The organism is Gluconobacter kanchanaburiensis NBRC 103587, assembly GCF_007988905.1.
Taxonomy (GTDB): domain Bacteria; phylum Pseudomonadota; class Alphaproteobacteria; order Acetobacterales; family Acetobacteraceae; genus Gluconobacter; species Gluconobacter kanchanaburiensis.
On the sequence record NZ_BJVA01000003.1, the window covers coordinates 1 to 56,577 of the forward strand.

A 56,577-nucleotide genomic window follows, 5' to 3' on the forward strand; every position below is an offset into this window, starting at 1 on the left:
CGGGGGGCTAAGGAAGCGGTCAACAAAGAAATTGCATTTTTGTGAAAAAATCAGATTTCGTGGAACTGTTTGAACCAGACACAGAATTTCTCCATCCCTTCTTCGAAAGAGACTTCAGGCCTCCACCCACAAAAATCGGATACGCTTTCCAAAGAAGCCCACGTTGATTCCATATCGGCAACAGGCCTCGGCCGCTTCTCTATGATCGCCGTTTTCCCGAGATGACGTTCCAGAAGCTCAATCATCCGAACTACCCGCTCCGGCCTGTCTCCCCCCAAATTGTACACTTGGGACGTACTCGATTGAGGGGGCTTTTCCAGGATCGCCAGCACGCCACGAACAATATCGTCGATATAGGTAAAATCGCGCGAAAGATGTTGCCCTTCGTAAAGAGTGAGGGGGCGATCTTCGACGATGGCTTTGGCAAAACCATAATACGCCATATCAGGCCGTCCCCAAGGTCCATAGACCGTGAAAAATCTCAAGCCTGTCTGTGGAATACCATAGAGATAGGCGTAGGATTCCGACGTTAGCTCAGCCGCTCTTTTCGTTACGGCATACAGGGAGCTTGGATGATCAACCCGATCATGCTCACAAAAAGGGCTACGCTCATTACGGCCATATACAGACGAAGATGACGCATAAACGACGTGCTTCAGTCTCTTCAGCCGCCTACAAGCCTCTAGAACAGTGACCTGCCCCATGACATTGGCTGTGACATAGGAATAGGGATCTACCATGGAGTAGCGGACGCCGGCCTGAGCCGCGAGGTGGATCACACCTTCCAGATCATTATACGTGTCTGTCAAAGACTGCATGGACTCGCGATCAGCAACATCAGCTTTCACGAATGCAAACTTCGCGTAGAGTTCCAGTCGGGCAAGACGAGCGGCTTTCAGGGCCGGGTCGTAATATACATTGAGGTTATCAATACCTACGACTTCCACGCCTGCCCTCAGAAGGGCATCAGCAACATGAAACCCGATAAATCCGGCGACTCCGGTGACCAGGACCTTCACAGGACATTCAGTGCTTGAGAACGGGGCTTGCCACAAGATCCCCCACACGAATTCCCAGCTTGGCGGTTACGCCTCCAGCCAGCTCAAGAGTGTTGGCAACAACCCCGTCACTTCTCAAGATTGCTTCGCTCAGAGGGACCGCATTCTCTGCAATCGCGTGGATATGATTGGTCGAATCAATAAAAACGATATCCAGCGGAACGAGCGTATTGCGCATCCACATGTCCGAAACCTGAGGCGTTGGCCACATGAAAAGCATACCCTCGTTTTCGGGAAGGTGCCTGCGAAACATTTCACCGACTTCCTGCTGTCGGTAGGTTTTGGCAAGTTCTACCGTAAATCCGTGTTTCTGCCCGTCACGTGTCGTAATCGTCAGGGTCTCCGTCGGTAGACGGGCCTGAGCCTGCGTAATGACCTCTTCTGCTGCGGCGGCACGCCCACCAGCAAGGGCCAACGTCATGACGAGCGCACAGCTTAGAATTCGCATGATAGAACTTTCAGATTCAGGAAATCAGGAATGGATTGGTCTGGCGCTCTTCGCCAATGGTGGTTGGCATTCCATGCCCGCACAACACCACGGTTTCATCAGGCAGACACAGAAGACGGCTCCGAATCCCGGCAATGAGAGCATGAGGATCGCCATAAGCGAAATCCGTACGGCCGACAGTTCCCCGAAACAACGTATCACCTGCCAGAACGCGCCCATTACCACGATCTATAAAGACCACATGTCCAGGCGTATGGCCCGGCAGATGAGCAACATGCAGTTCCTGCCCAAGCAAATGCAGAACCTCACCGTCTTCCACGAAACGGTCAGGGGTGACATTCTCCATACCCGGTATACCAAACGCGGCGGCCTGTTTTGTGATGCTCTGTAACAGAAAGTCATCGCGCCGATCGGGGCCCAGAACTGGCACCCCCTGATCCTGACGACTGTCCAGCACCCGCTTCAAGGCTGCCGCACCGCCCGCGTGATCCAGATGACCATGCGTCAGGAGAATGGCCTCAACCGCCATCCCATCCAACTGCTGGAGAATATCCTCAATATCCCCACCTGGATCAACGACGACCGCCTTCCCCAATTCATTTGAGAGAATGGTGCAGTTCTGTCGCAGAGGCGTCACCGGCACCCGCTTCGCATTCACAGGAGTCACAGCTCTCCCCTCCAGACGATCCGACATGATGTGCCGATACAGGCTCCGCCTCCGGACGACAAGCCGCTCATGCGACCGACGCACGCCCATCATTGACCCTCCGTCAAGGGATGGCCACTCTGCATACTTTCACATCACACAAGGTAAGATCATGAGCCGCATCATCCGCACAGAGCCCAACGCCATTCTCTCAAAGTCCGTCGAATATCATGGCTTCATCTTCACGCAGGGTGTTGTTGCCAGTGACCTTTCCCAGGGCATCGAAGAACAGACCCGCAGCGTTCTCGCCCAGCTTGACGACATCCTGGAAGGACATGGCACAGACAAAACGCGGATCCTCCAGGCCCAGATCTGGGTGAAGGACATTGCAGACCGTGCCGCCCTCAACACGATCTGGTCTGCATGGCTTCCGGAAAACATGGCGCCTGCCCGCGCCTGCGTTCAGGCAGTACTGGCTGATCCCAGGATCCTCGTCGAAATCATGCTCATCACGACGAAATAAACCCACTCAGGGAATTATGGCGAAATTGCAGCGGAGTGTGGTTGCAAAAAGATTTCCCCTGAAAACGAAAATTTAACCCACAGGTCTGCATTCTACTCTTGTCAGGGTTGCAGGAAGGTTGTTACCTCGCTGTAACCCGAACAACACACCACCAGTCAGGATCCCAAAGATCGTGAAGAACAAAAGTTGCCGGAAAACATTTCTCTCTGCTCTGGCGCTCTCTGCGATCGCACTCTTTTCGGGACAGGCTCAGGCCCGTCACATTTCGGGTCATCATCATGGAAGAACCATCTTCCATAACCATCGCTCCAGCACCCATCATCGTTCCTACGCTCATGTCATTCAGTGCGTGGCTTATGCAAAGTCCGCATCTGAAGTCGTTCTGCACGGAAATGCGCGTGACTGGTGGCACAATGCTGCTGGCGTCTATGCCCGTGGATCCGCTCCCCAAGCCGGTTCCGTTCTGAATTTTCGTGCCATCCGCCGTATGCCCCTCGGCCACGTCGCGGTGGTCCGTTCTGTGGAAGACAGCCGCACCATTTATATCGACCAGTCTCACTGGGCTTCCAACGGCATCGCACATAACGTCCGGGTCGTTGACGTCTCCCCCAACAACGACTGGAGCGCGGTTCGCGTTGCGCTCAATGACCGCAGCGGCCGACTGGGAAGCATCTATCCGACCTACGGTTTCATCTATCCGCACTCCGAAAGCGAAGACCACAGCCCGGCACCGCAGGTTGTTCTGGCCCGCGCTAGCGGTCCGTCCACCTTTCGCCATCGCGCGGTCATGAACGGATCCAGCCCCCTGAGCCACCCGATGAGCAGCACGGAAGTTGCCGAAGCTCCGGACGACGCCTTCACTTCGGACGCACCGAACCGTTCAATTCGCTGATACGGCTCCAAGGACCGTTCTAATCTGGTCGGGATTCCCTGTGATAAGGATGACCGGTATTGATAGCCTGAGCCCGAAAGACCTGCTCGGCGATCAACACCCTGACCAGCATATGCGGCCAGGTCAATTTCCCCAGAGAAATCACGGCGTCGGCCCGCTGGATCACGGTTGAATCCAACCCTTCCGCACCACCAATCAGAAAATGGATCGGGCGCCCCGATTCCTGCCAGCGAGACAGCATCTCCGCCAGACGCAGGCTGTCCGGGGTCTTTCCACCCTCATCCAGCGCCACGATCAGGGCATTATCAGGACAGACGCCCAAAAGTGCAGACGCATCCTTGCGCTTCTGCTCCTGGACGCTGCCTTTTGACGGCGCGAGTTCCGTCACCGTCAGAGCGGGCCTGATACGGCCCGCATAACGCTCGAACAGTTCGCGTTCCGGCCCGGCTTTGAGCCGGCCGATTGCGACCAGTTTCATTCAATCCTGCTCTTCGCCCTGTCCGACCGCGACTTCGTTTTCGCTGCCATCCAAATCGGTGCCCCACATCCGCTCCAGACCATAAAGCTCGCGGCTTTCCGGCTTGAAGAGATGGATAACAACGTCGCCTGCATCGATCAAAACCCAGTCGCTACCATTCGCGCCCTCGATCAGAATGCGCTTGATGCCGATCTCGTTGAGCTTCTTCTCGATATGATGCGCCATTGCGGAAATCTGGCGGTCGGCGAGGCCAGTCGCAATAACCATGCAATCAGCGAAGTTTGCACGCCCGACCAGGTCCAGCACAACGATGTCTTCACCCTTGTCTTCATCCAGACTCGTGGTGATGACATTCAGCATGCTGGTCAGAAGATCCGGCTGCACGGCCTCGCGCTTGACGGCGGTTTTCTTTGGTCCGGCAACCGCGGCCTTTTTGCGAGCCGTTCCGGGCACCTTGGCAGCCTCGGCCAGTGCCGCATCGGGGGAGCTGGTTTTCCGGCGCACAGGCTTCTTGGCCTGCGATTCGGGAGAGGTTGTCTTGGTGATGGTTTTTACTCCTGATCAGATTCCGGACAAAACTGACCGGACTTACGCAACGCTGTAGCCGATATATCGTTCTGCGGCGCAGAAAGGAACGTCCATGCGTTGCCTTTTCGCTCCGCAAGCACCGGAGATTCCCGCAAAGGCCGTCTCTGATGCCGCAAAACAGAGGCTGCAGCCCCTCTAAGCGCGGGCGAAACACTCCCCGGACGTGGCGCAACAGCGATAGGAACCATCGCCGCCAGTCGGCGCCAACGCTTCCATCGTGAAAGCTGCGCTAGCCCGTCCGCTCCCATCAGCCACACGAAACGGACATGCGGGAATCGCTGCTTCAGCAAGGCTACGGTTTTGGCAGTAAAGCGCTGCCCTAGACGGGATTCGATATCGGTCGCAACGATTCGCCGCCCATCCGCGATCCCCTTCGCAGAAGCAAGGCGCACCCTGAAGGGGGCCATCCCCTTGCCCGACTTAAGCGGATTCCCCGGCGAGACCATGAGCCACACCTGATCCAGCTGTAAAGCCCGCAAAGCCCGCCGCGCCACCATGAGATGACCGGCATGGGCCGGGTTGAACGAGCCCCCCAGCAGGCCGATCCGCATATTCCGGCCGTCGCCAGACGTCGGAATATGGCTCAGCCCCGCACCTGTCCGGTGCCGATCACCTCGTAGCGATAGCATGTGAGCTGTTCGAGTCCCACCGGACCGCGCGCATGCATCCGCCCTGTCGCAATGCCAATTTCTGCCCCGAATCCGAACTCCCCACCGTCACAGAACTGCGTGGAGGCATTCCACATCACAACCGCACTGTCCGTTCCGTTAAGAAACTTAGCCGCAGCCTCTGCATCTTCAGCAATAATGGCCTCGGTATGCGAGCTTCCATGCCGGGCGATATGATCCAGAGCATCCTCAACGCCGTCCACGACGGCAATCGACAGCACTGAATCCAGCCATTCTGTTCCGAAATCCTCAGGCTTGGCCGCTGCAAGTGTCGGAACAATCGCACGAGCCCGGTCATCCGCCCGAAACGTACATCCTTTTGCACCCAGATCCTGAACCAGCGATGGCAGGAGCGTCGGCGCAATCACAACATCAATCAGCAGCGTTTCGGTCGCACCGCAGACGCCCGTCCGGCGCATTTTCGCGTCCAACAGCACCTTCCGGGCCATAACCGGGTCAGCGCTCGCATGAATATAAGTGTGATTTAGACCATCCGCATGAGCAAGAACCGGAACGCGGGCTTCACGCTGCACCCGCTCCACAAGGGATTTGCCACCACGCGGAATAATCAAGTCGATCAATCCCGAAGCCTGCAACATGGCCCCCACCAGTGCACGATCGGCAGACGGGAAAATCTGCACGCAGGCCTCGTCCAGCCCAGCAGCCCGAAGACCGTCTTCCATCGCAGCCTGAATCGCACGCGACGAATGCAAACTCTCCCCGCCCCCGCGCAAAATGACGGCATTGCCTGACTTGATGCACAGTGCCGCCGCATCCGCACCGACATTCGGGCGGCTTTCGTAGATCATACCGATCACGCCAAGCGGTGCCGCAACCCGCCGAAAATGCAGACCATTCGGCCGATCCCATTCCGCCAGAATACGCCCCACGGGGTCCGGCAGACGTGCAACTTCTTCCAGACCACGCGCCATAGCCTCGATCCGCTCAAGCGTCAGGGTCAGACGGTCGCGGAACGCAGCATTCCGGTCTTCGGAAAGGGCAACCAAATCCTGCTGATTGGCCGCAACAATCGCGTCAGACCGCTCCCGCATCGCCTTTGCAGCCTCAAAAAGCGCAAGATTACGGGTGTCCTCACCGGCGCGTGCCAGAGTCCGACTGGCCCGACGGGCCTTCTCCACCAGACCACCCAGAATCCGGACGGCCCCGGAAGCAACCTCAGACATTGAACCGGAACAGGAGCACGTCACCATCCTGCACAACGTATTCCTTGCCTTCGATCCGCAACTTGCCAACTTCCTTGGCCCCGGCCTCGCCATTGCAGGCCACATAATCGTCGAACGCCACGGTTTCACAGGCGATGAAGCCACGTTCAAAGTCGTTGTGAATGACAGCAGCGGCCTGAGGTGCCTTCGTCCCGGCCGTAATCGTCCAGGCGCGGGATTCCTTCGGCCCAACCGTGAAATACGTCCGCAGACCGAGCAGCTTGTAACCAGCCGCAATCACTCGATCCAGCCCACTATCCGTCAGACCCAGACCATCCAGAAACTCCGTCCGGTCTTCATGCGGCAACTGGCTGACTTCCGCTTCAATCGCGGCCGACACCACGACAACGCCTGCACCCTCGGCTTCCGCGCGCTTGCGCACGGCTTCCGAAAACGCGTTACCGGTGGACGCAGAGGCTTCCTCGACATTGCAGACATACAGAACAGGCTTCGTCGTCAGAAGCTGAAGACGGGACGCCTCAACCTCCTGTCCCTTCGGAACAGCCGTCCGCGCCGGCTTGCCGTCACGCAGAGCTGCCAGCAATGGCTCCATCAGTTCAAGCTGGGCCTGAGCCTCACGATCGTTGCCACGAGCGCGCTTCTGAAGACCAATCTGGCGCTTTTCCAAGCTCTCCAGATCGGCCAGCATCAACTCCGTCTCAATAATGTCGGCATCACGGACTGGATCAACCCCACCCTCAACATGGGTGATGTCGTCATCCTCGAAACACCGCAGCACATGAACAATGGCATCGACTTCACGGATATTGGCAAGGAACTGGTTCCCAAGACCTTCACCCTTGGACGCACCCCGGACCAGACCGGCAATGTCCACGAATTCGAGGCTGGTCGGAACCTTGCGAATAGACTTGCCGATCCGCGCCAGTTCATCCAACCGCGCATCCGGCACGGCCACACGCCCCGTATTCGGCTCGATGGTGCAGAACGGGTAATTCGCAGCCTGTGCAGCAGCCGTTTCCGTCAGGGCATTGAACAGCGTGGACTTGCCGACATTGGGCAGACCAACGATGCCGCAATTGAAACCCATTCGTGCTCTCCATCATCACTAAAAGACCGCTCGAACGCGAACGACCCGTTCCAGAAAATTCCGTTGCCCTGTGTTCGCAGAAACGGAAGAGGCTCACAACCTCCCACCCTCACGAAACAGGCATTCAGCCCACGATTCCGGCTAGATCCTGCAAGGCTCGCACATGCGCCTTCAAAGCCGCACGCCCCTGTGCCGTCAGAACCAGCCAGGTTCGCTGCCGCCCCCCCAGAGGTGCCTTGCGCAACCGCACATAGCCCGCCTCCTGCATCTGCGCGAGATGCTTGGACAGGACCGAGTCACTTACACCCAGCAGATCCCGCGCCCGTCCAAATTCCATGTCGTTCACTTCCGACAGAGCCGCAGCAAGCTGCAAGCGGACCGGAGGGTGAATAACAGAATCGAATTGGAGAACAGACGTCACAACCCTGCCGTCATACCAGCCTGCCAGGCCCTTCGCCAGAGCAGCGCCACCCCATAGCCGATCGCAAAACTGCCCAGAGTCGCAATCCATGGCAGCCACATCAGATGCAGCACCCTCGCCCCCACTCCGGACAGCGCCATCATCGCATAAACCGCCAGGACCATGCCGATTGCAATCTTTCGGGTTCGTCCCCGGCGATACCCACTGACGAAATATCCCATACGCCGCCGCGCAATCGTAAAGAAAATACCCATCAATGCGACACACAGCCCTTCCAGAAGGAACATGAAAGGCGGATCCAGACTCATCGCAAAAGTCAGGAGCGCCAGAAGCCCACCTATGACCGGTGCATTCCACCACGGACAAACCAACTCTTTCGGAAGTCTGCCCCTGAAAGCGTCAAGCGCTTCCAGTTGCGCACGCGCATCGTCTCGCCTGCTCACATGCGTCGTTTCGAATCCATCCTGCTGCATGGCCTTGACTTTCCAATGCGGAAAATGATGATCTGACTTTCCAATATGGAAAGAGAACCCATTCATGACAATCCTGCACGGCATCTTCGCAGCAAGAATTCTGGCAATCCTCTGGCTCGCATTCCTGCTGGCCGCCTGCGTGCATCACAGCCGCAGGGGAATGCAGGACTGGAAAATCTTCCGCACAGCCCCCCATACTCAGGAAAGACGCCGCTTCTATCTGAAATGGCTGTTCCAAAGCGTCCTGCTTTTCGATTTTGGGGGCCTCGTGACGCTCTGGATTCTGCCTGAATCCGTGAAGCCCACACCCCTTGCCCAGCTACGCCTGTCCGCACCGGCGACACCGGCCAGCACGACGCCTCCTGAAATGTCACCCGCGTTTTTCGCAGGATTCACCTGCGGGCTCCTGATCCTCGCGGGCGTGTTCATTCTGCTCCGCAAACTGAAGCGGCCCGCGCTTCTCAACCCACTTGGCGATTTTTCCGCCCTCATCCCACGCACCCTGCCTGAAGCCGGACTGGCCTTTCTGCTCTGCCTGAATGCGGGTCTGGGGGAAGAGCTTTTCTTCCGTCTGGCACTTCCCCTGCTCGCAGGCCAGCTCACCGGCAGCCTGATTGCCGGAGCGGTGCTTTCAACGCTGCTATTCGGAGGCATGCACTGGTATCAGGGGCACAAAGGCGTGCTGATCACGACGATAATCGGCCTGATTTTCATGCTCCGCGCCCTCCACGGAACCCCCCTGATCTGGCTGATGGGATTTCACGCCCTGATGGACGTCATAGCCCTGTTTATCAGACCCGCCCTGACCGGCCATTTCAGCCGAAAGACCGTCAGGCAGCCAGCAGGGCAACCTTAGTCATGAAGGCTTCGTGCTCTTTCTTCGCAAGAAGAGGCGCTGCGTCCGCCATGGCCTCAAGCCAGCGCTCGAGCTCCGGCTCTTCCGCCTTGGCGAAATTACCCAGCACATGACCCGTCACACGGTCCTTGTGCCCCGGATGACCGATTCCCATTCGCACGCGCCAGTAATCCGGCCCCGCCAGACATTTGTCCATGGACCGCAGACCATTATGTCCCGCGGCACCACCGCCACGCTTGATGCGCAGCTTGCCGAACGCCAGATCGAGTTCGTCGTGAAATGCGGTGATATCGTCCGGCGCGATCTTGAAGAACTGCGCGGCCTGCTGAACGCTGTCACCTGACAGGTTCATATACGTCATCGGTTTGAGGAGCAGGATTTTCTGTCCCCCGATGACGCCTTCAGAGGTTTCCCCCCGGAAACGCTTGCGCCACGGCGAGAAGCCGTGGCGCCTGGCGATCTCGTCGACCGCCATGAAGCCGATATTATGTCGATGACGGCTCATCCCCGGCTCGGGGTTGCCGAGACCGGTCCAGAGCCTCATGACTTACTTCTTCTTTGCGCCGGGCTTTGCAGCAGCTTCGGCTTCAGCAGCGGCCTTGGCAGCGGCTTCGGCTTCCATTTCGGCATCAACCGTCGGTGCGGCGATGGAGGCAATGACCATGTCAGCAGCCTGGCCGCTTCCCAGAGTAACGCCTTCGGTGCCCTTAAGATCCGTCCAGCGCACGTTGTCGTGGATCTCCAGACCGCTCAGTTCGGCCGTGAAATGCTCCGGAATGTTGGCCGGATCAGCCTGCACGTCGACATAGTGACGGACAACGTTCAGAACGCCACCACGCTTGATGCCCGGGGACTTCTCTTCACCGATGAATGCGATGGAGACTTCAACATGGACCTTCGTACCGGCGGCAACGCGCTGGAAATCCACATGGATCGGGGCATCGGTGACCGGGTGAAGCTGCACGTCACGGATCAGGGCCGCAACCGGCTCCGCACCTTCGGCAGCCAGGTTATACACGCGCGAGGACCAGCCACCGCGATGCAGCTCCTTCATGATCACGCGCGGGTCGAGTGCGATGATGGAGGGTTCCTGCTTGCCACCGTAGATCACGGCCGGCACGAGGCCCTCACGTCTCGTAGCGCGCGCTGCCCCCTTACCAGCCTTCGCACGCGTCGAGACAGCAAGTGTCGTCAAATTAGCCACTGTTACGCTCCTGCGTATTGAATTTTATCCAACACAGACCTCCAGGGGTGCCTGTACGAGGCGCGGAGTAGCGGAAAACCGCCACCGGCACAACCATTTTCGGATTCAAACGCCCTGTCCCGCCCCTCTGGACCACTCCCTCACACGACCGCTACGATTGCGTTCCGCTTCCACAGTTTCCGGCCGTGACCCCCGCCCGATGAGCATTGCCGCCCGCATCGAACGCCTGCCCTTTACCCGCTTTCACTGGAAACTGCTGTTCCTCGGCGGCCTCGGCTACACGTTTGACGGCCTCGATTCCGCCATCGTGGCTTTCGCTCTACCCATGCTGAAAAGCCAGTGGCATCTCAGCGGCCCCGCACTCGGTCTGCTGGGAAGTGCCACCTATCTGGGCTACGGCCTCGGGTCGCTTCTCGCCGGATGGTGGGGCGACCGCTCTGGCCGACGACGCGTGATGATGAGCGCCCTTGCCATCTATGCCATCGGCTCGCTGCTCTCCGCAGGGTCTGCTTCCTTCACGGGCTTTTTCCTGTGCCGGCTGCTCTCGGGAATCGGCGCCGGCGCGGAAGCCACCATCATCGCGCCGTATCTCAGCGAATTCGTCGCCGCACGCTATCGGGGCGCCTTCACCGCAGCCCTGACCGGATTCTATTCCTTCGGCTATGTCACGGCGGCACTTCTGGGATTCATGCTTGTCCCCGCCCTGGCGGATGGCTGGCGCTGGGCTCTCGCGCTTACGGGCTTTCCGATCCTGATGCTGCTCTGGTGGCGACGTGCCCTGCCCGAATCCCCGCGCTGGCTCGACGAACGCGGACACACCACCGAAGCCTGCCGGATCGTGGGCGACATCGAGGAAAGCGCGGGCCTCGCCGTCGGCCTCACCACCACAACCGATCGTGGCGCGCCCTCCCTGCGCCCGGTCCGGGACCTCTTCACCCCCGGTCTTCGCCGCTCCACCTTCATGAGCTGGGCGATGTGGCTGGCCATCACCTTCAGTTTCTACGCCTTCTTCACCTGGATCCCGACCCTGATGATCGAACGCGGGATGACCGTCACCCGCAGCTTCGGCTACGCCATTTCAATCTATTTCGCCCAGCTTCCCGGCTATGCCACCTCCGCCATCCTGACCGAACGTCTTGGACGGCGCGCCACCGTCGCCAGCTTCATGATCGCAGGGGCCCTCAGTGCCATCGGCATGGCTGCAAGCCAAACCCCAACTCAAGTCCTGCTTTTCGGAATCCTGCTGTCCTTTTTCATGAACGGCACCTATGGCGGCATCTACGCCTATACGCCGGAACTCTTTCCAACCGCCCTCCGCGCCCGTGGGATGGGCCTCGCCTCCGCCGTCGCACGCATCGGGGCCATCGCCTCGCCGGTCCTGATTGGCTGGCTCTATCCCCGTACGGGCTTTCCGGGTGTCTTCGGCCTCACGACCCTGATCCTGCTGTCCGGTGCCACGGTGACGCTTATCTTCGGTCCCAGAACGGAAAAACGCCCGCTCGATGACGAGCAGGCCTTCGCACAATCCTGATCCAACGAACGTCTCAGATCACCGGAACACCGCCATTGACCGCCAAAAGAGCACCCGTGGTGTAGCTGTTCATCGGGTCGGCAAAATAAACATACGCCCCCGCCAGTTCGGCAGGCTGCCCCGGACGGCCCAGCGGCACATCCGCCCCCAGATGCTCCTGCTCCTCTTCCGGCATGCCCGTCACAATGAACGGCGTCCAAATCGGACCTGGCATCACGGCGTTGACGCGAATACCCCGCCCCGCGAGCTGCTGTGCCATGCTGGACGTAAAATTCGCAATCGCCGCCTTCGTCATCGAATAGGGCACAAGAAGTTCAGGAGCCGTCTTCAGATTAACCGAAGACGTGTTGATGATAGACGCCCCTGCCTGAAGATGAGGCAGTGCAGCTTTCGTCAGATGAAACAGCGCATCCGTATTTGTGGAAAAATGTCGCTTCCATTCTTCTTCAGAAATTTCTTCCAGCTTTGCCCGCGCCTTCTGGAAAGCTGCGTTGTTCACCAAAACGTCCAGCCGCCCGAACGTTTCGACGGTTTTGCGGATCATCTCCCGGCAGTGGCTACTATCCCGAATGTCACCCGGCAAAAGCAGACAGGTGCGTCCTTCAGCCTCGATCTGCGATGCAATCTCGCGCGCATCATCCGCTTCCGTCTCCAGATATGAAATCGCAACATCGGCACCCTCGCGCGCGAATGCCAGCGCAACAGCCCGCCCAATGCCGGAATCCCCCCCCGTAATCAACGTCGCCAGCCCCGCCAGCTTTCCGGAGCCCCTGTAAGTTTCCTCCCCGTAATCCGGCTTAGGAACCATCTTCTCGGACAGTCCGGGAAATTTCTGCGCCTGTCCTTTGAAAGGAGGACGCGGATAACATGTGCGGGGATCAGCAGGCATGGGAAACTTCCTCATGATGTCCGAAAACAGAGTTCTCCCTTAACGACGCGTGTTCTTCCGGGGTTCAGAAATTTTTCCCGGTTTTATTTCCGGAACATTTGGCCGGACACACGCTTTCTACACACACCTTACTATGGGTACGACTTTCCTGCGGGAGAGACACCCTCACCAGATTTTCCGGATTCCCCCCGGAGTTCCATCGGCGGAGGTTCCTTCAGATGAACACGGACAAACGCACAACTGTCACCATCAGCGACCAAACCTTCGAGCGTGGGCCGCAGGGCGCCACCCATCAGACGGCCACAGGCGACACACCCACCCTGACCACCCAGCAGGGCGTTCCCGTCTCCGATGACCAGAACTCCCAGAAAGCAGGCGCACATGGCGCAACCCTCCTTGAAGATTTCCACTTCCGCGAGAAAATCTTCCACTTCGATCATGAACGCATTCCCGAGCGCGTGGTCCACGCCCGCGGCTATGGCGCACACGGCTTTTTCGAACTGACGGATTCCCTCGCCGATTACACAACCGCCAGCGTGCTGGGCAAAATCGGCAAGCGCGTCCCGGCTTTTGTACGCTTCTCGACCGTCGCGGGCGCGCGCGGATCATCTGACATGGTGCGCGACGTCCGGGGTTTCGCCGTGAAGCTCTATACCGAGGAAGGCAATTGGGACCTCGTTGGCAACAACATACCCGTCTTCTTCATCCAGGACGCCATCAAGTTCCCGGACATGGTCCACGCCGTTAAGGAAGAGCCCGACAGCGGCTTCCCACAGGCCCAGTCCGCCCACGACAATTTCTGGGATTTCGCGTCCCTCTCCCCCGAAACCGTCCACATGCTCATGTGGGTCATGTCCGACCGCGCCATTCCGCGTTCTTTCCGCTTCATGGAAGGCTTCGGCGTCCATACCTTCCGCCTCGTCAATGCCGAGGGCAAATCCACCTATGTGAAGTTCCACTGGAAGCCGAAACAAGGTTTGCAGTCCGTCGTGTGGAACGAAGCCGTCAAGATCAACGGAGCCGATCCGGACTTCCACCGCCGCGACCTGTGGGACGCCATCAATTCCGGCGACTTCCCGGAATGGGAGCTCGGCGTGCAGCTCTTCGATGACGACTTCGCCGATAAATTCGATTTCGACATCTTGGACGCGACCAAGCTGATCCCGGAAGAACTCGTCCCCGTCCGGCGTATCGGACGCCTCGTACTGAACCGCACAGTAGACAACTTCTTCGCCGAAACCGAGCAAGTCGCCTTCTGCACCCAAAACGTCGTCCCCGGCATCGCCTTCACCAACGACCCGCTCCTTCAGGGCCGGAACTTTTCGTATCTGGACACCCAGACCAAACGCCTCGGCGGGCCGAACTTCACGCATATCCCCATAAACGCGCCGAAATGCCCGTTCCACAACTTCCAGCAGGACGGCCATATGGCCATGCACAACCCGAAGGGACGTGCGAACTACGAGCCCAATTCCTGGGGTATGGGGCCGCGTGAGAACCCGCAGACCGGCTACAAACCTTATGCTGAGGACGTGAACGGTCGGAAGACCCGGGAGCGGGGCGAGCTTTTCGCCGATCATTACAGTCAGGCGCGTCAGTTCTACGCCAGCCAGACCCCCACCGAGCAGGCGCATATCAAAAACGCCTTCGTCTTCGAACTCAGCAAATGCCTGACGCCCGCCATCCGCGCCCGCGTCGTCGCCCATCTGCTGAACGTTGATGAGACGCTGGCCAAAGGCGTGGCCGAGGGGCTGCGTCTGGAGAAAATGCCCAGCCCGGCCCCGGCGGCCCGTACTCCCCTCACGGATCTTCCGGCTTCCATGCCACTGAGCATCCTCAAAAACGGCCCCAACTCCTTCAAGGGCCGCAAACTTGGCGTGCTCGTCACCGACGGCACGGATGCGGACCTCCTCGCCGCCCTGATGAAAGCTACGGAAGCCGAAGGCACCGTCGTCGAACTGGTCGCCCCGGCGGTCGGTGGCGTGAAAACGACAGACGGCAGGCTCGTACCTGCGGGACAGAAAATCGTCGGCGCGCCCTCGGTCCTGTATGATGCGATTATCCTGCTTCCCTCCGCAGAAGGCGCGAAACTCCTGACCGGCGAAGCCACGATGCGGGACTTCGTGGCCGACGCCTTCACCCACGCCAAGTTCATAGGCTATGGCACGGATGCCAAACCCCTTCTCGCCAAAGGCGGCATCACCCCCGAAGACATGGATGACGGCACCGTTTCCCTTGAAGCGGCCGGTGATATCCCGAACTTTATCACGCTGTGCCGCAATCTGCGCTTCTGGGATCGCGAAGCCAGAACCCAGGCTGTCTGAAACCATGAAAAGGCCGGAGACATCTCTCCGGCCTTTTTTATATCCGCCGTATTCCGAACGGAATCATGCCTGATTTCCATTGCAGAAGCGTTTCGCTTTTACAGATGGAATTTCAGAGTGCAGACAATGACGACTGGCGCGCAGCGCAATCCGGGGATCGACCTGCTCAGGGGCCTCTCCATCATTCTGGTCGTCATCCATCATCTCGCTCTGCGCATCCCCCTGATGCACACCGGTCTCTCCGCCGTCTTTCCCGCTTTTCTTCTGAAAGCCCTGACCTGGGACGGCGCCAAAGGCGTGAAGATTTTCTTCGTCATTTCCGGATTTCTGATCACCGATCACACCTTACGCCGCTGGGGCAGTCTGGGCCGCGTCAACATCTTCGCCTTCTCCGGACGCCGCGCCTGCCGGATCCTGCCATGCCTGCTGGTCCTGTTGGGAGTGCTCACTGCTCTCAATCTCACGGGAGCGCCTGACTTCCTCTTCCACCATGAGGGCCAGACCCTGCCCGGCGCCATTTTCGCCGCCCTGTTCATGCATCTGAACCTCTATGAAGCCCGGACGAACTACCTCCCGGCCAACTGGGACGTATTGTGGTCGCTATCAGTCGAGGAACTGTTCTACCTCGCCTTCCCGATCCTCTGCCTCCTGAGTGGGCGCTTTCCAAAACTCATCGGCTCCAGACTGCTCGTCTGCGTTTTCGTCCTTCTGGCCCTCTCCCTGCCTTTCGCGGAATGGCAGATCCGGGACGCTTCGGACATCTGGCAGGACGAAGCCTATGGGCCGGGCATTTCCGCAATCGCCATGGGCGTTTGCACAGCCCTGCTGGCACACCGGATGTCTCCGTTCACATTGACGCGTCTCACACCCTGGCTGGGCTGGGGCGGAGCGTTCGGCGTCGGGCTCTATCTGCTGGACAGCCATATTCTCTGGCAGACCCTGAATTACGGTGCCCCGCTATACTTTACGCTCTCCTGCGCGGCCCTGCTGCTCGCCTTCTACAATGGCTGGGGCAAAGCAACCGCAAGTCGGTTTCTGGCATGGCCGCGCCAGTGGGGCAGGCTGAGCTACGAAATCTATCTCAGCCACATGTTCGTGGTGATGCCGATGGCCCACCTGTTCAAACACACAGGAGAGAACTGGAGGTTCGGCTGGGTCTGGTTCCTCCCGACCCTCGGTCTATCTTTCTACCTCGGCGCCCTCGTGGACCGTTTCCTCTCACGCCCCGCCGATCGCTGGCTGCTGGAGAAATCCGGCCTACGCCATCCTCAGCCCAGCGGGACATCCAGCGGGCGGATCGCCGAAATCTGATGTCCGATGTGCCCACCGCCCGCGAGGGTACGGCGGCGATGGCTGAAGAAACGCGGGTCTGTCAGCGTATCCACCCCAAGAATCTGCACATTCTGGACCCCGGCCTGTTCCAGGCGAAACCCGCAATAACCCGGCAGATCGAACAGAAAATGCCCGGCGCGAGGCGCTGAACGGAAAAAGATTTCCCCCACACTCCCGTAAGCCAGAACAGCATCGCGCATATCCGGCCCGACTTCATAACTCACCGGTGCAATACAAGGCCCGACAACAGCCCGAATCCCCACAGCCCCCAGCGCAACCATCTGCGCCACCACGGATTCGAGAATTCCACCCGCAGCCCCGCGCCAACCCGCATGGGCCGCACCCACGATCCGCCCATCCTCAGAAGACAGCAGCACCGGCCCGCAATCCGCCGTAATGACGCCCACGCCGATCTCCGGACAATCCGTCACCAGCGCATCGCCGACCTGTCCGCTCCCGGCCACCCAGAGCGGCGTTTCCGCCGTCACGGATACGGTGATGTCGCTATGCGTCTGTTTCAGACCCAGCAGGTGATCCGGTTCCACCTCGATCGCCCGAGCCACACGCGCCCGATTTTCCGTCACATTCACCGGATCGTCCTGCGAGGACAGCGAACAGTTCAGGCTGTCATACGGAGCCGGCGAGACGCCCCCGAGCCGCGTGAAGAACCCGTGTGGCCCCCTGAGAACCGATCCCGTCAGCACGGCCTCAGACATGTGCCGAAACCTGCGCCGGGCGCCGCATCGCATAAACCATGAGCCCCATTCCCGCGAGCGCCATCGGAATACACAGCAACTGCCCCATGGTGGTGCCGCCGGACAGAAACCCGATATTCGCATCCGGCTGGCGGAAGAACTCGCAAAAACTCCGTGCACAGGCATAACCGAACAGGAACAGCCCCGACAGGAACCCGAACCGTTCACGCGCCGCCGGACGGCTGGCCGCAAACAGCATGACACACAGCAGGAGCACACCTTCGGTCAGGGCTTCGTACAATTCGGACGGGTGACGCGGAATCGGCCCACCGGTCGGGAAGATCATCGCCCAGGGCAGATCTGGGGACGCCGGCCGCCCCCACAGCTCCCCGTTCACAAAATTCGCACAGCGCCCAAGCCCGAGTCCGATCGGCACCACCGGCACGATCCGGTCCGCAAAGGCCAGAAAGCTCAGACGGTTCTTCCAGCTGAAATACGCCAGCGCCAGAATGACGCCCAGCGCCCCACCATGGAACGACATCCCGCCATCCCATGTCTTGAAGATTTCCAGCGGGTGCGAAAAATAATCCATCGGCCGATAAAACAGGACATACCCCAGCCGCCCTCCAAGGAGCACGCCGAGGATGGCGTAAAACAGGAAGTCATCGACCTGCTCTTTCGTCGCCACTTCCGGCGCAAGACGGTTCAGCCGCTTCGCAATCGGCAGCGCAATGATGAACGACACCATGTAGGCGAGCGCATACCAACGCACCGCCAAAGGCCCGACATGAAAGGCAACCGGATCAAAATCAGGAAAGATCAGGGGATGGCTCACGGACACGGCTCTCAGAGATTTTGGGAAGGACGGGAAAGATAGTCGCGCACATACTGCCCGATTCCATCTTCAAGAGACGTAAACGGCGCATCATAGCCCGCAGCGCGAAGGCGGCTCATATCCGCACAGGTAAAGAACTGGTATTGCCCGCGTAGTTTCTCGGGCATGTCCACGAACTCAACATCCCTCGCCCGCTTCGCAGCGTCACAGACCGCATGCGCCAGATCGAGATAACTCCGCGCCACACCGGTCCCGCAGTTGAACAGCCCGCTGACCTGAGGATGATCGAACAGCCACAGCATGACGCTGACAACGTCCCCGACCCAGATGAAGTCCCGCTGCTGCTGCCCGTCGGCCAGTCCCGGCACATCTGAACGGAACAGCTTTGCCGCACGATCCTGTACAACCTCGTCGTATTTGACTTTCACGACCGAGATCATTGACCCCTTGTGGTATTCGTTCGGCCCATAGACATTGAAGAACTTGAGCCCGGCCCATTGTGGCGGCACAGGCGCTCCGTCTTCGATTTCCCGCTTCACCCACAGATCGAAAGCCTGCTTGGACCAACCATACAGGTTCAGCGGTCTCAGGCCCTCAATGCCATCCAACCCGTCACGGAACATCTCCGGCCGGTCCGCCGCCCCGTAGGTCGCGGCCGAGGACGCATAGATCATCCGCACGCCCCGCGCTGCGCACCAGCGCCACAGCACCTGCGACAGGGCCACATTGCTCGACCAGACAAGATCTCCGTCCCGCGCCGTTGTGGCGCTGATCGCCCCCATATGGAACACGGCTTCCACATCCGGTTCGGTCGCAAGGAAACCTTCCAGTTCATCAGGCGTGATGATGCGATCCGGCGCATGGGACGCCAGATTGCGCCACTTCACCCCATCCCTGAGCCGGTCAACCACAACCGTCCGCAAACCCCGGCGACGCAAAGCGGCATGGAGACACGAACCAATGAATCCGGCCCCGCCGGTGACGATAATCATCCTTCCTGTATAGTCTGCCCCCGACAACGATCCAAGCGACGCGCCCTATACGACACGCCGCAGAACAGCAGGACCCTCACCATGGCTGACAGACCCCGCTTTTTCGACGACCTCGCTGGCCTTGCCGGTAACGCATTTTCCGCCGTGACCGGCGCCCGCGAAGAACTTCACGCCATCGTCCGCACCCGCGTGGACGAAATCCTCAACAGCCTCGACCTCGTGCGTCGTGACGAATTCGACGCGGTACAGGAAATGGCAACCCGTGCGCGCATGGCACAGGACGCAACAGAACAGCGTCTGACGGAAATCGAATCGCGTCTGGCGGCTGTGGAGGAGCTTGCAACCGAAGAAAAAGGCGGCCCACAGGGCTGATCTGCAACAGTCCTCGAAATCAGTGTGACTTTTGCAACGCGTAATGCTTGCACCTGAGGCCAAGGCTCCATAACGTAACTGATGTCGGGAGCGGATTTTCCGCTTCCGGCCGCAGACATCTGGAGCGCCGCACCGGCGCCAGGCCGGTGCCAGGCTCCACGGCCTTGGGAGACCCGCCATGCCTGCCCTGAGCACCTCACTCACCAATGAAACAGAATCCCATCCGCTCGACCTGATGGAACAGGTCATGGGCCTCTATGAATGGGAGTTCGAACGCCTCGGCCCCTCCGAAATGGCCGCCCAGGCCCCCGGACAATGGTGCGACTATTCCTTGTATTTCACATGGTCCGATGAACTCTCGGCCCTGCACCTGAACTGCATCATGGATCTGCGCTCCCCCGCAAAGCGCCGTCCGGCCGTCCACGAACTCGTTTCCCTTGCCAATAACCGTCTCTGGATCGGCCATTTCGCCGTCGATCCCGACACAGGCACCCCGTCCTACCGACATACGCTGCTGCTGCGCGGCGTGCAGACACTCCCCGGCGAAAGCATGGAAGACCTTGTGGAGATCGCGATGTCCGAATGCGAACGCTTTTATCCCGCCTTCCAGTTCGCGCTCTGGGGCGGAAAATCACCGCAAGAGGCCATAGACGCCGCCATGCTTGACTGTGTGGGAGACGCCTGACCGTGCCATCGTCCGTCCCTTCAATCCTTCTTGCAGGATGCGGCAAGATGGGAGGCGCGCTACTCGACGGGTGGCTCGCCTCCCCAACACCACCACGCCTTGTCATCCTCGACCGACACCGAAGCCGCTCGGACGATACGGTCACCATCGTCCGGACAGCTGCCGAAATCCCTGCCGATTTTCAACCCGACATCATCGTCCTCGCCGTCAAACCAAGCGCTGCCGAAATCGTGATCGATGCGCTTGGAAAGGCTCTGGGGCCGCGCCTGAACGGTGCAGCCATTCTCTCCGTCATGGCCGGACGCACCTGCGAGACACTTTCGGACTCTGTCCGGCGTGCTGGAGCCGACATTCCGGTTCTGCGCGCCATGCCCAATACACCCTCCTCGGTCGGTGCGGGAATCAGCGGTCTCTACGCCTCAACCGCCGCTACCCACGAGCAGAAATCCATCTGTCACGATCTGCTTTTTGCGGTCGGAGACGTCGTACCTGTCGAGAACGAAGACGATCTGTCGGTCGTCACAGCCATTTCCGGCTCCGGCCCCGCCTATGTGTTCCTTCTGACCGAACTGCTGGAAAAAGCCGGGCAGCAGCATGGTCTGGCACCAAATGTCGCCCGCCGCCTAGCTCGTGGGACAATCTATGGTGCAGGACGCATGCTCGACGATCTACCCGAAAGCGCCGAAGACCTCCGTAAGGCCGTCACCAGCCCCAACGGCACCACCGCCGCAGCGTTGGCCGTACTCATGAAACCCGATGCCTGGCCCCAGACGGTTCCAAAAGCTATTGACGCTGCTACAAAACGGGCCGACGAACTCGCTGGCTGACAGTTTCTTTATGGGAGAGAGCTTGTCGGCAGACCGCAATGCTCCCACCATAAAACCAGAAGCTTTCGACAGGAGACCCGTATGGACGGACGGCAGGACCCCTTTGAATCCGACGACATGGCACTGAGTGATTCGTCGGACATGGTGCAGGAAGCCTTCGACGCCGCCCTTCTCCAGTCCGCCCTGTCGCTCGCCGGAAACGAGGGATGGCACCGTTTTTCCCTCGTGGACGCGGCCCGCGAAGCCAGTCTTCCCATCGAAACCGTTCGCAGGCGCTATCCGGTCAAGGCCCTTCTGCTACTCCAGCTCGGGCGCCTTGCCGATGCCAGCGCCCTGCGTGACGACGGCGACGGCGGAACGCTGCGCGAATATCTTTTCGACCTGATCATGCGCCGCTTCGATATCTTCCAGGAATATCGTGAAGGCGTGCGCGCAGTCCTCCAGGCCGTGCCCTACGACCCGGCTCTGGCGGCTTTTCTGGCCGGCACCACCCTTGATTCCATGAAATGGCTCGCAGAAGCCGCAGGGATCGACTGCACGGGTTTCGGCGGCGTGATACGCATCAATGCCTTGGCCGGAGTCTGGGCCCACGCCATGCGGGCCTGGGAAAAGGACGAAAGTCCTGACCTCGCCGCCACCATGGCAGCCCTCGATACGGCCCTAGACCGCGCCGAACGTTACGGCATTCTCAAACCCTCAGCACGACGCAAAATGGACGAGGCCCTGAACACAACCGGCCTGCCCGATCACGATCTTGAACTGGAATCCTGACTTCGGACTTTACGAAGGCAACCGGTTCGGACTAGAAGGCCAAAAGCGTGCGCTTCCAAAGAGGCGCATCGATTGGGGTGTAGCCAAGCGGTAAGGCAGCGGATTTTGATTCCGCCATGCGGAGGTTCGAATCCTCCCACCCCAGCCAGGTCTTTCATGAAAATTGCTGCAACACCGGGCAAAGCGCCATCCGGCACGATATTCCGCCAAGAAATATTGACGGCTTTTTATGGAGCCCCTCGGGGAAACAGCTTTATATTGCCGACTGGGCCTTTCTTTCTTCAAGAGGATCGACCGTGTCAGCGTCTGTCTGCCTTTTTGCCTACTACAGCACCGAAGCAACGCTGGCTCCCCACACGCGTCACCTGCTCGCACAAATCGCTGCCTGTGGCTTTGCGATACACATTGCAGCTTCAGGCCTTTCGGAAGCGGCAGCAACCCTCTTGCAGTCCACTCTCCTGACCGGCCCCGTTCCAGTGACCTCCAAAGTTTATTCCCGGGCCAATACAGGACTAGACTTTGGAGCCTGGCAGTTTCTGCTTTCGCAGGGATGCGCCAGGGACGCCACCGAGGTTCTGTTCGCCAATGACAGCATTTTCGGTCCTCTTCTTCCCCTGGCTCCGATTGTCGAGACGATGCGGCAGGAAAATTTCCAGATCTGGGGTATGGTGCGCTCGGAGGCTGTCGTGCCCCATTTGCAGTCATGGTTCCTGTGTATGACACGCGAAGCTCTGGACCAGCCAGCCATTCAGCGTATTTTCAGCCAGCCATTCAGCGAAATGAGCAAAGACGAAATTGTTCTTCACGGAGAACTGGGCCTTGGACTGGCTATCAAGACTGCTGGTCTGTCTTCTGGCGCGGCCTGGAGTAGTGAAAGGGGCCTCGCACGGCTTCTAGCCCTCAACCCCATGCATACCGACTGGCGCACGGTCCTACGCTCTGGATCCGCTCCATTCATCAAGACTGAACTGTTGCGCGACAATCCCAGCGGGATCGCTTCTACCCATCTGTGGAGAAAAGAAATTCCCGACCCCGGTTTCTTCAATCCAGACTGGATCTCAGCCTATCTGGCGTCCACCCCACCCCGCAACCGCTCGAAACCTGCGGGGTTCCGGGCCAGACTGGTTCAGGCTCTTGCCAGTGAAGACCGCTTTCACGCAGTCATTGCGCTATTTCTCGGGCGCTAGAGCCCCGACCACTGACCTGTTCCAGAAAATGATACAGTTCCTCTGCCTGACTGTCATAGGTCGCCAGAGTATCCCTGTATGGATTGACATAATCATCAAACTGCTCCGGGCGATCCAGAAGTGCTGAAACCGCCGCAGCCAGTGTCTGCGGTCGGCCATCCAGTGGAAGACAAGTCCCGTTGATCCCGTCCATTACATCCTCGGACTGTCCCCCCGGAGCCGTAGTCACGACCCAGACATTTCGCGCCAGAGCTTCGCGAACCGTCAGGCCGTAACTTTCCTTCCACTGTGATGGAAACAGAAGCACGTCTATCTGGTCATAGAACGCATCAAGTTCTGACTGGCTATAAGCCGGGATAATCCGCAAACGCCCCTTCACAGACCAGTCTTCAAGAAAAATAGACTGGAAACCTAGGTTGAGCTTGTTATCGACCAGAACAAGTTCCCAGTCTTCCCGATCAAGAGACTGCATTGCCTCTTTCAGCAGACCATATCCTTTGACGGCTTCCGTCCCCCCCACAAAACCAAATCTCAGGACGGAGCCTGCAATTCTGTTCCGCCGGGGCCGATCCGGCCAGCGGAATCCATTCCGATTGACGACAATCCGTTCAGGCGCAACACCGTTAGCCAGATAGAGACTTCGATGTGCTTCCGAAGGGCTGACAAGAAGCGCCGCCGCCGCCAGAGCCTGACGCATCAGCACTTCCCGATCCTTCAGGTGACGCGCTTCGGGAACACAGGCCTGACAGATGGCAGGATCGATTTTGGTCTGGAAACAGTACCGTCCGTCAGAGCGAACCATGAACTGCCGCTCGCACAGCCACCAGGCATCATGAAGCGTCAGCACGTAGGGAATCCCACGCTCCTGACAGGCCCTCAACAGCCCCGTTCCCAACCCCTGCGCCGCATGGATATGCACCACATCCGGCTGACAGGCCTCGAGAACTTCCTCAAATCGGGAGGCCATGGCCGGATTGTCGATCTGTCCCAGCGCGTCCTGATCATCAGGCAATACCGATGCGTAGACCGTCATTCCATCGATATCGTAACGGATATCGCCATCAGGACTATTCGCTACAGAGGGTCGGGACGTCATAACGCTGACCCGGGCACCTTTCTGTACGAAACGACGGCCCATTTCTTCAGCCACGATCGTAGCGCCCCCAAAGGAACGAGGCGCAAAATAGACATTCGCCATGAGAATGTTCAGCCCCGGAACGTGCTCCGGCGCCGGATATTCGGGCGGCACACCAAAAAGCGCACGCACCTGCGTCTGCGCGATTGCTTCAGGGGAATATCGTGCCATTACATCGCGATAGGCAGCCTCAGCCAGTTGTCGGCGGGAGATATCGTCCCGCGCAAGAGACAACAGCCCTTCTCGCCAGGCCTCTGCATCCGCCGCAAGGATTCCGTTCTCCTGATCGCGTATGATTGTCCGGAACGCCGCACACGGAGAACACACGGCCGCAACTCGCACCGTAGCCGCTTCAAGAAACTTGATATTGCTTTTACAGTCGTTGAACAGCGTCCGTTCCAGAGGAGCAATCGCAATATCCGTCTGTGACAGAGCCTTCAGATAATCGGCGTAAGACAGTTCTGTCAGCCGCTCGACCCGATCTCCGAAACGGTCAAAGGCCGCTGATAGATGAAGCTGCCCGATCACCCGCAGACACAGTCGAGGCTCCTCTTCCATCGCGGCGAGCAAACCCTTCTCTGCCTGCCGGAAATCGGCATCATGCGTATTGGTGCCCGAGCCGTAAGAAACCCAGATGCGATGCTCGCGATTTCGCTCCGAAAGGATAGCAGCAATCCGGAGCGTCTCAGCGTCCAGAGCATTCTCCACAACACAGACATCCGACAGGCCCTCCCGACGCATGGCATCAGCCAGAGCTTCGGTAGAGGCAATTCCCCGTCCACAGGCCAACATACATTTACGAAACAGCACCACGCCGGACATCAACAGGTCCCGTTCTTCCCTAGGGAGCGTGTCAATATTTCCGTTCTGCCGATACTCAGCTTCGTCAAAGATCAGATCATCGACCTCCCAGAACGGCGCGAGGCTCAACCGGTGGGATTCCGCGACCATTTCCAAGACATCGTCGAAACCGGGAACACGATAAAAAATAACATGAGTACAAAATTGTAGAGCAGACATACATTGAGAAATATCGCGCCAGTCCATAACCTGAACTGTCCATCCCAATATTTCGAGCGCGGCTTTCTTCTGCCAAACACGGTATTTTGAACATTGCCTCAAGGTAAGTTCCGCAATAATCAGAACTCTGGGCTTCAGAGTCTCCTTCACTAGCGCGGACACAGCTTTGTAAGGATGGTCCGCAGAATTTGCTGCAGCCCCCATCTCGGAATGGTCAAAAGATGCAGCCCGTTTCCTTTTCAGCTTACCGAGTCTGCGGGCCATGGCCTGCCTGATCCCCGAGACTCCATCATGTTTATAAAGTCGCAGAAACCGAGCAGAAATGTCGCTGACGGGTCGTCCGTTAAGCAGTTCGCCGCGCATCAGAGCCCGGATAGCGCGCAGCGGAAGCGTCAAACGCCAGGATAATGAAGTCTGGATGAGGAAGAGCTGACGCGTAAGTTGTTGATTTCGCAGTTGTAACTGTTCAGCTCTCAACCCGTTCAGCCGCGCTGCGCTCTTGTAGCTTTCCGCCAGGATGTCACGCGGGTCATCCCGCATCAGTCAAACCTTCACAACCATTAAAACAGACACAGAAACAAGAAAGGCCGGACCCTTTCGGGGCCGGCCTTCCTGAACCAGTCGTCTCTGTCAGATGACAGATCCGATTATCAGCTCAGGGTAAAGTTCGAGGCATTCAGATCAGTGACGCCAACGAACGTGATCTTAGAGTTGTCAGACAGCTCGATTGTGGTGTTGCCACCGGCAACCGTAGCGTTTGCGAGAACACTGGCCAGACCATTGTCGTTCTGCAGACCGTACTGGTACAGAGCCATCAGGTTGCCAGCAGCGCTGCCGAAGTCGGTGATCGTGTAGTCACCACCAGCAGCACCCTTGGTCAGGGCGAACAGGTTGGCTGCACCCGAACCACCCGTAAGGGTAGCAGAGCCCGAACCGCCGACCAGCGTGTCAGCACCGGAACCGCCCGTGATGGTCTCGTCACCCGTGCCAGCAAAAGCGTGCAGAGTGCCGTTGGAGGAAGCGGCCGAAACCGTTTCGCTGCCGTCACCACCGACATACAGGTTGGTGGAGCTGGCGGAGCCGCCGACCAGCATCAGGTCAAGACCCGAAGCACCAAACAACGTGGACGTACCAGCGGAAACCGTCGTTGCACCCGTGCCGTTCAGGAACGTCAGAGCGCCGGAAGCCGTGATGGAGTTGGACGTACCACGGATCTGCCAGATATCGGTGGAAGCCGAAATGGTATCGTTCATACCACCCGAAACAGTGCTCATAGCACCGGTCGAGAAGTACGTGCTGGAGCTGCCGCCCGTGATGAAGGTGTTGTTGCCGCCGGAAACGGTGTTGTGCGACGTCGTGTCGTAAACCGTGCCGTTGGCGCCCAGCGTAACAACCGAGCTACCGCCCAGCAGGGTCACCGTATCAGTACCGGAGGTACCGTCGATGGTGTCCTGGCCTTCGGAACGAACAACATTCGTACCGCTACCCAGTACGATCTTGTTGTTACCAAGACCGGCGCTGATGGTGTCGTTACCGCTCGTGCCCGTAATGGTGTCGTTACCGTCACCCGTGGCAATGGTCCAGTTCCCGGAGGAGCTGCCGCCATTGAATGTGTTGTCGCCCACGCCACCAATGAAGGTGCCGTCCTGGTTACCAGCCGTCAGGCTCACGCCTGCCCAGTCACCTGCGAGAATGCTGACATTCTTTGCGGCGCTGCCCGACAGGTCGAGGCTCACGGCGGAGTTCAGGGTATCCTGGCCCGTCGTGGAGTAGCTGCCGATGGAGATGTACTGCGTGGTGCTGTCCGTAAGGGAGAACTGGCCACCCTCGCTAATCAGACCATGACCAACATACGAACCAGACGTGGCATTGCTGCCCGGAGCCAGATCGTAAGAATCAAGGTTACCACTGTTATGAAGGGTGGAAACAGCAGCTTGATACTGCTGTGCCAGAAGTTGGGTTTGCCCACCAGTGACCGTGACCGCGAAGGTCTGGCCGGAGGCGCCAACCACTGTAGTAATGGCCATTACCATGCACTCCTAAAAAAAGGTTGCCTCGCACCGGCGGCCCTCGGACCACCCAAATGATCGAGCGACGAGTCTTACATATATCAGAGCCAGATTAGCAAAAGCAATCCACTTTGGACACGATACAGGGAATCAGCGTACGTCATCTGAGAGTTCAGGAAACCATACCGACAGGAAGTTTTCCGTTTTCATTTCATGAGAACGGAAAAGAGCGGATAATCCGACTCTACAATCAAATCCTTTTATACCAAAAAAGTTCCCTCAATGTTAATTTCACAGGAAATAAACATTCGCAGCACTACTCCAGTCCCTCTCCTCCGGACAGGCTTTTTCGCACCAAGTTCCTCTCCATAGACCCCTCGATCCTGGCAGGCCCATTCGTGAACGTCCCAATCTCCCCGTCCTCCACCTTTCTGAAGGCGGACCATTACGTCTCAAGCCTCGCGCTTCTGCTAGCCTCCGGAAGCAACGTCCTCGACCCTTCCTCCCTGTCACAGGACCAGTCGGACCACATTCACTTAATAGTGTGGCTGACCATGATCGTAATAGACGAAAGCCCTACGCCCACAGCCCGCGTTGAATGTTCACCCGAGTTGCGTACCCGGATTGGCCCTGCTGTCCACAGGATACTAGAAGCCCGCCTTTCGGGATGCGACGTCAGACTTGTTGCACCGGCAGATCAGATCTCTGACGCCTCTTCCGCCTGCGTCCTCCGCGTACTTGACACCGCTGCCACGCCCCCTTCGCTTCAATCTCCTTCCCAAATCCCCATCCTTCACATCGGGAACTCGCTCCCAGGAAAGGGCTTGACGCTCTCCCCCGAAGTCACCGTGACCGATAGCGGCAACTCATCCTTTCTGACCTTCCTGATCTCCGGCACGCCAGAGAGCTTCAGGGTCCGGGAGCAGATCAGGCTTCTTCTGGACAGCCATCGCGACACACGTCGCCTAAAGGATCGTGTCACGTCTCTGACGGAGAGTTCGGAAATCAAGACGCAGACAATCCAGCAGCTTCGCGTCTCATTGCGAATGAAATCTGCCGCCGACAGATCCTCGCAGGTGACAGCGGTTCCTTCAGGTCAGACGGATGGATCACCTCATCCCAAGCTAGAGCTCACAGCATCCACGCCCTGTTCCGCCGAACCAGAGAGTACCCCACCAAGCTCCCTTTGGCATCGCATAGGTCGCAAACTGAAACATACGCTCACTCCACAGAGGCCTACTGTATCGGCGTCTGCTCCAGTGTCTAACTCGGAAACTGAAGCCCCTGAAAACAGGCACTCTTTGCAAACCTCACGACCCAAAGTGCAACGCGTACTCTTCGTCGCAGGGGAGCCGGATACGCCTGGCGTTCTCTATCGCTGTTATCGCAATGCCGCAGCCGCCCGGGACGCGGGTTTCGATGCTCGTGTCGTGCCCTGCGCGTCGGTGGGATATGATGACATCCACGAGGCTGACGTCATGATTCTGTGGCGCGTGGAATACAGCGGTCACGTCAGCACCATTCTCGATCTCGCCAAGAGAGAGAATGTCATTACGGTCTTCGATGCGGACGACATCGTCTTCGTCCCACATTATGCCCGCGTCGACATGATTGATGGCATCCGTTCGATCGGCGCTACCGAAGAGCGGATCGAACGATGCTTTTCCGATATGCGCCGCACGTTCCTGCGCTGCGATCAGGGATCCGCCACCACGGCGGAGCTGGTCTTTGCGATGCACAGTCTGCGTCCGGTGGTTCATCTTCTACCCAACATCTATGATATGGAGTCCCTGCGGCGCGCCCGGCTGGCGCTGCGGATGCGGGGAGAGCCGGGCCGCATCAGTCCAGACGACGATCTGGTCCGGATCGGCTATGCAACCGGCTCCCGGACCCATCAGCGGGACTTCGCCCCGATTTGCGCCACGATCGCCGACGTCCTCAGACAACGTCCCCAGGCCCGTCTGGTCCTGTTCCGAGAACCGGAAAACCATCGCCCTGTCCTGATCATGGACGAATTTCCCAGCCTGACATCCGTGCAGGACCAGATCGAATGGCGCGACATGGTCCCGCTGGACAGACTTCAGGACGAATTTGCCCGTTTTGACATCTCGATTGCCCCACTGGAAACAGGAAACGTCTTCTGTGAGGCCAAAAGCGAGATCAAGTTTTTCGAAGCCGCCCTGTCGGGGGTCACGACAATCGCTTCTCCGACAGGTCCGTTCAGACGGATCATCCGCCACGGGGAAAACGGATTCCTCGCACAGACACCTTCGGAGTGGTTCGAGGCTCTGATCGAACTCATCGATAACCCGGAACGACGCGTCCGGATGGCACGCGACGCTTATCATTCTATCCTGTGGCCATTCGGTCCTCAGGCACAGGCGCGTCGCATGAAGCTCGCCCTCACCTCCATGTGCGGTGACGAGAACGCCGCGCTTGCGATGGAGCTTGCTCTTGGGCGCAACCATCTCACAAAGGCTGGAACGTTTTCCCGCACCCCGGTCATTCCGGAGAGCCACACACTCTTCCACCATGATGCGCTCGGCGAAGCCCCGGTCACGGTCGTGATCACGTCTTACAATTACGAAGCCCATCTTCTGGACGCACTCGAATCCGTTGCCGCACAGACGCTCCCCGTTCTAGACCTGATCGTTGTGGACGATGGCTCCTCCGACGGCTCCATCGCGCTTGCCAGAACGTGGATGGAACGGCACTGCGCACGCTTCAACCGTCTGATTCTACGACAGTCGGTGGTAAATGCCGGGCTGGGCGGTGCGCGTAACATCGGAATGGATGCTGCCGAGACCGTCCACGTCATGCAACTGGATGCAGACAATCTCCTGCATCCGGACGCCTGCGAAGTTCTCCTCGCTTCAATGAGCGAAGGTACGGCCTACGCCTATCCGCTCATTGCGTGCTTTAACGAGGATGGCCCCCTTCTGACGGATCTGAGCGCTGATCCCCATCAGCAACCCGGCACTCCTAAACTTCTGGGCGACCTGCCATTCAATCCGCTCTCCCTTGTCTCAGGCAATCGTATCGACGCCATGGCCATGATCACGAAATGGGCCTGGGCTGCTGCAGGCGGCTATTATGTTTCACGTGAAGCAATGGGCTGGGAAGATTTCGATCTGTGGTGTTCTCTGGCGGAGCTGGGTCTCCCAGGCCACCATGTCCCGCAGGTGCTTGCCGATTACCGGCAGCATGAAACATCCATGACCAACGCCTCGACGGAGAAGGAAGCACACAAGGCGCGGGTCGTTGCCTTCGTTCAGCAACGTCATCCCTGGATCCGCTTGAGCGCCGAACGCGCAAAGCCCCGCACGAACTAAGACCTGGATTTCCATAAAAAAAACCCGCTTCCGGCATTGGCCGGAAGCGGGTTTTTCAGAACGCCCTGTCTGAAAAATCAGAACGGTGCGTCGATATCCACAACGTCGATCAGCTTATGATTGACGAATTCCTTGATGCCCAGACCGATCAGCTCACGACCATAACCCGAACGGGCCACGCCACCGAACGGCAAATCAGCCTTCACCATCGTTGGATGGTTGATATAGACCATGCCCGTATAAATCTGCTCGGCAACCTTCACGCCGCGCTTCGTGTCTTTCGTAAAGACCGAACCACCCAGACCGAACGGCGAATCATTGGCAATACGGATAGCGTCCGCATCGTCCTTGGCCCGATAGAGCTGCGTCACCGGCCCAAAGAACTCCCACAGACGGGCTTCGTTGTTCTCGTGCAGATTGGTCATCAGCAGCGGCTGGAAGAACGCACCCTTCTCCGGAACCGACGGGCCGATCGCCTCGACGACCGCACCATGCTTCTTGGCTTCTTCAACCTGCGCCTTCAGATCATCGGCAGCCTTCTGGGAAGACAGCGGTGCCAGCGTGGTCTTCGGATCCATCGGATCACCCGGAATCAGCTTGGCGACTTCAGCCTTGTACAGCTCCAGAAAGCGGTCATAGACAGCATCCGCCACGATCAGACGCTTGGCAGACACGCAGACCTGTCCGGCATTCCAGTGACGGCCGAACGCCGCCCATTTCGCAGTCTTCTCCAGGTCCGCATCGTCCAGAACGACGAAAGCATCGGAACCGCCCAGCTCCATCGTGGACTTTTTCAGGGCCTGCGCTGCAATCCCGGCAACGATGGCGCCGGCGCCTTCGGACCCCGTCAGAGCCACGCCACAGACGCGCGGATCCTTGAGGATCGTCTCGGTATGATGACGGGCAGCATACAGGTTGCGGAAGCCGCCTTTCGGCAGCCCGGCTTCCTTCATCAGGTCATCAAACGCAGCCGCGCACTGCGGCACATTGGATGCGTGCTTGAGAATGACCGTGTTACCAGCAGAGAGCTGCGGCGCAATGATACGGGCGATCTGGTAGAACGGGAAGTTCCACGGCTCGATCGCAAAGACGATGCCCTGCGGCTGGTGGATCAGAACGGCATCGCCCGAATTCGGGTCCGCAACCGGCAGCTTTTCGGATTTGAGAAGCTCTTCGGCATGCTTGGCATAATATTCGAAGATTTCAGCCGACAGGACCGTCTCTGCCTTGGCTTCGGCGTAGATCTTACCCATTTCCAGCGTCAGAAGACGGGAATACTTGTCGATATCGCGGCGAAGGATGTTCGCCGCTGCCGTCATGATCTTCGCACGCTCGGCGAACGACGTATGACGCCAGCTCTTGAACGCATCATAGGCCTCGGTCAGCGCGGTCTGAACGTCCTGGTCAGTCGCATCCGGAAAGGTTTTGAGCGTCTCACCGGTATAGGGATTGATCGTAGCGTAAGCCATGACGGGTCATGTTCCTGTTTGATGACGGGTTCGCGATATATTGGCACGAATACCGTCAGACAAAACCCCCAACATCCTGATAGCAGAAAACTTCACAAATCTGTGTTCGTTTGAGGCAGATTATCCCATAGCTCCTGAAGCCATGCATCCGCCGAACCATCCGACGGGGCCCGCCAGTCTCCGCGGGGAGACAGCGAGCCGCCGTAAACCAATTTCGGACCATTAGGCATGGCCGAGCGCTTGAACTGGCTCGTCCCGAAAAACCGCCGAAGAAAAATTTCCAGCCAATGGCGGATCTGCGACAGATCGTAGGAGGTTTTACGGTCCTCGGGATAATGGGCCGGCCACTCTCCCCGGGAAACGTCCCCCCAGGCCTTCTCCGCCAGAAACGCGATCCGAGACGGACGAAACCCATGACGCAGAACATGATAGAGTGTGAAATCCTGAAGAGGGTATGGCCCGATCGTCTGCTCCGTACTCTGCACGCCCTGCCCGGTATCGGGCACCAGTTCCGGCGTAATCTCCGCACTGACAATCCGCTCCAGAACGGGGGCCACACCGTCGCCCAGCTTTCCCTCACGCGCCAGCCAGCGGATGACGTGCTGGATCAGCGTCTTCGGCATCCCGGCATTGACGTTATAGTGGGACATCTGGTCCCCCACGCCGTAGGTGCACCAGCCCAGCGCCAGTTCCGACAGATCGCCTGTCCCGATCACAATCCCATTGCGGTAATTGGCGATCCGGAACAGGAAATCGGTCCGCAACCCCGCCTGCACGTTCTCGAACGTGATGTCATGAACCGGCTTCCCTGCCACAAAGGGATGGCCGATCCCCGCCAACATGGTCTGCGCCGTGGGCCGGATATCCAGCTCGTTCACTTCAACACCCAGCGCCTTCATGAGCGCATGAGCCAGAGAGCGGCTTTCACTTCCCGTCGCAAATCCGGGCATCGTGTAGGCCAGAACATGCGTCCGCGGCCAGCCAATCTCGTCCGCCGCCCGCACCGCCACCAGCAGCGCCAGCGTGCTGTCCAGCCCGCCCGAAACGCCAATCACGGCCCGCTGCGCGCCACTGGCCTGTAGCCGTCGTCGCAGGGCGCTGACCTGAATGGTCCAGCCCTCGTAACAGTCCCGCGCCAGCGTCCGCGCATCGGATGGCACGAACGGAAACCGCACAACATCGCGCTTGAGTCCCAGATCCGTCATCGGAGGCTGGAGCGTGAACCCAACGGTCCGGAACTCCTGCCCCGCCTGTCCGAACTGTCCGGTCCGCATCCGCTCCTGCCGCAGCAGATCAAGATCCACATCCGCCACAACCAGCCGCTCGCCCTGCGGAAACCGGTCCGACTGCGCCAAAAGCCGTCCGGCCTCATGAAGCGAAACCTGACCGTCCCAGGCCAGATCGGTTGTGGACTCCCCTTCACCCGCCGCCGCATAGGCATAGGCCGTCAGCGTCCGCATGGACTGAGCCTGACACAGCAAAGACCGGTCATCCGTCCGCCCGATCGTCACCGGAGAGGCAGACGGGTTGAGAATGACCGTCGCGCCCGCCTCCGCCAGCTTGCCACTCGGAGGAGACGCCACCCAAAGATCCTCGCAGATCTCCACGCCCAGCGTCAGCCCGCGCACGTCCTCCGCCTGGAACAGCAGGTCCGCACCGAACGGCACGTCGTCACCCAATAGCCGGATCGTGCCAGACGTCCGAAGCCCGGACGTAAAATGCCGGGGCTCATAGAACTCCCTGTAGCGCGGCAGATGCGATTTCGGCACCACGCCCAGAATACGCCCCTGATGAATGACTGCGGCACAGTTGTAGAGCAGCCCCTCCCGCACCAGCGGCACCCCCACCACGGCAACCGGCATAAGGGTTCGTGTTCCCTCGACAACCCGTATCAGCGCAGAAAGTGCGCCATCAAGGATGACGTCCTGAAACCGCAGGTCGTCCAGCGTGTATCCCGTCAGTCCAAGCTCGGGGAAAACCACAGCCGCAACACCCTGCCGGTCACACTCTCGCAGGACGTCGAGCGCCTGCCGCGCGTTCCGCTCCGGATTGGCGATGGTGACCGGCAGCGTACAGGCCGCAATGCGGGCAAATCCCTGATGATACAGAGAGTGAAACAGGGTCATGGCAGGCCTCCGGCAGAATGGCGGGTCATCATGTCCGTTACAGGGCATCCACGCAGGAAGGAAAAGCCCGACCCCGTATCAATACCGTGCCACACGGATCGGACGTTACGAAAATGAACCTGTTCACCCCAGAGTCGTTCAGCATTTTCAAACCTGCTTCTCCGCCGGAGAGCACAACCGACATAGGAGACCTTTCCATGGACCTGCTGCGCTGGACCATAGCTTTCCTGATCCTCGCCCTATGTGCCGCAGCGCTCGGCTTTGGCGGAATTTCGGCGGACTTCGCCTATATCGGCAAGATCCTTTTCTTCATCTTTCTGGTCCTTCTGGTCGTCAGCCTCATTTTCGGACGGGGTCGCGGCCCGCGTCTCTGATCCGACCTCTCAGCGCCGGGAGCGCCCCATGCGGACGCTCCCGACCAGAGCGATCAGGAACACAGCCATAGCATACAGCCCCCCCAGCTCCGTCATGGAGACAGGAAGCCCAAACAGGTAATCCGGCGAGTCACAGGGCTTGTTCGGCCTTGCGGGCATTGCGGACATCCAGTCCTTGAAACTGCCCCCGTGAAAGGCAGGCGCACGGCACTCGGGCGCCGGACTGGGCCAGAACTTGTGCTCCACGCCCGCATGCAGCACGGCAAGACCGATGCTCGTCATCAGGCACAGCAGGCCCAGGTAAGCCCCGTACCGGGCGTAGCGCCGGGGCAGAAGCAGCGTGAAGACTCCGAGCGCGATCAGCACCCACCACGGCCGGCGTTCCCAGAGGCACAGCTCGCAGGGCGCAAGTTTCAGCCAGTGCTCGGCAAACCAGACCACTCCCAGAGCGAGCAGCCCCGCAAGCACATACAGACCGCCTATTGCCGCCCCTGAAACAGGGCGCCTCATTCTACTCACTGGCACGGGCAGACAGCCTCCAGACTATCAAGAAACTGTTTGGACCAACTTCCAGCCGTATTGCGGGACACCTCTTCATACATTGCCGACCACGCCGCATGACGAGCCTGAACATCCATGGTCAGGCCAATATGCAGCGCATCTGCCATCCCCTCTGCATCCAGTGGATTGATCAAAAGCGCCTCGGGCATTTCCGGAGCCGCGCCGGCAAAGCGCGACAGCACCAGCACGCCGGGATCTTCCTCATCCTGTGCCGCAATGAATTCCTTCGCGACGAGATTCATTCCATCGCGAAGGGGGGTGACGAAACCCACATCGGCCATCCGGTACAGACCGGCCAGAATATGCCGTCCGATCGGCCATGTCGTATACCGGATCGGCACCCAGTCCGGCGTGCCATAGGCCCCGTTGATGGTGCCGACCAGACCGTCCAACTCCTCCTTGAGCAGCCGGTAACTTTCCACTCCACCACGCGACACAGGTGTCACCTGAAGGAACGTCACCTGCCCCCGATGCTCAGGATAGTTTTTCAGGAGAGCCTCGAACCCCTTCATCCGTTCCGGCAGGCCTTTGGAATAATCCAGCCGGTCCACACCGATGATGAGGCGCGTCCCCTCCAATGTATCAACGATTTTCGTCACATCTTCAGAGACAGCGCTTTCAATCGCCTGCTGACGGAAACTGACAGGATCGATCCCGATGGGAACAGCCTCGACGGCAGCCTTCAGCCCATAAGCCTCGAAACACCCTTTCAGATTGGCTTCGTCCTCCGGAGTCTGCACGCCGATCAGGTCACAGGCCGCCAGTCCGGTCAGCAGCATGTCCAGCTTGGGCAGCAAACGCGCCACACTCCAGGGCGGGAAAGGAATATGGAGGAAGAAGCCGATCCGCCCCCCGACGCCCCGGTCCCGAAGCATCTGCGCAAGTGGAAAAAGATGGTAGTCGTGGATCCAGATCGTATCGCCCGGCTCCAGAAGTCTGATCAGCCGGTCCGCAAAAACCTCGTTGGCTTCATAATATGCCTCGCAGTCCTCACGCGTATAGCGGATAAGGTTGGTGCGATAGTGACACAGCGGCCACAGAACCCCATTGGAAAAATTCAGATAGAAACGGTCGTACTGTTTCTGGGTCAGGTCAAAAGTCACATAATCGACATTGCCGACATGCTCGCGCTGGACAGGCCGCGAGGCAGCATCCGCGTGCTGATGCCCCGACCATCCGAACCAGAGTGTCTCCTGGGTCTGAACCGCATCATACAGACCGACCGTCAACCCTCCGGCAGGCTGCGTCCGCTCACCCGGGGCGGGTGTCCGGTTGGAGACAATAATCAGGCGGCCCATCCGCGTCCCTCCGACAGATCGTGCAGCCAGCGGCGGAACGTGGCTGCATCTGGAAAATCATCAGGGATCAGCCAGCCCGCGCCACCCATCCGGCGCGCTGCCCTGACCCCGTCCCGGTCGGTGACATCATCACCGGCAAAAACCGGAAGCCGCCCAGCAAAGGGCGCCTCGGCCATCAGTTCTTCAAGCGCCTTGCCCTTGTCGATGCCCAGCGGCCGGAGTTCAATGGCCATCTGTGCGTCCTGAAGATGAAACCCGTGCTGGTCCACGGGCCATACCGAGATCAGCGCCCGAAAGTCCGCTTCTGCTTCGGGAGCGCGACGATAATGCAGTACCATTCCAGCTTTTTTGTGTTCGATCCCAACACCAGGATGCTCTGCGGCAATTTTTTCCACAGCGTCGGCCCAGTCCTTCGGCACACGGGGCAGATCGCGTTCACGGATGCGCTGATCAGGCGCATGACGCACCACCACACCGTGTTCTCCGGCCACGGCATACGGAACGCCAGGCAGAAAATGATCGATCTGTATGATGGGACGCCCCGTGATGATCGCAAGCGCACCATCGAGCATATCCCGCAGGCGCAGGAGATCGGCGATCAGTCCTTCCGGAACCCGGACACTGTCGGGCGTGGGAGCAATATCGACGAGCGTTCCGTCAAAATCGAGCAGCAGCGCCGCCCGCGAGGGAGAGAAGGGAACCTGAATCATGAAGCTGTCATTTCTTCCTGTTTCTGGGTCATTCCGCCCCGTCCGCCCTTATTCGAGACCCGGATCGGCTGTCGGCGGTGGCAGAGCCTGCTGTCCCTGAAGTTGTCCCTGCGGCGGAACCGGCGCACTCGGGGCAAGCGACGGAGGCGCTACACCGGGAGGGGCGAGCGGAATGGGGTTATGACTGTCCGGAGCAAGCGGCACCGGGCCACCTGCGGCAGATTCAGGAAGGGACGTCTGCGCCTCCCCACCCTCTTCCACCGGAACATCCGAACTTGCGAGCACAGGAACTTTCACCACAGGCAACGGCCCTGCCTGTGGCGCTGTAAGCACTCCCGCACATGAGACAACGCGCACATCGTACAAAGGGCTGCCATACGTCGCAACAGAAGGCTCCTGCGCCAACATCCATCCGTCGAATGGCGCGCGCGCGGGATCACTGCTGTCCTTCAGATGCAGAAGCGCACCGGAATCCGCCGACAGCGTCTGGGGACGACTGACACACGCCTCAACCCCGACCGAAAGACTGTGGTAGGTCGCACTGCCTCCAACCGGTACCGTCAGCAACTCGATATGAGAGTCCAGCCGGTCCAGAACGCGTACTACGGCCTGGGACTGCCCCTGCCAGGTCGTGGCGGGATACATCGCCGGAGGCGCAACACCGGTCGCAGCCCGCGCATCCGGAATTCCAGAGGGAATGACACCCATCACTGCGCCCAGCAGAGTGGCGCCCGCAACCCTCCGAAGCGAAACGCAAGCAGTCCGACGTTTCATCATGACTCTTTCTCCTGAACGCCACCCTGAAGCGGGCTCTTCAGATCGGACAGCATGACCTGGAACGTCCGCAACATCGCCTGAGGCGTAACGCCCATCAGCACCCCGTCATCAAACGCGTCCTGAAGGGCCTGACGCAATTCGGTATCGTTTTCGCGCAGAATCTGGACCTTCTCCACACACGAAACAGGGTTACCCTCATGATCAACCCAGGGAAACGCACCCGTAGCGGTCATCGTTCAGGGTTCGTCCACCAGACTGCCCGAACCACCGCCCGCCCCCTTGCCGGCATTAGCCTTCTGGCTTTTCTGCAAAGAATCCGTCACCGAGAAAATAAACTTGCTCAGAAGCTGCTCCAGACTGATTGCCCCCTGCGTCTCAGTCATGACCCCTCCCGGCTTCACCAGCGAGTCAGCCCCCCCCGGAGACAGCGCGATGTATTTCCCGCCAAGCAGACTGTCAGACGTCACAATCGCCGCGGAATCCGTAGGAAGCTTCACATCTGGGGCGAGCGTGAACGTGACCTGCGCCTGAAAAGTCTTCGGATCGACAGTCGCCTCGATCACATGCCCCACGGTAATGCCCGCAAGCCGCACGTCCGACCCGACGTTCAGACCGTCAATCTGGCTGAACGACGCATGTACGGGATAACCGCCATCGTTACTCCGATGGTGTCCAACCATCGCCGCGACCAGTAGACCTGCCAGACAGACAAGGACTGCGAATCCGGCCAGAAGCTCCAGCCGGTCATGGCGGACCGTGACAGCGGTCATGACGATACCCTCGTGAAAATCATCCTTCCTGCACTACCCGACTCCACGTCCCGCGTCCAATCCCTCCACCGGATATCCGCCAAACGGGGGCAGAAAAAATGTTATCCCCCATATCCCCATGTTCCCGTCCATTAGCGCCCGTCCGGAAGCTCTTTTCCGACTTACGACGCCCGGATCCGCAGGCGTAGATTAAGGACATGACAGCTCGCCTTCACTGGACCGGCGTTCGCATGAGAACGCTTCAGGTCATGACCGACCCGGACGAGAACGCCCTGCGCTCCGTCACCCTGCCTGCCGCCTGGGACGACGGTACCGCACAGGCGCTCGCCGCGATCACCCTGAACGGTGGGCCGGTCAGACTAGCCACGGAGGCCGCCCGATGGGTGGACACGATTGACGCCTGCCCGCCCCTGCCCGGCACACCTACCAGCACTCCCGCCCCGGGCCGAAGCCTGTCCTATCTTCTGCTGATGCAGCAGATGGCCCCGAATGCTGCCCTGTGGCAGTGCCAGCCTGACGAAACGCCCGGCTTCACTCTTCGCCTGTCCAGCTTCGTACAGGACACCGGATTCGCCACCGAACATTTCGTCGCCTGCCTGCGTCTGGCCTGCGACTCCCTGCGCCGCCTTCATGCCGCGACCCGGATCGAACGCACAGGCGAGCTGCCCCTGTTCGACCTTCCTGCGAAGCCTGAAGACGAAGCGGCCGGTCTTGTCCTTCTGACGGATCTCGACGCCTGCCTGGCGACTCTGGGTCTCGATTATGACAGCGACGAAGCCCGCAGCACCGCCCACGCCCTCGCAGCGCTAGCCACGACGGTCGCCCGCGCGGGGACGAAGCTGCCTCCGCCCCCGATTCCGGAATCTCCACTTCGGGATCTGCGGATGGTGGCTTCCTCGGTTCATGCTGCGGAAGAGAAGCGGCATTTCTGCCCGGTCGAAACAGGATTTTCGTCCCCTGGTCCTACGGAAGCCCTGCTGGGGGTCGAGACCTGCGGTTTCGCTCCGGCGTTCTCCCCCCTGCGCGAAGACGGCCATCTCCGCGCCTCGACGCTGGCGCGGCTGGCCTGCCGCGGCCTGACGCCCGAATCTGCGCTAGCTCTGGCTCTGGCAGGCGAAACACCGCTGCCTCCGGTGCGCCCGCAAGCTCATGCCGCCATGCATGCGGCCCTGAAAGGCACGGTGGATTTTCTTCCCTCCGTCCCGGAGCCGGATCTGGCCGACCTTCAGGCAAGACTGGCGCGCGGTGTGCGCCGTACCCTGCCCATGCGCCAGACCGGCTTCACACAGCGTGCCGCCGTGGGCGGCCACAGCCTGTTCATGCGGACCAGCGAATTCGAAGACGGGACGCTCGGGGAAATCAGCATCACTCCCCCCCGCGAAAGCCCCATGGCCCGGGGCCTAATGGACTGCCTCGGTCAGGCGGTCAGCATCGGGCTGCAATATGGTGCGCCACTGGAGGCCTTTGTGGAACGATTCGCCTATACCCGCTTCGGACCCGCCGGAACCGTGGAGGGCGATCCGTCCACTGCCTACGCAACATCACTTCTTGATTATGCCTTCCGCACCCTGTCCGAAGCCTACCTAGGTGAACCCATGCCAGACGCTCCCCGGATCGAGCCCAGTGCAGAGGATCCGGCGCCCATGTTGCCGTTCGGGCGCGACACAGGAGAAACCCCGGAATGGAAGGACCGCGGGCGGCGCCTGAAACTGGTCAGCTAGTCCGAAAGCAGGTTTCAGACCTTCCGACGAGCAGAATACATTGACAGTCAACGGACTCGCCGGTAGCTAGCGCCTGCGCTGAAAAGGAATCCGGTTGAAATGACCGGACAAGAAGGATGCGTACAGGGTAAGGGATCAGATCTCATGGGACACGCCCCTGCCGGTAACGACGGAAACTTCGACGAACGCCTCAGGCGTGCCCGTCAGAAGCTTGATCCCCACTCAGGGGAGTTCGCTGTGACCGATGCAGACAATGGCGACGGCTCCATGTCTTCCCTTGGACTGGCGATCCGCGTGGGAACCGACCTTGTGGCCGGTCTCGCGGTTGGTGTGGCCATAGGCTACGCCCTGGGTCACTGGTTCGGGTACAGGGCTTTGTTCCTGTCCGTTTTCGCCCTGGCAGGATGTGGTGCCGGCATGTTGAATGTCTGGCGGGTTTTGAAAGATTCGGACATGGTGTCCGGACCGAAAGATGACGGGAGAAGCCAGCGTGGCAGCCGGATCGACGATTGACGCGCTCGGACAGTTCGAGCTCCATCCGGTTCTTGGACATCTGGGAGAAGCCCTGCGGTTCTCGCAGTCGCCGCTGTTCATGCTGATCGCTGCCGCCATCGTTCTCGTCTTCCTGTATGTCGGGATGCGCCCCGCCGCTGTCGTGCCTGGCCGTCTTCAGGCCGCTGCCGAGATCAGCTACGACTTCGTGCATGACCTTGCCGTCAGCACGATCGGCGAGAACGGTGCGACGTTCTTCCCGTTCGTCTTTGCGATCTTCTTCTTCATTCTGGCTGGCAACTATCTTGGTCTGCTGCCCTTCTCCTTCACGTACACCAGCCATATCGCCGTGACCTTCGGCTTGGCCATCATGGTGTTCGTCATCTCGATCCTTGCTTCCATCCGTTTTCAGGGTGTCGGCTTCCTCAAGCACTTCCTGCCCGCTGGAACGCCTGTCTGGCTTGCTCCGCTGCTGGTGCCGATCGAGCTCATCTCTTTCCTTTCGCGTCCGGTCAGCCTGTCGATCCGACTTTTCGCCAACATGGTGGCGGGTCACGTGCTTCTGGAAGTGTTTGCCGGCTTCACGATCATGCTCGCCGGTCTGGGTGCATTCGGCCATATCCTGGCCATCGCCCCGATCGCGATCAATGTCGCGCTGACGGCCCTCGAACTGCTGGTGGGTGTGTTGCAGGCCTATGTGTTCGCCATCCTCACCTGCATCTATCTGCGTGAGGCCGTCGCTCACTGAGCCACATCAGCTTCGCACTAACCCTTTTAATCGACCCAACAAGGAACCTGACAATGGACGTTCAAGCCGCTCACGAATTCGGCATCAGCATCGCCCAGGCCGCCCGTGACCTCGGTGCCGGTATTGCCGTTTTCGCCCTCGCCGGCGTTGGCATGGGTCTCGGTAACATCTTTTCCACGCTGATCAGCTCGGTTGCCCGCAACCCGGCTTCGCGTCCGCATGTCTTCGGCATCGGCATGCTGGGCTTCGCGCTGACGGAAGCCGTCGCGCTCTTCGCCCTGCTGATCGCGTTCCTGATCCTGTTCGCCTGAGGTCGAACATGTACCGTACGCCACGCCTCTTCCTGTTCGCCGCCCCGCTTGCGGCCGTGCCGGGCCGTGCCGTGGCTGCGGGCATGCCACAGCTGAACTTCCACGATCCGCTGCTGATCGGACAGGTCGTCTGGGGAGCCGTCATTTTCGGTGGCTTCTATCTCGCCCTGAGCCGCTTCGCACTGCCGCGGGTCGAACGGGTCCTGACCGACCGTCGGACCCGGATCCAGAGCGATCTGGATGTTGCCCGCAAGGCAAAAGCCGAGGCTGACCGTGCCAGCGCGGAACTCCTTAGCGCCCGTCATGAAGCAGCCGAGCAGGCCCGCGCCCACGTGGAGCGGATCCAGAGCGAAGCCCGCGCCAGCGCGGATGCTCACGCTGCCGAAACGGCCAAGCGCCTCGAAACCGAGATCGCAAACGCCGAGACCCGAATCACCCAGTCCCGCGAACAGGCCCTGTCCAGCCTGCCCGAGATCGCCACCAGCACCACACAGGATCTGGTCGCGCGTCTAATTGGCCCCCAGGACGAGCAGGCTGTCGCCAGCGCCGTCAAACGCGTCAGCGCCTAAGGAGACGACGATGTTCCACGATCCCCGGTTCTGGACCGCCCTCGCCTTCGTCCTGTTCTTCATCATTTTCGGACGCAAGCTCTGGATTGCCATTACAGGTCATCTGGATGCCCGCGCCGAAACTGTTCGGCATGATCTCGACGAAGCGGCCCGTCTGCGTCGCGAAGCCGAACAGATGCTGGAAGACGCCACCCGCGAGCGTGAAAAGACTCTGGCCGAAACACAGGCCATGCTTGCCCGCTCCGAGGTCGAAGCCGCTGCTCTGGCAGAACGGGCCCGCAAGGATGCCGAAGCCGCCGCAGCCCGCTTCGAGAAGATGGCGCAGGATCGCATTCACGCAGCCGAACGTTCGGCCATCCGTGAAATTCAGGATCGCGCCGCTCGGATCGCTGTTGCTGCAGCCCGCGATGTGGTGGCAGCCCGCCTGACGGAAAGCCCCGACATCGCATCGAGCCTGATCAACAAAGGCATCGACAGCCTGCCGGAAGCCCTTCGGCGCTCTGCTGCCTGATCCGATGCCCCCGTCCAAGGTGCAAGGTTCCCTTCATGACGACGGACAGCCCACAAAGCTCTCCGTCGTCATGGCCGTTCTGAACGAGGCGGAGAACATTCTTCCCGTCTGTCAGGAACTGGCTGAAAATTTCGGTGCCGACTCTTCAGTCGAAATTCTGGCCATTGATGATGGCAGCACTGACGCCACCGTCAAAAAGCTTCTCGAAGCCCGCCAGACTCTTCTGCCGCTCCTGCGCATCATCAGTCATCCGAAACGTCTCGGAAAATCAGCCGCCCTCCGGACAGGAATTACAGCCGCCAAGGGAAAATGGATCGCCACCATCGACGGCGATGGGCAGGATGATCCTTCCGCCATCCTGAAAATGCTGGATTGTGCGACATCCGCTACTGGTGCGCCGCCACTGGTGGTCGGTGTCCGCCGCAAGCGGAACGACCGTCTGTCCCGCCGCATTGCCACCCGTCTTGCCAATGGTCTGCGGCGCCGCCTTCTGAACGATGGCTGCCCGGACACTGGTGCTCCTCTCAAGCTATTCCCGCGCGATCTTTTCCTTCAGATCCCGCAATTCGAAGGCGTCCACCGCTTCCTGCCTGCACTGCTTGGGCATTACGGTGCTCCTCTGATCTGCATTGAGGTCCAGCACCGCGCCCGTCTGCATGGCACGTCGAAATATACGAATCTCAATCGGGCCCTCGTGGGAATCCGTGACCTTCTGGGCGTTATCTGGCTTCAGAACCGCACACATCTGCCCGATCATCTGACCGAACACTAAAAGCCGTCACCGGATCCGGACATTTCCGGATCCTGCCGCACGTCCGGCCTAACAGAACGGCGCGGAGAGGCCCCATGACTCTGAACCTCCGGCATTATTCTCTTCTGGCGCTTGTGGCCTTTCTGCTCGCCCTGCCCGGCCGCATGATGCTCCCCCCGCTCGACCGCGACGAACCGCGCTACATGGAAGCATCGGAACAGATGCTCCTGTCGCACAATTTCATCGACGTCCGCTTTCAGGACAAACCGCGTTATCTCCAGCCTGCCGGAATTTACTGGCTGGAGGCCGCATCAACATCCGCGACAGAAAAACTCTTCGGCCCCTCGATCCTGCGGAAAACATGGCCTTACCGAATTCCCAGCCTGCTGGCGGCCACGATCATCGTCCCGATGACAGCCTGGATCGGGGCCACCCTTTTCGGTGGAACAACCGGCCTGATGGCTGCCGGCCTCCTGATGGTCTCGACCCTGTTCGTCGCGGAAAGCCACATGGCGACGATCGACACCGTTCTGCTGCTGGACATTCTGTCGATCGAAGCCGCTCTTCTGCGTGCATTCATGGATCGTCTGAAGAATCGCCCGACGCCTTTACGTGTTGCCGTGGCCTACTGGCTCGCGCTGGGAGTCGGTCTCATGCTCAAGGGACCGGTCGTTTTCATTCCGGGCTTCGGCACCCCACTGGCCCTGTGGCTCATGGAAAGGGACCGGTCATGGTGGACTCGTCTACGCCCGCGCTGGGGCTGGCTCATCATGCTTGCCGTTGTGATTCCATGGTGTCTCGCAATTGAAATCATCAGTGGCGGCGATTTTTTCGCCCGGGCGGTCGGACGAAATTTTCTCGGAAAAGTGGCACACGGCCAGGAAGCCCACGGTCTTCCTCCCGGTTTTCACCTGCTGGTCTTTGGACTGGCTTTCTGGCCAGGCTCCCTGTTCGCCGTCCTCGCCATTCCTTCGATATGGCAAAACCGCAAACTTCCTCAGGTGCGTTTCCTGTTGAGCTGGATCGTGCCCCACTGGCTGGTTTTCGAACTCATCGCCACGAAGCTTCCGCATTATGTCCTGCCGACATATCCTGCCATCGCTATTCTCGCGGCGGCGGGTCTCATGGCATGGCCGTCCTATAGTGCTCCGAGATGGGCAAAAATCCTTTTCGGCCTCTATGGCGTCCTATGGGCTCTTATCGGCCTCGTGCTTTGTCTGGGCGGAAGTGTCACCCTCTACAAACTGGAACATAGCTTTTCTCTCTCCGGCCTTCTTGCGCTTGGCGGCTCTCTGCCACTGCTCCTCTGCAGCATCTTCATGCTAATGAAACAGCAACGCCGGCAGGCGGCTTTCTGCGCCATGGGAGCCGCCGTCATTGCTCATGCAGGCCTCTTCCTTGGCATCATTCCCCAGTTGCAGACTATCCGTCTCAGCCCCCGTATTGCAGAGCTCTTCGAGGACGTACGGCCCTGCACGAACAGCATTCTGGTTTCGTCATCATATTCGGAGCCCAGCCTGGTTTTCCTTGTCGGTCCGGACACGCAACTAATCGGACCCGCCGAAGCCGCAGACTACCTTCATGCGCATTCACAATGCAGCCTGGCCCTGATTGACCGCAAGGATGAGATCCGTTTCAGGAACCGTCTCCTGAAATACGGACTTGAAGTTGTGGAATATGGTCGCGTCCAGGGCGTGAACTATTCCAACGGCCATCACCTCGATCTCGGTCTCTTTGCACCTCGCTGAAGATTTCATCTTCGGCAATCCCTGACCCTTTCAGCAGACCAATGAAAATTTCTTCATTCAGGAAAGGTTTTTTTCTTTCCCGACTGAGGGAATTTAAGGAGATTCTTATGCTTTTGCAGGTAACCTGAAGGCGTGGAATACTCGTTCCAGAGATTTTGTAGAAATTACTTTTTGTCATATGTTTGCAGTGCTGTGCGTGGCCTGAAGATCTGATGGCGTCAGCAGGAGGAAGTTGATGATAGTTTGCCAGATCGACGAGTTTTCCGTTAATGGGATACGGGGTTGGGCGACGGATACTGAAAATCCCTCACAGCCGGTTTTCCTTCATGCTCTGGCAGACGGTCAGGAATTTCTTCAGTTCTACTGTACCGATCTTCGTGAGGACGTACATAAGGCCGGGATAAAATCCAAAAATACGGGATTCCATATCCCCATGCCTCCCGCCCTGCTGGACGGCGAAACACATCACATCACATTCAAGAACCGCCTCAAGCAGATCGAAATCTACTCCCAGAACGAGAAGCTGGAGTACATCTCCTTTGCCGGCATCCTGCCTGTGGAAACACGTTCTTTCGTGGACGGCCTCAAACAGGGTGTTCTGAGCGGCTGGGTCATTTCCGGAAATGACGTGAAAGGCTGGAAAGGAAACCAGCAGCTCGTTGTCACCTGTGATGGCCAGAAAATCGCCCAGATCGAAGCCAACAGATATCGTGGCGACGTTGGAAAGGCATTGTCCTGCGACCCCTATTGCGGTTTTCAGTTCTCCCCTCCCGAACTGTACCGCAAACCTTATTCGCAGGAATTCCGCTTCTACGTTCTTCCTGACATGATTGAAGTCACCAACAGCCCGTGCAACACGAGTTTTGTGACAGACGCTCATGAGGCACTCGTTATCGACGTCATTGACAGGATCGACTCCCTGCACGTCGAACTGACCCGTCTTCGTCGTCAGGTTCGCGAAATCCTGCCCCAGCCAGGTTTCACGATCGCAGATTATCATTCCTGGGCAACCGCGTACTTCCCGGTTCTGCGCAAATATGTGGACAGGACACGCGACGACAGTCTCATCAAGGGTAATCCGCTCGTCAGTATTATCTGTCCGGTCTGGAATCCGGATCTTACGGATTTCAGGGCCGCTATTCAGAGCGTCATGGCCCAGACATGGCAGAACTGGGAACTTATTCTCGTCGATGACTGTAGCGGAAACGCCGAGCTGCGCACTGTTATCGAAAATTTCGCAAAAACCGACTCCCGTATCCGCCCAATCTTTCAGCAGAAAAACGGTGGCATCAGCATTGCCACCAATGCAGGTCTGGCAGCAGCACAAGGAGAGTGGGTTGCCTTTTTCGATCATGACGACCTTCTGGCCGATGTTGCCGTCGAATACATGCTGCGCGAAGGGCAGAGAAGTCATGCCGATCTGATATATTCCGATGAGGACAAGATTGATGCCAGCGGTTACTATCGCGAACCCGCTTTCAAAACGGACTGGAACTACAGACTTCTTTTAGGCGTCAACTACGTCTGTCACTTCGTCATGATCCGGCAGTCGGCTCTGAAGATCGTGGGCGGCCTGAACAAGGAATATGACGGCGCACAGGATCATGATTTTCTGCTTCGGGCGTCTGAACACATCCCTGCGGAAAAAATTCACCACGTCCCGGAAATTCTCTATCACTGGCGTATTACCGCCAATTCAACCGCTTCCGATATTGGCAACAAACGATATGCCATTGATGCAGGCATCAAGGCCGTCAACGATCATCTGACGCGCAGAAATCTACCCGCAACTGTCAGTTCCCAGATGGGCATGACTCTCTACACAGTCAACTGGGACTTCAACCAGACACCGTCCGTCACGATCATCATTCCCTACAAGGACGAGATCACAACAACCGCCCGCTGTCTGGATGCAATCCGCAAATACACCCGGTATCCGAACTACAAGGTTATCCTGATCGATAACTGGTCGATCACTCGGGAAGCCAAGCAATTTGCGCAGACGGTCGAAAAAATCCCGAATGTCGAAATCCTGACGATCAAGGAACCTTTCAACTATTCGCGGCTTAACAATCTGGCGGCAAAAGACGAACAGTCCGATTTTCTGCTGTTCCTGAACAACGACGTTTTCGTTGAGCAGGAAAACTGGCTGGAAATTCTCGTCAACGAAGCGTTGGCAGACCCACTCGTTGCCATTGTCGGTGGAAAATTCGTCTACCCTAACCAGACGGTCCAACACGCGGGCGTGCTTCTGGGCATTGGAGATGTGGCTGGGCACGCGCATGTCGGTATCCCGCGCGACGAAGGTGGATACGCAGGCCGAGCCTATTTCCCCCAGGAAATTTCAGCGGTAACGGCTGCCGGTATGCTGATCCGGCGCCCCGCTTTCGAACTGGTCGGCGGCTTTGACGAAGAGCATCTCAAGGTCGCGTTCAATGATATCGATCTGTGCCTCAAAGTCCGGGACGCGGGCTATAAGGTCATCTGGACGCCAGATTTCTGCGCTGAACATCATGAAAGCCTCAGTCGTGGCAGCGATGACCGCCCGTCCACGGAACGACGTTTCTTCCACGAAACACAGTTCATGATTGAAAAATGGGGACAGACTCTCCAGACGGACCCCTTTTACAATCCCCACTTCACGCTTGACCGACAGGTCTTCTTCGACCTTACTCTTCCTGGCGTTGACGAAACGCGATATCCCCCCCTTGCCTCGACAAGGAAGAAAATCCGTCCATTGTGGCCCCTGCCCGTTTTTACGATCGAACCTGGGAAAACAGATGCTCTTGCCAAAGAGCGGGCGCGTAAACCTTCAAAACCGCGCCAGAAAAAACCATCGACCACATCATCCACTAACTGAAGAACGGGCATTCCAGACAGACCAAAGCTGCGGGCATCAAGATAAGAAATCACGATGCCTGCAATGCCGAATTTTCTGTAAATCTACAGATTTTCTGCAGTCAGCGGCCCCATCACTACGCAGCTGCCACACGTTCAAAGAACGGCTTTCGTGATCAGGGCAATCCGTGAGAATACCGTGGTGGAGCTGAGGGGAATCGAACCCCTGACCTCCTCATTGCGAACGAGGCGCTCTCCCATCTGAGCTACAGCCCCACGGTGAGGCGATAGTTCTCCTGTTCGCCCATACTGTCAAGCGCCCCTGCACGGCACAGCATATTGTGTTATGATACGGCCGCATTCCAAGCCCCTGTGGCTCTTTTTTTGACCTATAATGAGGTTTTACATGGTTGTCCTGCATGCCATTATCCTGATGCTGATCCAGGCTTTCGTGTGGATCCTTCTGGCCTACTGCATTCTTTCGATGCTGCTGGGTTTTGGCATTCTCGATGTCGGCAACCGCTTTTTCTACTCCGTTTTCAACGCACTTGCCCGGATCGTCGAGCCGGTCATGACGCCTATCCGCAACATTATGCCCAATACAGGCGGCGTTGATTTCACCCCCATGATCGTCCTGCTGCTGATTCAGTTTCTCGTCTATCCGGCGGTCAACAGGATTTTCTTCATACTCGCGACCCACAACAGCTTCTGAAGTTCACCGCAGAGCGCGCCAGACCTCTTCCAGCGCGTCCACAAGAACAGGAGCGGCAATCTGCTGCTCCATCCCGTCTGGACGCTTCATCCAGACGTGCCAGTCCGCCCCATCCAGACGCTCCATCCTGACACCCCAGTCAGAGGGAAGACGCGACAGAATCCGTTCCATCCGCGCCTCGACCGTCAGCGGTTTCGCGTAATTATGCCCCATTCCGCCGTCCTTCTCGAACAGAAACAGGCCATTAGCCGGTTCCCCCGACAGTCAGGCCCGAAATTTTCAGTGTTGGTTGCCCCACACCTACCGGCACGCCCTGGCCAGCCTTGCCGCAGGTTCCAATACCCGGATCAAGCGCTACATCCGAACCGATCATGGAAATCTGGTTCATGGCATCCGCCCCGTTTCCGATCAGTGTCGCCCCTTTCACCGGATGGAGAATCTTTCCATCCTCCACCAGATAAGCCTCTGACGCGGCGAACACGAACTTCCCGGACGTGATATCAACCTGACCCCCTCCAAAATTCACAGCATACAGACCCCGTTTTATGGAGCGGATCATGTCGTCTGTTGTGGCGTCACCTTCGAGCATGAGAGTGTTGGTCATGCGCGGCATCGGCGCATGCGCGTAGGACTCCCGCCGCCCATTCCCCGTCGATTTCGTCCCCATCAGCCGGGCATTCAGGCGATCCTGAAGATAGCCCGTCAGGATACCATCCTCGATCAGCACGGTTCGTGACGTCGGTGTTCCTTCATCATCGACACTGAGCGAACCACGACATTCCGGCAACGTTCCGTCATCAACGACCGTCACCCCCGGTGACGCGACCCGCTTGCCTACCATTCCGGAAAAAGACGACGTACCTTTGCGATTGAAATCGCCCTCCAGACCATGCCCGACCGCTTCATGAAGCAGAATCCCCGGCCAGCCTGGTCCAAGAACGACATCCATCTCCCCGGCCGGCGCGGGGGCTGCCTCAAGCGTGATCAGCGCCTGCTTCAGGGCTTTGTCTACAGCTTCACGCCACGTTTCCGGAGCCAGCAGACGGTCCAGCTCGTAGCGTCCGCCCAAGCCGCAGCTCCCACTTTCCCGCTGCCCATCCTTTTCAACAACAACCGATACATTCATCCGCACCAGTGGACGCAGATCCGCAACATCCCCACCAGAATCCGCCCGCCGCATGATCTGCACGGCCTGCCATTCGGAACTGAGAACAGCACTGACCTGCACGACACGCGAATCCAGACCCCGCGCATAGGCATCAATTTCGCTCAGGACCGCGGCACGGGCAGCAAAATCTGTTCCTTCAAGCGGACGCGAGTCCCCGTAAAGCCGCTGGTTCGTTGCCTGTGGTCCCGGCGCCATGACCCCGCTGCGCCCCTGCCGGACCGCGCCGACCGTACTGACTGCCCGCGCAAGAGCATCACGACTGATGTCATCGGCATGCGCAAAGGCTGTCTCCGTTCCCAGAACGGCGCGCAACCCGAATCCCGATGACGTATTGAAGCTGGCAGAACGGATCGTACCATCGTCGAAACTGATGCTTTCGTTCTCCCTGTACTCCAGAAAGAGTTCACCATCATCAACGCCCTCAAGCCCCCGATCGACGAGCGCCCGGGCGTCGTCACGGGTCAGCTTCGAGTCAGATCGACCGAAAAACAGGGCATCGGTCGTCGCAAGAGCGCCCAGAGCATCAGCGGCAACAGACATGAAACATCTCCAGACAGGAACGGACCGGTTTTTCCGGCATACGAAATGATTGAGACCAGAACGACGATGCGTCGTTTTAAGAAAGGGCGCTTTCCAGCCTTTTCAAGGCCTCGCGCAAGATCTCGGGCTTTTTGCAGAAGGCAAAGCGGATCAAGTTCTGCGGCGGGACAGCCCCTTCCGGATCATAGAAAGCCGAGACCGGGATTGTCGCCACACCGGCATGCTCGATCAGCCAGCGGGCGAATTCCACATCTCCACGCCCTTCAGCATGGCGCGAAATGTCCGCGACAATGAAATAGCTGCCATCCGCCGGCAATGTCTGAAAGCCGAGACGCTCCAAACCGTCACGCAGAAGATCACGCTGCGATTCCATCTGGGCTGACAGGGACAGATAATAATCGTCATCCTTGTTCAGGCCATATGCAACAGCACACTGGAGATTGGGAGCCGTTGCAAAAACCAGCACCTGATGGGCCTTCGCCACCACAGATGCAAGTGACGCTGGCGCCGTGACGTAGCCCACTTTCCAGCCGGTCAGGGAGAAGCTTTTCCCCGCGCTCCCGATCCGCATGCACCGTTCGCGCATTCCCGGAAGCGTCATGAGGGGAATGTGTTTCACGTGAAACGTCAGATGTTCGTAAACTTCGTCACAGATTGCATAGACATCATGCTCCTGCACCAGCGTCGCAATCAGCTCCAGTTCTTCGCGCGTGAAAACCTTTCCTGAAGGATTCATGGGCGAGTTGAGCATGATGGCCTTCGTCTTCGGGCCGAACGCTGCCCGCAGTTCGGCTTCAGGCAAAGACCAGTGCGGGGGCTGCAACCGCACACAGCGTGGCACGGCTCCCAACAGTCTCAGCGCAGGAAGATAGGTATCGTAAAGTGGCTCGATCACGACAACTTCATCGCCTGGCTCAACAACTGCCATCAGACAGGCCGCGAGAGCCTCGGTCGCACCAGACGTGACCACGACCTCCGTCGCAGGATCGACGTCAATTCCATAAAAACGCCGGTTCGAGGAGGCCACAGCTTCTCGAAGTTCCGGCAGTCCTGTCAGCGGCGCATACTGGTTGCGCCCGTCCTGTAACGCTTCTGCCGCCTTGTCGATGATGTCCTGCGGCCCTTCAGTATCCGGGAACCCCTGTCCGAGATTGATGGCTCCATGTTTGACAGCAAGCTGTGACATGATCGTGAAGATCGTGGTGGGCAGACCGGAAAGATAGGAATTGGGTGTTTTCATCAACGCATTCCACAACACTCAGAACAGGACGTTCCGCACCATTGCAGGCTGGCGCAGGACTGAAAAGCCTCTCAGGCACTCCCCGTCGTCCTGATCCTTAAATCTACTTTTGAACAGGTCTCACAGGCATCAGTGTCCTACAGCGCATGTTACGCATCAGGGCCTGTCCCAACCCGCACATCAGAAGCATCGCCAGCATGATCAGAACCACGCCGATACTGCAACACGATAGCCAGATATCCACCCACAAACGTCAGCGCACTTCCTGCCAGCAGCCCCAGAAGAACCTAGAACAACGCAGCCAGCTTCAACTGCTGCACACCGACGGACAGTTCATGCCGAATGGTAAAGCATGCCGCGAGCCGGTCCGAGCGCTCAACCTGTAAAGGAAGGAGGTCGCTGTCTTTCCAGTCGTCCCGGAGAGCAGATGCAGGGGTCATGAGGATATTTCCCAAAAAGAGTCTCGGTACCCTCTTTTCATGCAAGTTCCGGACCAGTTCAGGAAAACTTGGGCGCATTCACGGAACAATCCATCACAAATCCGCAGAATGGCGTAATTTCCCATACTCGACAGACAGGCATTTGTCGCTTAATCGTTTTGAAGCCGTTTACACGATGCAAGGCGACAGATCGATGGCCAAAAAAGCCCCCACTTCCTCTACCGCGAAACCAAAGGCCGCTCCGGCGCGCCGTACCTCGAAGGCCGCAGCGCCCAAAGCTGCCCCCGCAGCTTCAAGCAAGCCGCCCGCTCCGAACCCGCAGGCAGTTGCCCGCGTTTTCGAGATGATCCAGGAGCACGCGGCGGAATTCGTCGATCTGCGCTTCACCGACCCTAAGGGCAAGTGGCATCATACGACCCAGACGGTCTCGACCATGGAAGACGACACTTTCGTCGAAGGCTTCATGTTCGACGGCTCGTCCATCCAGGGCTGGAAAGCCATCAACGAGTCCGACATGGTCCTGCTTCCAGATCCGGAAACGGCCGTCATGGACCCGTTCTCCGCCAAGCCGCAGCTGATCTTGTTCTGCGACATCATTGATCCGAAGACGGGCAATTTCTACAACCGCGATCCGCGCTCGACCGCCAAGCTCGCAGAAGCCTATCTTAAGTCAGCCGGCTTCGGCGACACGGCGTTCTTCGGCCCGGAAGCCGAATTCTTCATCTTCGACAACGTGCAGTTCGGCACGGGCCCGAATTTCGGCACGTATCAGCTCGACAGCATCGAAGGCCCCGGCGCCTCCATGAAGGCCTATCCGGAAGGCAACATGGGCCATCGCCCGGTCGTCAAGGGTGGCTACTTCCCAGTCCCGCCTGTGGACAGCGAGCATGACCTGCGCGCCGAAATGCTCTCGACGATGGGAGAAATGGGCCTGCCGATCGAAAAGCATCACCACGAAGTCGCACAGTCGCAGCACGAGCTCGGCACGAAGTTCGACACGCTCGTGAAGTCCGCAGACTTCATGCAGATCTACAAATATTGCGTGCACAACGTTGCCCACTCCTACGGCAAAACGGCCACGTTCATGCCGAAGCCGATCTCGGGCGACAATGGCTCTGGCATGCATGTCCACCAGTCCATCTGGAAGGACGGCAAGCCGACTTTCGCAGGTGACAAGTATGCAGACCTGTCCGAAGACGCGCTGTTCTACATCGGTGGCATCATCAAGCACGCGAAGGCTCTGAACGCCTTCACGAACCCGTCCACCAACTCCTACAAGCGCCTGATCCCAGGCTTCGAAGCTCCCGTGCTTCTGGCCTATTCCGCTGCGAACCGTTCGGCTTCGTGTCGTATCCCGCATGCGACAAACCCGAAGGCCAAGCGCGTTGAAGTCCGCTTCCCGGACCCGACCGCCAACCCGTATCTCGCATTCGCCGCCATGCTGATGGCCGGCCTCGACGGTATCCGCAACAAGATCCATCCGGGCGACGCCATGGACAAGGACCTGTACGAGCTGCCAAAGGAAGAACTGGCCCAGATCCCGACGGTCTGCGGTTCGCTCCGTGAAGCTCTCGAAGCCCTCAAGGAAGACCACGCATTCCTTCTCGAAGGCGGCGTCTTCACCAAGGACCAGATCGAAAGCTACATCGACATCAAGTGGCCGGAAGTTTACAAGTTCGAACACACGCCGCATCCGGTAGAGTTCGAGATGTACTACTCGGTCTGATCCGGGTCAGAACATCTCTTCTACGGAAAGCCCGGCCTTCGTGCCGGGCTTTTCTGTTTTCAACACACCACTTCAAAACGGCCCGATGATCCCTCCCGCCCTTCAGGCCTTCTCCTCCTCCGCCCTGCCCGTCCTCGACATCGCAGGCACGATCGTGTTCGCGATTTCCGGCGCGATCGAAGCCGCCCGTGCACGCCTGACCATCGTGACGTTCATGTTCTTTGCCGCAATTACAGGCGTTGGCGGCGGAACGGTACGGGACCTGCTAATTGGCGCGCCGGTCTTCTGGATGCACACCTCCGTCCCGATTACAGCCTGCCTGCTATCCGCCATTGCCGTCTGGTTTACCCCGACCCGCTTCTGGCCAGCCCGCGCAGTGGAATGGTTTGACGGTCTCGGGATCGCCGCCTATGGCGTCTTCGGCTCAGCCAAGGCGCTGGCTTACGGCATCCCGTTGATCCCAGCGGCTCTCATGGGGATCGTCAGTGCCTGCATGGGCGGCATTTTTCGGGATATGCTGGCAGGCGTGCCATCCATCATCATCCGGCCGGAGCTGTACATCACAGCCGTCGCCCTGGCGTCAGGAACCTATGTGTCCCTGACGGCGCTGGGTCTCAATACAAGTCTTGCGGCCATGATTGCCGTCGTGGCTGGCTTCAGCCTGCGCGCCGTAGCCCTCATCAAAGGACTAGGCCTGCCGCATTACAAACGATAGGCGGCAGGCGCGTTCAAACGCTTGTCAGGCGATAACGTCGAACCCGACATCTTCGACAACATGCTGTAACGCCACTGGCGTCACTTTGTGCTCATCGTACTGAATGGCAGCCTGCCCCGGATCGAGCGTTACCTCCGCCGACGATACCCCCGGAACATTGGACAGCGCAGACTGCAGCTTTCCCGAACATCCGTTGCACGACATCCCGTCAACCTTGAACGTCACCATCGAAACCATAAGAGACTCTCCTGTTTTCAAAGGCTGCTCCGCAAAGCAGTCGATCCCCGAAATGGGGCATATTCCCGCAGAAATGAAAACCGTCTTTTCAGACTGCGTCCGCAGCATCGTCCAGCGGCTGGACTTTCATGATGTCGAGCTGCGCATCCAGTTTTCCAAGTGCTTCCCCCAGAGCCTTGAAATGCGGTGACGCCAGATGCGCCTCGAACCCGGTTTCCGAAGTCCAAACTTCGGAAACCACCAGCCGGCCAGTCTTTTCGATATCCCTGCTGACAACGTACTGGCGGCAGGCTTCTTCCTTGCGTGAAGACACGATACAGGCCGCAAAAGCGTGTTCTGCCGCTGCGGCATGGTCCGCCGCGACCGTGACAACAGCCGTGATGTGAACCGTCTGACTCATCGGGAACTTCCTCATCAAGAATGACACCTACCCGACCACGACCTTTCCGCAGACGGGCAGTGTTTCACGTGAAACCATACCGCACACCTTTGCGAGAAAGAACCCATACCGGGTATCCGATCCGAAAGAAGCAGACAGCAAAAAGGCGCCTCCCCGAAGGAAGGCGCCTGTTCCCCAACATCAGACTGAAAAAACCGTTCAGTCTTCCGCGTAGGTCGAAATATCCGGGCAGGAACAGACGAGGTTCCGGTCCCCCCAGGCATTGTCCAGACGCCCGACCGGCGACCAGTATTTCGACGTGTTCACACCACCGGGGAAGCATCCTTCCTCGCGGCTGTAAGACCGGTCCCATGTGCCCGCCAGATCCGCCGTGGTATGCGGCGCAAAGCGCAGCGGGCTGGCCTCCATCACCACATGCCCGGCTTCGACTTCGGCAATCTCCGCCCGAATGGCGATCATCGCATCGCAGAAGCGATCCAACTCGCCCTTCCCCTCGGATTCCGTCGGCTCGATCATGAACGTCCCCGCCACTGGGAAGCTGACGGTCGGTGCATGGAAGCCATGGTCGATCAGACGCTTGGCGATATCGTCCACCGTCACACCGACCGCATCCTTCAGCGGGCGCAGATCCACGATGCATTCATGCGCAGTAAAGCCATTCGTGCCGCGATACAGAACCGGGTAGTGCCCTTCCAGACGCGATGCGATGTAGTTCGCATTCAGGATCGCCATCGTCGTCGCCTGACGCAAGCCCTCGTCGCCCATCATCATGATATAAGCTGCGGAAATCGGCAGAATGGATGCCGATCCGAAAGGCGCAGCGGACACCGCAATGCCATGCTGTCCCGGCAGATACGGCGCAAGGTGCTTACCCACTCCGATCGGCCCCATGCCCGGACCGCCACCGCCATGCGGAATGCAGAACGTCTTGTGCAGATTGAAATGCGAGACATCGGCGCCATACAGACCCGGACGCGCCAGACCGACCTGCGCATTGAGGTTTGCACCATCCAGATAGACCTGACCGCCGGCTGCATGAACCAGCTCGCAGATCTCGACAATCCGCTCCTCGAACACGCCATGCGTGGACGGATAGGTGATCATGATGGCTGCCACGCGCCCGTCATGCTGCGCAATCTTCGCCTTCAGATCCTCGACATCGA

General features: G+C 58.9%; 57 protein-coding genes, 2 tRNA genes and 1 pseudogene (1 of these 60 only partly in view). 26 read left to right on the plus strand and 34 right to left on the minus strand.

Features of this window, described 5'->3' with window-relative positions; genetic code table 11:
• Positions 1-50: 50 nt before the first annotated feature.
• The 3 genes from GKA01_RS03075 to GKA01_RS03085 are packed head-to-tail and all read right to left on the minus strand — an operon-like array spanning position 51 to position 2,200.
• The gene (locus GKA01_RS03075) at positions 51-1,019 is read right to left on the minus strand and encodes an SDR family NAD(P)-dependent oxidoreductase (protein WP_146859152.1); all 969 of its coding nucleotides are present in this window, start codon (positions 1,017-1,019) and stop codon (positions 51-53) included.
• A gap of 7 nt (positions 1,020-1,026) precedes the next feature.
• Positions 1,027-1,506, minus strand: coding sequence for a DUF192 domain-containing protein (locus tag GKA01_RS03080; protein WP_146859154.1), 480 nt, complete (start codon positions 1,504-1,506; stop codon positions 1,027-1,029).
• Between the two features lie 16 nt (positions 1,507-1,522).
• Positions 1,523-2,200 carry an MBL fold metallo-hydrolase gene (locus GKA01_RS03085; protein WP_167506315.1) on the minus strand — a complete coding sequence of 226 codons (678 nt, stop codon included), beginning with the start codon at positions 2,198-2,200 and terminating at the stop codon, positions 1,523-1,525.
• Positions 2,201-2,324: 124 nt separating this feature from the next.
• Here GKA01_RS03085 and GKA01_RS03090 point away from each other — a divergent pair, with 124 nt between their 5' ends.
• The gene (locus tag GKA01_RS03090) at positions 2,325-2,675 is read left to right on the plus strand and encodes a RidA family protein (RefSeq protein WP_146859156.1); all 351 of its coding nucleotides are present in this window, start codon (positions 2,325-2,327) and stop codon (positions 2,673-2,675) included.
• Between the two features lie 172 nt (positions 2,676-2,847).
• On the plus strand, positions 2,848-3,567 hold the full coding sequence (locus tag GKA01_RS03095; protein WP_146859159.1) for a CHAP domain-containing protein: 720 nt from the start codon (positions 2,848-2,850) through the stop codon (positions 3,565-3,567).
• A gap of 19 nt (positions 3,568-3,586) precedes the next feature.
• Here the strand turns inward: GKA01_RS03095 and GKA01_RS03100 are convergent, their stop codons facing one another.
• The 7 genes from GKA01_RS03100 to GKA01_RS03130 all read right to left on the minus strand — a co-directional run bounded on the left by GKA01_RS03100 (position 3,587) and on the right by GKA01_RS03130 (position 8,532).
• A complete protein-coding gene (locus GKA01_RS03100; RefSeq protein WP_146859161.1) occupies positions 3,587-4,045 on the minus strand; it encodes a 23S rRNA (pseudouridine(1915)-N(3))-methyltransferase RlmH in 459 nt (152 codons plus the stop codon).
• Positions 4,046-4,498, minus strand: coding sequence for a ribosome silencing factor (rsfS, locus tag GKA01_RS03105; RefSeq protein WP_146859564.1), 453 nt, complete (start codon positions 4,496-4,498; stop codon positions 4,046-4,048).
• 98 nt (positions 4,499-4,596) lie between these two features.
• On the minus strand, positions 4,597-5,184 hold the full coding sequence (locus GKA01_RS03110; RefSeq protein ID WP_244289160.1) for a nicotinate-nucleotide adenylyltransferase: 588 nt from the start codon (positions 5,182-5,184) through the stop codon (positions 4,597-4,599).
• Between the two features lie 32 nt (positions 5,185-5,216).
• Complete coding sequence (locus GKA01_RS03115; protein WP_146859165.1) at positions 5,217-6,485, minus strand: glutamate-5-semialdehyde dehydrogenase; 1,269 nt, start codon at positions 6,483-6,485, stop codon at positions 5,217-5,219.
• The gene (ychF, locus tag GKA01_RS03120; RefSeq protein ID WP_099287299.1) at positions 6,478-7,572 is read right to left on the minus strand and encodes a redox-regulated ATPase YchF; all 1,095 of its coding nucleotides are present in this window, start codon (positions 7,570-7,572) and stop codon (positions 6,478-6,480) included. The genes GKA01_RS03115 and ychF overlap by 8 nt, the downstream gene beginning before the upstream one ends.
• Before the next feature lie 124 nt (positions 7,573-7,696).
• Entirely contained in the window at positions 7,697-7,993 is a 297-nt protein-coding gene (locus GKA01_RS03125; RefSeq protein ID WP_146859167.1) for a transcriptional regulator, read from the minus strand.
• Positions 7,990-8,532 carry a hypothetical protein gene (locus tag GKA01_RS03130; RefSeq protein ID WP_194265843.1) on the minus strand — a complete coding sequence of 181 codons (543 nt, stop codon included), beginning with the start codon at positions 8,530-8,532 and terminating at the stop codon, positions 7,990-7,992. Before GKA01_RS03130 ends, GKA01_RS03125 begins: the two co-directional genes overlap by 4 nt.
• Between GKA01_RS03130 and GKA01_RS13750 the strand changes: the two genes are divergently transcribed.
• The gene (locus GKA01_RS13750) at positions 8,531-9,322 is read left to right on the plus strand and encodes a CPBP family intramembrane glutamic endopeptidase (RefSeq protein WP_228119902.1); all 792 of its coding nucleotides are present in this window, start codon (positions 8,531-8,533) and stop codon (positions 9,320-9,322) included. The genes GKA01_RS03130 and GKA01_RS13750 overlap by 2 nt on opposite strands.
• Here the strand turns inward: GKA01_RS13750 and pth are convergent.
• Positions 9,297-9,866: an aminoacyl-tRNA hydrolase gene (gene pth, locus GKA01_RS03140; RefSeq protein ID WP_146859169.1), complete on the minus strand. Its 570-nt coding sequence runs from the start codon at positions 9,864-9,866 to the stop codon at positions 9,297-9,299. The genes GKA01_RS13750 and pth overlap by 26 nt on opposite strands.
• 3 nt (positions 9,867-9,869) lie before the next feature.
• Entirely contained in the window at positions 9,870-10,526 is a 657-nt protein-coding gene (locus GKA01_RS03145) for a 50S ribosomal protein L25/general stress protein Ctc (protein ID WP_146859171.1), read from the minus strand.
• 199 nt (positions 10,527-10,725) lie between these two features.
• Between GKA01_RS03145 and GKA01_RS03150 the strand changes: the two genes are divergently transcribed.
• Complete coding sequence (locus GKA01_RS03150) at positions 10,726-12,057, plus strand: MFS transporter (protein ID WP_146859173.1); 1,332 nt, start codon at positions 10,726-10,728, stop codon at positions 12,055-12,057.
• Positions 12,058-12,070: 13 nt separating this feature from the next.
• Here GKA01_RS03150 and GKA01_RS03155 read toward each other — a convergent pair whose 3' ends face one another.
• Entirely contained in the window at positions 12,071-12,946 is an 876-nt protein-coding gene (locus GKA01_RS03155) for an SDR family oxidoreductase (RefSeq protein WP_146859175.1), read from the minus strand.
• 218 nt (positions 12,947-13,164) lie between these two features.
• On the opposite strand from GKA01_RS03155, the gene GKA01_RS03160 reads away from it, so the two are divergent.
• Both GKA01_RS03160 and GKA01_RS03165 read left to right on the plus strand, forming a co-directional pair.
• Positions 13,165-15,270 (plus strand): catalase, encoded by a 2,106-nt coding sequence (locus GKA01_RS03160; protein WP_146859177.1) that lies wholly within the window; start codon positions 13,165-13,167, stop codon positions 15,268-15,270.
• A 126-nt stretch (positions 15,271-15,396) separates the two neighbouring features.
• Positions 15,397-16,581, plus strand: a complete 1,185-nt coding sequence (locus GKA01_RS03165; RefSeq protein ID WP_146859572.1) for an acyltransferase family protein — start codon at positions 15,397-15,399, stop codon at positions 16,579-16,581.
• Here the strand turns inward: GKA01_RS03165 and GKA01_RS03170 are convergent.
• Genes GKA01_RS03170 through rfaD form a run of 3 tightly spaced genes read right to left on the minus strand, consistent with a single transcriptional unit; the run spans position 16,539 to position 19,124 of the window.
• Positions 16,539-17,318, minus strand: a complete 780-nt coding sequence (locus GKA01_RS03170; RefSeq protein ID WP_146859179.1) for a polyphenol oxidase family protein — start codon at positions 17,316-17,318, stop codon at positions 16,539-16,541. The genes GKA01_RS03165 and GKA01_RS03170 overlap by 43 nt on opposite strands.
• Positions 17,311-18,117, minus strand: a complete 807-nt coding sequence (lgt, locus tag GKA01_RS03175; protein WP_146859570.1) for a prolipoprotein diacylglyceryl transferase — start codon at positions 18,115-18,117, stop codon at positions 17,311-17,313. The genes GKA01_RS03170 and lgt overlap by 8 nt, the downstream gene beginning before the upstream one ends.
• Positions 18,118-18,143: 26 nt before the next feature.
• Entirely contained in the window at positions 18,144-19,124 is a 981-nt protein-coding gene (rfaD, locus tag GKA01_RS03180; protein WP_146859181.1) for an ADP-glyceromanno-heptose 6-epimerase, read from the minus strand.
• 81 nt (positions 19,125-19,205) lie between these two features.
• On the opposite strand from rfaD, the gene GKA01_RS03185 reads away from it, so the two are divergent.
• From GKA01_RS03185 to GKA01_RS03210, 6 genes are all read left to right on the plus strand, one after another.
• Entirely contained in the window at positions 19,206-19,496 is a 291-nt protein-coding gene (locus tag GKA01_RS03185; RefSeq protein ID WP_146859183.1) for an accessory factor UbiK family protein, read from the plus strand.
• 178 nt (positions 19,497-19,674) lie between these two features.
• A complete protein-coding gene (locus GKA01_RS03190; RefSeq protein ID WP_062030506.1) occupies positions 19,675-20,181 on the plus strand; it encodes a type III secretion system chaperone family protein in 507 nt (168 codons plus the stop codon).
• Entirely contained in the window at positions 20,178-21,008 is an 831-nt protein-coding gene (gene proC, locus GKA01_RS03195) for a pyrroline-5-carboxylate reductase (RefSeq protein WP_228119918.1), read from the plus strand. Before GKA01_RS03190 ends, proC begins: the two co-directional genes overlap by 4 nt.
• Before the next feature lie 81 nt (positions 21,009-21,089).
• Entirely contained in the window at positions 21,090-21,779 is a 690-nt protein-coding gene (locus tag GKA01_RS03200; RefSeq protein WP_146859188.1) for a TetR family transcriptional regulator, read from the plus strand.
• 73 nt (positions 21,780-21,852) lie between these two features.
• A tRNA-Gln gene (locus tag GKA01_RS03205) sits at positions 21,853-21,927 on the plus strand.
• Positions 21,928-22,075: 148 nt separating this feature from the next.
• Positions 22,076-22,966, plus strand: coding sequence for a rhamnan synthesis F family protein (locus GKA01_RS03210; RefSeq protein WP_146859190.1), 891 nt, complete (start codon positions 22,076-22,078; stop codon positions 22,964-22,966).
• Here GKA01_RS03210 and GKA01_RS03215 read toward each other — a convergent pair.
• The gene (locus GKA01_RS03215) at positions 22,941-25,661 is read right to left on the minus strand and encodes a glycosyltransferase (protein WP_146859192.1); all 2,721 of its coding nucleotides are present in this window, start codon (positions 25,659-25,661) and stop codon (positions 22,941-22,943) included. The two genes, GKA01_RS03210 and GKA01_RS03215, sit on opposite strands and share 26 nt — an antisense overlap.
• 110 nt (positions 25,662-25,771) lie before the next feature.
• Positions 25,772-27,148 carry a beta strand repeat-containing protein gene (locus GKA01_RS03220; RefSeq protein WP_146859194.1) on the minus strand — a complete coding sequence of 459 codons (1,377 nt, stop codon included), beginning with the start codon at positions 27,146-27,148 and terminating at the stop codon, positions 25,772-25,774.
• A gap of 1,304 nt (positions 27,149-28,452) precedes the next feature.
• Between GKA01_RS03220 and GKA01_RS03225 the strand changes: the two are divergent.
• A pseudogene (locus GKA01_RS03225) lies at positions 28,453-30,462 on the plus strand (glycosyltransferase); the annotation flags it as partial.
• 77 nt (positions 30,463-30,539) lie between these two features.
• Here GKA01_RS03225 and GKA01_RS03230 read toward each other — a convergent pair.
• Positions 30,540-31,931: an NAD-dependent succinate-semialdehyde dehydrogenase gene (locus GKA01_RS03230; RefSeq protein ID WP_146859196.1), complete on the minus strand. Its 1,392-nt coding sequence runs from the start codon at positions 31,929-31,931 to the stop codon at positions 30,540-30,542.
• Between the two features lie 92 nt (positions 31,932-32,023).
• A complete protein-coding gene (locus GKA01_RS03235) occupies positions 32,024-34,057 on the minus strand; it encodes an NAD(+) synthase (RefSeq protein ID WP_146859198.1) in 2,034 nt (677 codons plus the stop codon).
• A 197-nt stretch (positions 34,058-34,254) separates the two neighbouring features.
• Between GKA01_RS03235 and GKA01_RS03240 the strand changes: the two genes are divergently transcribed.
• Positions 34,255-34,431: a DUF1328 domain-containing protein gene (locus GKA01_RS03240; RefSeq protein WP_146859577.1), complete on the plus strand. Its 177-nt coding sequence runs from the start codon at positions 34,255-34,257 to the stop codon at positions 34,429-34,431.
• Between the two features lie 9 nt (positions 34,432-34,440).
• On the opposite strand, the gene GKA01_RS03245 is transcribed toward GKA01_RS03240, so the two are convergent.
• The 6 genes from GKA01_RS03245 to mlaD are packed head-to-tail and all read right to left on the minus strand — an operon-like array spanning position 34,441 to position 38,547.
• On the minus strand, positions 34,441-34,941 hold the full coding sequence (locus GKA01_RS03245; protein WP_146859200.1) for a disulfide bond formation protein B: 501 nt from the start codon (positions 34,939-34,941) through the stop codon (positions 34,441-34,443).
• Positions 34,942-34,946: 5 nt separating this feature from the next.
• A complete protein-coding gene (locus GKA01_RS03250; protein ID WP_146859202.1) occupies positions 34,947-36,290 on the minus strand; it encodes an alpha,alpha-trehalose-phosphate synthase (UDP-forming) in 1,344 nt (447 codons plus the stop codon).
• Positions 36,278-37,000 (minus strand): trehalose-phosphatase, encoded by a 723-nt coding sequence (otsB, locus tag GKA01_RS03255; protein ID WP_146859204.1) that lies wholly within the window; start codon positions 36,998-37,000, stop codon positions 36,278-36,280. The genes GKA01_RS03250 and otsB overlap by 13 nt, the downstream gene beginning before the upstream one ends.
• A 48-nt stretch (positions 37,001-37,048) precedes the next feature.
• Positions 37,049-37,777 carry a DUF2155 domain-containing protein gene (locus GKA01_RS03260; RefSeq protein ID WP_228119901.1) on the minus strand — a complete coding sequence of 243 codons (729 nt, stop codon included), beginning with the start codon at positions 37,775-37,777 and terminating at the stop codon, positions 37,049-37,051.
• Positions 37,774-38,010: a hypothetical protein gene (locus tag GKA01_RS03265; protein ID WP_146859206.1), complete on the minus strand. Its 237-nt coding sequence runs from the start codon at positions 38,008-38,010 to the stop codon at positions 37,774-37,776. Before GKA01_RS03265 ends, GKA01_RS03260 begins: the two co-directional genes overlap by 4 nt.
• 3 nt (positions 38,011-38,013) lie before the next feature.
• Positions 38,014-38,547, minus strand: coding sequence for an outer membrane lipid asymmetry maintenance protein MlaD (mlaD, locus tag GKA01_RS03270; protein WP_146859208.1), 534 nt, complete (start codon positions 38,545-38,547; stop codon positions 38,014-38,016).
• 197 nt (positions 38,548-38,744) lie between these two features.
• Here mlaD and GKA01_RS03275 point away from each other — a divergent pair, with 197 nt between their 5' ends.
• The 9 genes from GKA01_RS03275 to GKA01_RS03315 all read left to right on the plus strand — a co-directional run bounded on the left by GKA01_RS03275 (position 38,745) and on the right by GKA01_RS03315 (position 48,258).
• Positions 38,745-40,268, plus strand: a complete 1,524-nt coding sequence (locus GKA01_RS03275; RefSeq protein WP_146859210.1) for a TSCPD domain-containing protein — start codon at positions 38,745-38,747, stop codon at positions 40,266-40,268.
• A 144-nt stretch (positions 40,269-40,412) separates the two neighbouring features.
• Positions 40,413-40,781: an AtpZ/AtpI family protein gene (locus GKA01_RS03280; RefSeq protein ID WP_146859212.1), complete on the plus strand. Its 369-nt coding sequence runs from the start codon at positions 40,413-40,415 to the stop codon at positions 40,779-40,781.
• Entirely contained in the window at positions 40,759-41,508 is a 750-nt protein-coding gene (locus tag GKA01_RS03285; protein ID WP_146859581.1) for a F0F1 ATP synthase subunit A, read from the plus strand. The genes GKA01_RS03280 and GKA01_RS03285 overlap by 23 nt, the downstream gene beginning before the upstream one ends.
• Before the next feature lie 83 nt (positions 41,509-41,591).
• On the plus strand, positions 41,592-41,819 hold the full coding sequence (locus tag GKA01_RS03290; protein WP_024717170.1) for an ATP synthase subunit C family protein: 228 nt from the start codon (positions 41,592-41,594) through the stop codon (positions 41,817-41,819).
• 8 nt (positions 41,820-41,827) lie between these two features.
• The gene (locus GKA01_RS03295) at positions 41,828-42,388 is read left to right on the plus strand and encodes a F0F1 ATP synthase subunit B family protein (protein WP_146859213.1); all 561 of its coding nucleotides are present in this window, start codon (positions 41,828-41,830) and stop codon (positions 42,386-42,388) included.
• Positions 42,389-42,398: 10 nt separating this feature from the next.
• On the plus strand, positions 42,399-42,899 hold the full coding sequence (locus GKA01_RS03300; protein WP_146859215.1) for a F0F1 ATP synthase subunit B family protein: 501 nt from the start codon (positions 42,399-42,401) through the stop codon (positions 42,897-42,899).
• A 4-nt stretch (positions 42,900-42,903) separates the two neighbouring features.
• Entirely contained in the window at positions 42,904-43,671 is a 768-nt protein-coding gene (locus GKA01_RS03305; protein ID WP_146859216.1) for a glycosyltransferase family 2 protein, read from the plus strand.
• A gap of 74 nt (positions 43,672-43,745) precedes the next feature.
• Positions 43,746-45,398, plus strand: a complete 1,653-nt coding sequence (locus GKA01_RS03310) for an ArnT family glycosyltransferase (protein ID WP_146859218.1) — start codon at positions 43,746-43,748, stop codon at positions 45,396-45,398.
• Between the two features lie 235 nt (positions 45,399-45,633).
• Positions 45,634-48,258: a glycosyltransferase family 2 protein gene (locus tag GKA01_RS03315; protein WP_146859220.1), complete on the plus strand. Its 2,625-nt coding sequence runs from the start codon at positions 45,634-45,636 to the stop codon at positions 48,256-48,258.
• A 178-nt stretch (positions 48,259-48,436) separates the two neighbouring features.
• Here the strand turns inward: GKA01_RS03315 and GKA01_RS03320 are convergent.
• Positions 48,437-48,512, minus strand: a tRNA-Ala gene (locus tag GKA01_RS03320).
• A 130-nt stretch (positions 48,513-48,642) separates the two neighbouring features.
• On the opposite strand from GKA01_RS03320, the gene GKA01_RS03325 reads away from it, so the two are divergent.
• Positions 48,643-48,948 carry a YggT family protein gene (locus GKA01_RS03325; protein ID WP_146859222.1) on the plus strand — a complete coding sequence of 102 codons (306 nt, stop codon included), beginning with the start codon at positions 48,643-48,645 and terminating at the stop codon, positions 48,946-48,948.
• 3 nt (positions 48,949-48,951) lie between these two features.
• Here the strand turns inward: GKA01_RS03325 and GKA01_RS03330 are convergent, their stop codons facing one another.
• The 4 genes from GKA01_RS03330 to GKA01_RS13575 all read right to left on the minus strand — a co-directional run bounded on the left by GKA01_RS03330 (position 48,952) and on the right by GKA01_RS13575 (position 52,336).
• The gene (locus GKA01_RS03330; protein ID WP_146859224.1) at positions 48,952-49,161 is read right to left on the minus strand and encodes a hypothetical protein; all 210 of its coding nucleotides are present in this window, start codon (positions 49,159-49,161) and stop codon (positions 48,952-48,954) included.
• A 31-nt stretch (positions 49,162-49,192) separates the two neighbouring features.
• Positions 49,193-50,656, minus strand: a complete 1,464-nt coding sequence (gene tldD, locus GKA01_RS03335; RefSeq protein ID WP_146859226.1) for a metalloprotease TldD — start codon at positions 50,654-50,656, stop codon at positions 49,193-49,195.
• 76 nt (positions 50,657-50,732) lie between these two features.
• Positions 50,733-51,896 carry an aminotransferase gene (locus GKA01_RS03340; RefSeq protein WP_146859228.1) on the minus strand — a complete coding sequence of 388 codons (1,164 nt, stop codon included), beginning with the start codon at positions 51,894-51,896 and terminating at the stop codon, positions 50,733-50,735.
• Positions 51,897-52,183: 287 nt separating this feature from the next.
• Positions 52,184-52,336 (minus strand): hypothetical protein, encoded by a 153-nt coding sequence (locus tag GKA01_RS13575; RefSeq protein WP_167506308.1) that lies wholly within the window; start codon positions 52,334-52,336, stop codon positions 52,184-52,186.
• Positions 52,337-52,679: 343 nt separating this feature from the next.
• Between GKA01_RS13575 and glnA the strand changes: the two genes are divergently transcribed.
• On the plus strand, positions 52,680-54,062 hold the full coding sequence (gene glnA / locus GKA01_RS03345; RefSeq protein ID WP_146859230.1) for a type I glutamate--ammonia ligase: 1,383 nt from the start codon (positions 52,680-52,682) through the stop codon (positions 54,060-54,062).
• 85 nt (positions 54,063-54,147) lie between these two features.
• Positions 54,148-54,777 (plus strand): trimeric intracellular cation channel family protein, encoded by a 630-nt coding sequence (locus GKA01_RS03350; RefSeq protein ID WP_141353612.1) that lies wholly within the window; start codon positions 54,148-54,150, stop codon positions 54,775-54,777.
• A gap of 24 nt (positions 54,778-54,801) precedes the next feature.
• Here GKA01_RS03350 and GKA01_RS03355 read toward each other — a convergent pair whose 3' ends face one another.
• The 3 genes from GKA01_RS03355 to gcvP form a co-directional block, all read right to left on the minus strand.
• Positions 54,802-55,014 (minus strand): heavy-metal-associated domain-containing protein, encoded by a 213-nt coding sequence (locus GKA01_RS03355; RefSeq protein WP_146859232.1) that lies wholly within the window; start codon positions 55,012-55,014, stop codon positions 54,802-54,804.
• A gap of 88 nt (positions 55,015-55,102) precedes the next feature.
• A complete protein-coding gene (locus GKA01_RS03360) occupies positions 55,103-55,414 on the minus strand; it encodes a putative quinol monooxygenase (RefSeq protein WP_146859234.1) in 312 nt (103 codons plus the stop codon).
• 198 nt (positions 55,415-55,612) lie between these two features.
• Positions 55,613-56,577: the final stretch of an aminomethyl-transferring glycine dehydrogenase gene (gene gcvP / locus GKA01_RS03365; protein WP_194265848.1), read on the minus strand. 1,891 nt of this gene lie beyond the right edge of the window; the window shows 965 of its 2,856 coding nt (coding positions 1,892-2,856); its start codon lies off the right edge, out of view; its stop codon occupies positions 55,613-55,615.

Excerpts from the sequence above, each read along its gene's own strand:
- GKA01_RS03080 (WP_146859154.1), bottom strand. The coding sequence starts at position 1,506 with ATGCGAATTCTAAGCTGTGCGCTCGTCATGACGTTGGCCCTTGCTGGT.
- GKA01_RS03085 (WP_167506315.1), bottom strand. The coding sequence starts at position 2,200 with ATGTCGGATCGTCTGGAGGGGAGAGCTGTGACTCCTGTGAATGCGAAG.
- GKA01_RS03090 (WP_146859156.1), top strand. The coding sequence starts at position 2,325 with ATGAGCCGCATCATCCGCACAGAGCCCAACGCCATTCTCTCAAAGTCC.
- GKA01_RS03100 (WP_146859161.1), bottom strand. The coding sequence starts at position 4,045 with ATGAAACTGGTCGCAATCGGCCGGCTCAAAGCCGGGCCGGAACGCGAA.
- GKA01_RS03110 (WP_244289160.1), bottom strand. The coding sequence starts at position 5,184 with ATGCGGATCGGCCTGCTGGGGGGCTCGTTCAACCCGGCCCATGCCGGT.
- GKA01_RS03115 (WP_146859165.1), bottom strand. The coding sequence starts at position 6,485 with ATGTCTGAGGTTGCTTCCGGGGCCGTCCGGATTCTGGGTGGTCTGGTG.
- ychF (WP_099287299.1), bottom strand. The coding sequence starts at position 7,572 with ATGGGTTTCAATTGCGGCATCGTTGGTCTGCCCAATGTCGGCAAGTCC.
- GKA01_RS13750 (WP_228119902.1), top strand. The coding sequence starts at position 8,531 with ATGACAATCCTGCACGGCATCTTCGCAGCAAGAATTCTGGCAATCCTC.
- GKA01_RS03130 (WP_194265843.1), bottom strand. The coding sequence starts at position 8,532 with ATGAATGGGTTCTCTTTCCATATTGGAAAGTCAGATCATCATTTTCCG.
- pth (WP_146859169.1), bottom strand. The coding sequence starts at position 9,866 with ATGAGGCTCTGGACCGGTCTCGGCAACCCCGAGCCGGGGATGAGCCGT.
- GKA01_RS03150 (WP_146859173.1), top strand. The coding sequence starts at position 10,726 with ATGAGCATTGCCGCCCGCATCGAACGCCTGCCCTTTACCCGCTTTCAC.
- GKA01_RS03155 (WP_146859175.1), bottom strand. The coding sequence starts at position 12,946 with ATGCCTGCTGATCCCCGCACATGTTATCCGCGTCCTCCTTTCAAAGGA.
- GKA01_RS03160 (WP_146859177.1), top strand. The coding sequence starts at position 13,165 with ATGAACACGGACAAACGCACAACTGTCACCATCAGCGACCAAACCTTC.
- GKA01_RS03165 (WP_146859572.1), top strand. The coding sequence starts at position 15,397 with ATGACGACTGGCGCGCAGCGCAATCCGGGGATCGACCTGCTCAGGGGC.
- GKA01_RS03170 (WP_146859179.1), bottom strand. The coding sequence starts at position 17,318 with ATGTCTGAGGCCGTGCTGACGGGATCGGTTCTCAGGGGGCCACACGGG.
- rfaD (WP_146859181.1), bottom strand. The coding sequence starts at position 19,124 with ATGATTATCGTCACCGGCGGGGCCGGATTCATTGGTTCGTGTCTCCAT.
- GKA01_RS03185 (WP_146859183.1), top strand. The coding sequence starts at position 19,206 with ATGGCTGACAGACCCCGCTTTTTCGACGACCTCGCTGGCCTTGCCGGT.
- GKA01_RS03190 (WP_062030506.1), top strand. The coding sequence starts at position 19,675 with ATGCCTGCCCTGAGCACCTCACTCACCAATGAAACAGAATCCCATCCG.
- GKA01_RS03200 (WP_146859188.1), top strand. The coding sequence starts at position 21,090 with ATGGACGGACGGCAGGACCCCTTTGAATCCGACGACATGGCACTGAGT.
- GKA01_RS03215 (WP_146859192.1), bottom strand. The coding sequence starts at position 25,661 with ATGCGGGATGACCCGCGTGACATCCTGGCGGAAAGCTACAAGAGCGCA.
- GKA01_RS03220 (WP_146859194.1), bottom strand. The coding sequence starts at position 27,148 with ATGGCCATTACTACAGTGGTTGGCGCCTCCGGCCAGACCTTCGCGGTC.
- GKA01_RS03230 (WP_146859196.1), bottom strand. The coding sequence starts at position 31,931 with ATGGCTTACGCTACGATCAATCCCTATACCGGTGAGACGCTCAAAACC.
- GKA01_RS03235 (WP_146859198.1), bottom strand. The coding sequence starts at position 34,057 with ATGACCCTGTTTCACTCTCTGTATCATCAGGGATTTGCCCGCATTGCG.
- GKA01_RS03240 (WP_146859577.1), top strand. The coding sequence starts at position 34,255 with ATGGACCTGCTGCGCTGGACCATAGCTTTCCTGATCCTCGCCCTATGT.
- GKA01_RS03245 (WP_146859200.1), bottom strand. The coding sequence starts at position 34,941 with ATGAGGCGCCCTGTTTCAGGGGCGGCAATAGGCGGTCTGTATGTGCTT.
- GKA01_RS03250 (WP_146859202.1), bottom strand. The coding sequence starts at position 36,290 with ATGGGCCGCCTGATTATTGTCTCCAACCGGACACCCGCCCCGGGTGAG.
- otsB (WP_146859204.1), bottom strand. The coding sequence starts at position 37,000 with ATGATTCAGGTTCCCTTCTCTCCCTCGCGGGCGGCGCTGCTGCTCGAT.
- GKA01_RS03260 (WP_228119901.1), bottom strand. The coding sequence starts at position 37,777 with ATGATGAAACGTCGGACTGCTTGCGTTTCGCTTCGGAGGGTTGCGGGC.
- GKA01_RS03265 (WP_146859206.1), bottom strand. The coding sequence starts at position 38,010 with ATGACCGCTACGGGTGCGTTTCCCTGGGTTGATCATGAGGGTAACCCT.
- mlaD (WP_146859208.1), bottom strand. The coding sequence starts at position 38,547 with ATGACCGCTGTCACGGTCCGCCATGACCGGCTGGAGCTTCTGGCCGGA.
- GKA01_RS03275 (WP_146859210.1), top strand. The coding sequence starts at position 38,745 with ATGACAGCTCGCCTTCACTGGACCGGCGTTCGCATGAGAACGCTTCAG.
- GKA01_RS03280 (WP_146859212.1), top strand. The coding sequence starts at position 40,413 with ATGGGACACGCCCCTGCCGGTAACGACGGAAACTTCGACGAACGCCTC.
- GKA01_RS03295 (WP_146859213.1), top strand. The coding sequence starts at position 41,828 with ATGTACCGTACGCCACGCCTCTTCCTGTTCGCCGCCCCGCTTGCGGCC.
- GKA01_RS03300 (WP_146859215.1), top strand. The coding sequence starts at position 42,399 with ATGTTCCACGATCCCCGGTTCTGGACCGCCCTCGCCTTCGTCCTGTTC.
- GKA01_RS03305 (WP_146859216.1), top strand. The coding sequence starts at position 42,904 with ATGCCCCCGTCCAAGGTGCAAGGTTCCCTTCATGACGACGGACAGCCC.
- GKA01_RS03310 (WP_146859218.1), top strand. The coding sequence starts at position 43,746 with ATGACTCTGAACCTCCGGCATTATTCTCTTCTGGCGCTTGTGGCCTTT.
- GKA01_RS03315 (WP_146859220.1), top strand. The coding sequence starts at position 45,634 with ATGATAGTTTGCCAGATCGACGAGTTTTCCGTTAATGGGATACGGGGT.
- GKA01_RS03325 (WP_146859222.1), top strand. The coding sequence starts at position 48,643 with ATGGTTGTCCTGCATGCCATTATCCTGATGCTGATCCAGGCTTTCGTG.
- GKA01_RS03330 (WP_146859224.1), bottom strand. The coding sequence starts at position 49,161 with ATGGGGCATAATTACGCGAAACCGCTGACGGTCGAGGCGCGGATGGAA.
- tldD (WP_146859226.1), bottom strand. The coding sequence starts at position 50,656 with ATGTCTGTTGCCGCTGATGCTCTGGGCGCTCTTGCGACGACCGATGCC.
- GKA01_RS03340 (WP_146859228.1), bottom strand. The coding sequence starts at position 51,896 with ATGAAAACACCCAATTCCTATCTTTCCGGTCTGCCCACCACGATCTTC.
- GKA01_RS13575 (WP_167506308.1), bottom strand. The coding sequence starts at position 52,336 with ATGACCCCTGCATCTGCTCTCCGGGACGACTGGAAAGACAGCGACCTC.
- glnA (WP_146859230.1), top strand. The coding sequence starts at position 52,680 with ATGATCCAGGAGCACGCGGCGGAATTCGTCGATCTGCGCTTCACCGAC.
- GKA01_RS03350 (WP_141353612.1), top strand. The coding sequence starts at position 54,148 with ATGATCCCTCCCGCCCTTCAGGCCTTCTCCTCCTCCGCCCTGCCCGTC.
- GKA01_RS03355 (WP_146859232.1), bottom strand. The coding sequence starts at position 55,014 with ATGGTTTCGATGGTGACGTTCAAGGTTGACGGGATGTCGTGCAACGGA.
- GKA01_RS03360 (WP_146859234.1), bottom strand. The coding sequence starts at position 55,414 with ATGAGTCAGACGGTTCACATCACGGCTGTTGTCACGGTCGCGGCGGAC.